This window comes from Synechococcus sp. MVIR-18-1, from assembly GCF_014279835.1.
In the GTDB taxonomy this organism is placed as follows: Bacteria; Cyanobacteriota; Cyanobacteriia; order PCC-6307; family Cyanobiaceae; genus Synechococcus_C.
Window position 1 is genome coordinate 2,329,265 of sequence record NZ_CP047942.1, and the last position, 56,694, is coordinate 2,385,958.

General features: G+C 53.9%; 54 protein-coding genes, 1 tRNA gene and 1 pseudogene (2 of these 56 only partly in view). 36 read left to right on the top strand and 20 right to left on the bottom strand.

What is annotated here, in order from left to right:
- The 6 genes from SynMVIR181_RS12555 to SynMVIR181_RS12580 all read left to right on the top strand — a co-directional run.
- Window positions 1-1,810 carry the 3' portion of an Ig-like domain-containing protein gene (locus SynMVIR181_RS12555; RefSeq protein WP_186589464.1) on the top strand. 1,394 nt of this gene lie to the left of the window's left edge, so the window shows 1,810 of its 3,204 coding nt (coding positions 1,395-3,204); its start codon lies beyond the left edge, outside the window; it ends in the stop codon at window positions 1,808-1,810.
- Window positions 1,811-2,047: 237 nt separating this feature from the next.
- A complete protein-coding gene (gene mnmG / locus SynMVIR181_RS12560) occupies window positions 2,048-3,997 on the top strand; it encodes a tRNA uridine-5-carboxymethylaminomethyl(34) synthesis enzyme MnmG (RefSeq protein ID WP_186589465.1) in 1,950 nt (649 codons plus the stop codon).
- Window positions 3,998-4,021: 24 nt separating this feature from the next.
- Window positions 4,022-4,732 (top strand): DNA polymerase III subunit beta, encoded by a 711-nt coding sequence (locus SynMVIR181_RS12565; RefSeq protein WP_255444317.1) that lies wholly within the window; start codon window positions 4,022-4,024, stop codon window positions 4,730-4,732.
- Between the two features lie 138 nt (window positions 4,733-4,870).
- Complete coding sequence (locus SynMVIR181_RS12570; RefSeq protein ID WP_255444526.1) at window positions 4,871-5,437, top strand: M23 family metallopeptidase; 567 nt, start codon at window positions 4,871-4,873, stop codon at window positions 5,435-5,437.
- A 513-nt stretch (window positions 5,438-5,950) separates the two neighbouring features.
- Window positions 5,951-6,550: a chorismate lyase gene (locus SynMVIR181_RS12575; protein WP_186590683.1), complete on the top strand. Its 600-nt coding sequence runs from the start codon at window positions 5,951-5,953 to the stop codon at window positions 6,548-6,550.
- 87 nt (window positions 6,551-6,637) lie between these two features.
- Window positions 6,638-7,072, top strand: coding sequence for a hypothetical protein (locus SynMVIR181_RS12580; RefSeq protein WP_186589467.1), 435 nt, complete (start codon window positions 6,638-6,640; stop codon window positions 7,070-7,072).
- On the opposite strand, the gene SynMVIR181_RS12585 is transcribed toward SynMVIR181_RS12580, so the two are convergent.
- From SynMVIR181_RS12585 to SynMVIR181_RS12595, 3 genes are all read right to left on the bottom strand, one after another.
- The gene (locus SynMVIR181_RS12585; RefSeq protein ID WP_186524120.1) at window positions 7,073-7,594 is read right to left on the bottom strand and encodes a DUF1269 domain-containing protein; all 522 of its coding nucleotides are present in this window, start codon (window positions 7,592-7,594) and stop codon (window positions 7,073-7,075) included.
- A gap of 58 nt (window positions 7,595-7,652) precedes the next feature.
- Window positions 7,653-8,186, bottom strand: coding sequence for an RNA helicase (locus tag SynMVIR181_RS12590; RefSeq protein ID WP_186524121.1), 534 nt, complete (start codon window positions 8,184-8,186; stop codon window positions 7,653-7,655).
- A gap of 106 nt (window positions 8,187-8,292) precedes the next feature.
- Window positions 8,293-8,841, bottom strand: a complete 549-nt coding sequence (locus tag SynMVIR181_RS12595) for a SprT family zinc-dependent metalloprotease (RefSeq protein ID WP_186590684.1) — start codon at window positions 8,839-8,841, stop codon at window positions 8,293-8,295.
- Window positions 8,842-8,939: 98 nt separating this feature from the next.
- Between SynMVIR181_RS12595 and SynMVIR181_RS12600 the strand changes: the two genes are divergently transcribed.
- The 3 genes from SynMVIR181_RS12600 to SynMVIR181_RS12610 all read left to right on the top strand — a co-directional run bounded on the left by SynMVIR181_RS12600 (window position 8,940) and on the right by SynMVIR181_RS12610 (window position 12,728).
- Complete coding sequence (locus SynMVIR181_RS12600) at window positions 8,940-9,359, top strand: hypothetical protein (protein ID WP_186524123.1); 420 nt, start codon at window positions 8,940-8,942, stop codon at window positions 9,357-9,359.
- 10 nt (window positions 9,360-9,369) lie between these two features.
- The gene (ligA, locus tag SynMVIR181_RS12605; RefSeq protein ID WP_186589468.1) at window positions 9,370-11,469 is read left to right on the top strand and encodes an NAD-dependent DNA ligase LigA; all 2,100 of its coding nucleotides are present in this window, start codon (window positions 9,370-9,372) and stop codon (window positions 11,467-11,469) included.
- Between the two features lie 131 nt (window positions 11,470-11,600).
- The gene (locus tag SynMVIR181_RS12610) at window positions 11,601-12,728 is read left to right on the top strand and encodes a TIGR00341 family protein (RefSeq protein ID WP_186589469.1); all 1,128 of its coding nucleotides are present in this window, start codon (window positions 11,601-11,603) and stop codon (window positions 12,726-12,728) included.
- Window positions 12,729-13,069: 341 nt separating this feature from the next.
- On the opposite strand, the gene SynMVIR181_RS12615 is transcribed toward SynMVIR181_RS12610, so the two are convergent.
- A complete protein-coding gene (locus tag SynMVIR181_RS12615) occupies window positions 13,070-13,681 on the bottom strand; it encodes a TVP38/TMEM64 family protein (RefSeq protein ID WP_186590685.1) in 612 nt (203 codons plus the stop codon).
- Window positions 13,682-13,796: 115 nt separating this feature from the next.
- On the opposite strand from SynMVIR181_RS12615, the gene SynMVIR181_RS12620 reads away from it, so the two are divergent.
- Both SynMVIR181_RS12620 and SynMVIR181_RS12625 read left to right on the top strand, forming a co-directional pair.
- Window positions 13,797-15,068 (top strand): ABC transporter substrate-binding protein, encoded by a 1,272-nt coding sequence (locus tag SynMVIR181_RS12620; RefSeq protein ID WP_255444318.1) that lies wholly within the window; start codon window positions 13,797-13,799, stop codon window positions 15,066-15,068.
- Window positions 15,065-16,435, top strand: coding sequence for a mechanosensitive ion channel family protein (locus SynMVIR181_RS12625; protein WP_186589470.1), 1,371 nt, complete (start codon window positions 15,065-15,067; stop codon window positions 16,433-16,435). The genes SynMVIR181_RS12620 and SynMVIR181_RS12625 overlap by 4 nt, the downstream gene beginning before the upstream one ends.
- Here SynMVIR181_RS12625 and SynMVIR181_RS12630 read toward each other — a convergent pair.
- Genes SynMVIR181_RS12630 through SynMVIR181_RS12640 form a run of 3 tightly spaced genes read right to left on the bottom strand, consistent with a single transcriptional unit; the run spans window position 16,352 to window position 18,912 of the window.
- Window positions 16,352-17,140 carry an ABC transporter permease gene (locus SynMVIR181_RS12630; RefSeq protein WP_186524128.1) on the bottom strand — a complete coding sequence of 263 codons (789 nt, stop codon included), beginning with the start codon at window positions 17,138-17,140 and terminating at the stop codon, window positions 16,352-16,354. The genes SynMVIR181_RS12625 and SynMVIR181_RS12630 overlap by 84 nt on opposite strands.
- Complete coding sequence (locus SynMVIR181_RS12635; protein ID WP_186589471.1) at window positions 17,141-17,938, bottom strand: ABC-2 family transporter protein; 798 nt, start codon at window positions 17,936-17,938, stop codon at window positions 17,141-17,143.
- Window positions 17,938-18,912, bottom strand: coding sequence for an ATP-binding cassette domain-containing protein (locus SynMVIR181_RS12640; RefSeq protein WP_186590687.1), 975 nt, complete (start codon window positions 18,910-18,912; stop codon window positions 17,938-17,940). Before SynMVIR181_RS12640 ends, SynMVIR181_RS12635 begins: the two co-directional genes overlap by 1 nt.
- A gap of 138 nt (window positions 18,913-19,050) precedes the next feature.
- Here SynMVIR181_RS12640 and SynMVIR181_RS12645 point away from each other — a divergent pair, with 138 nt between their 5' ends.
- A complete protein-coding gene (locus tag SynMVIR181_RS12645; protein WP_186589472.1) occupies window positions 19,051-20,124 on the top strand; it encodes a mechanosensitive ion channel family protein in 1,074 nt (357 codons plus the stop codon).
- A gap of 25 nt (window positions 20,125-20,149) precedes the next feature.
- Here the strand turns inward: SynMVIR181_RS12645 and SynMVIR181_RS13470 are convergent.
- Window positions 20,150-20,298, bottom strand: a pseudogene (locus SynMVIR181_RS13470) (hypothetical protein); the annotation flags it as partial.
- Window positions 20,299-20,520: 222 nt separating this feature from the next.
- On the opposite strand from SynMVIR181_RS13470, the gene SynMVIR181_RS12655 reads away from it, so the two are divergent.
- Window positions 20,521-21,720 carry a hypothetical protein gene (locus tag SynMVIR181_RS12655; RefSeq protein WP_186589473.1) on the top strand — a complete coding sequence of 400 codons (1,200 nt, stop codon included), beginning with the start codon at window positions 20,521-20,523 and terminating at the stop codon, window positions 21,718-21,720.
- Window positions 21,717-23,015 carry a mechanosensitive ion channel family protein gene (locus SynMVIR181_RS12660; protein WP_186589474.1) on the top strand — a complete coding sequence of 433 codons (1,299 nt, stop codon included), beginning with the start codon at window positions 21,717-21,719 and terminating at the stop codon, window positions 23,013-23,015. The genes SynMVIR181_RS12655 and SynMVIR181_RS12660 overlap by 4 nt, the downstream gene beginning before the upstream one ends.
- Window positions 23,016-23,028: 13 nt before the next feature.
- On the opposite strand, the gene SynMVIR181_RS12665 is transcribed toward SynMVIR181_RS12660, so the two are convergent.
- Window positions 23,029-25,773: a valine--tRNA ligase gene (locus SynMVIR181_RS12665; RefSeq protein ID WP_186589475.1), complete on the bottom strand. Its 2,745-nt coding sequence runs from the start codon at window positions 25,771-25,773 to the stop codon at window positions 23,029-23,031.
- Between the two features lie 91 nt (window positions 25,774-25,864).
- Here SynMVIR181_RS12665 and SynMVIR181_RS12670 point away from each other — a divergent pair, with 91 nt between their 5' ends.
- Complete coding sequence (locus SynMVIR181_RS12670) at window positions 25,865-26,152, top strand: hypothetical protein (RefSeq protein WP_255444319.1); 288 nt, start codon at window positions 25,865-25,867, stop codon at window positions 26,150-26,152.
- Here SynMVIR181_RS12670 and SynMVIR181_RS12675 read toward each other — a convergent pair.
- Entirely contained in the window at window positions 26,143-26,775 is a 633-nt protein-coding gene (locus tag SynMVIR181_RS12675) for a 2OG-Fe(II) oxygenase (protein WP_186589477.1), read from the bottom strand. The genes SynMVIR181_RS12670 and SynMVIR181_RS12675 overlap by 10 nt on opposite strands.
- Window positions 26,775-27,242, bottom strand: a complete 468-nt coding sequence (locus SynMVIR181_RS12680) for a protein phosphatase (RefSeq protein WP_186590688.1) — start codon at window positions 27,240-27,242, stop codon at window positions 26,775-26,777. The genes SynMVIR181_RS12675 and SynMVIR181_RS12680 overlap by 1 nt, the downstream gene beginning before the upstream one ends.
- Before the next feature lie 62 nt (window positions 27,243-27,304).
- Between SynMVIR181_RS12680 and SynMVIR181_RS12685 the strand changes: the two genes are divergently transcribed.
- Genes SynMVIR181_RS12685 through SynMVIR181_RS12695 form a run of 3 tightly spaced genes read left to right on the top strand, consistent with a single transcriptional unit; the run spans window position 27,305 to window position 28,924 of the window.
- A complete protein-coding gene (locus SynMVIR181_RS12685) occupies window positions 27,305-27,562 on the top strand; it encodes a hypothetical protein (protein WP_186517071.1) in 258 nt (85 codons plus the stop codon).
- A 39-nt stretch (window positions 27,563-27,601) separates the two neighbouring features.
- On the top strand, window positions 27,602-28,519 hold the full coding sequence (locus SynMVIR181_RS12690) for an oxidoreductase (protein ID WP_186589478.1): 918 nt from the start codon (window positions 27,602-27,604) through the stop codon (window positions 28,517-28,519).
- 6 nt (window positions 28,520-28,525) lie between these two features.
- On the top strand, window positions 28,526-28,924 hold the full coding sequence (locus SynMVIR181_RS12695) for a transcriptional repressor (RefSeq protein ID WP_186589479.1): 399 nt from the start codon (window positions 28,526-28,528) through the stop codon (window positions 28,922-28,924).
- An 18-nt stretch (window positions 28,925-28,942) separates the two neighbouring features.
- Here the strand turns inward: SynMVIR181_RS12695 and SynMVIR181_RS12700 are convergent, their stop codons facing one another.
- The gene (locus SynMVIR181_RS12700; RefSeq protein WP_186589480.1) at window positions 28,943-29,146 is read right to left on the bottom strand and encodes a hypothetical protein; all 204 of its coding nucleotides are present in this window, start codon (window positions 29,144-29,146) and stop codon (window positions 28,943-28,945) included.
- Between the two features lie 986 nt (window positions 29,147-30,132).
- On the opposite strand from SynMVIR181_RS12700, the gene SynMVIR181_RS12705 reads away from it, so the two are divergent.
- Window positions 30,133-30,303 (top strand): hypothetical protein, encoded by a 171-nt coding sequence (locus tag SynMVIR181_RS12705; RefSeq protein ID WP_186589481.1) that lies wholly within the window; start codon window positions 30,133-30,135, stop codon window positions 30,301-30,303.
- 963 nt (window positions 30,304-31,266) lie between these two features.
- Here the strand turns inward: SynMVIR181_RS12705 and SynMVIR181_RS12710 are convergent.
- From SynMVIR181_RS12710 to SynMVIR181_RS12725, 4 genes are all read right to left on the bottom strand, one after another.
- Complete coding sequence (locus SynMVIR181_RS12710; RefSeq protein WP_186589482.1) at window positions 31,267-31,560, bottom strand: 2Fe-2S iron-sulfur cluster-binding protein; 294 nt, start codon at window positions 31,558-31,560, stop codon at window positions 31,267-31,269.
- A 491-nt stretch (window positions 31,561-32,051) separates the two neighbouring features.
- Window positions 32,052-32,210, bottom strand: a complete 159-nt coding sequence (locus SynMVIR181_RS12715) for a hypothetical protein (protein ID WP_186589483.1) — start codon at window positions 32,208-32,210, stop codon at window positions 32,052-32,054.
- Between the two features lie 147 nt (window positions 32,211-32,357).
- Window positions 32,358-32,495, bottom strand: coding sequence for a hypothetical protein (locus SynMVIR181_RS12720; protein ID WP_186589484.1), 138 nt, complete (start codon window positions 32,493-32,495; stop codon window positions 32,358-32,360).
- Window positions 32,466-32,537: transfer RNA gene (locus SynMVIR181_RS12725), tRNA-Val, on the bottom strand. The genes SynMVIR181_RS12720 and SynMVIR181_RS12725 overlap by 30 nt, the downstream gene beginning before the upstream one ends.
- Before the next feature lie 59 nt (window positions 32,538-32,596).
- On the opposite strand from SynMVIR181_RS12725, the gene SynMVIR181_RS12730 reads away from it, so the two are divergent.
- Window positions 32,597-33,109, top strand: coding sequence for a metal-binding protein (locus tag SynMVIR181_RS12730; protein ID WP_186589485.1), 513 nt, complete (start codon window positions 32,597-32,599; stop codon window positions 33,107-33,109).
- Window positions 33,110-33,142: 33 nt separating this feature from the next.
- Entirely contained in the window at window positions 33,143-33,991 is an 849-nt protein-coding gene (gene mazG / locus SynMVIR181_RS12735) for a nucleoside triphosphate pyrophosphohydrolase (protein WP_186589486.1), read from the top strand.
- A 16-nt stretch (window positions 33,992-34,007) separates the two neighbouring features.
- On the opposite strand, the gene arfB is transcribed toward mazG, so the two are convergent.
- Window positions 34,008-34,442, bottom strand: coding sequence for an alternative ribosome rescue aminoacyl-tRNA hydrolase ArfB (gene arfB / locus SynMVIR181_RS12740; protein ID WP_186517105.1), 435 nt, complete (start codon window positions 34,440-34,442; stop codon window positions 34,008-34,010).
- Between the two features lie 122 nt (window positions 34,443-34,564).
- On the opposite strand from arfB, the gene speE reads away from it, so the two are divergent.
- Together speE and speB are read left to right on the top strand one after the other, a co-directional pair.
- Complete coding sequence (speE, locus tag SynMVIR181_RS12745) at window positions 34,565-35,428, top strand: polyamine aminopropyltransferase (RefSeq protein ID WP_186589487.1); 864 nt, start codon at window positions 34,565-34,567, stop codon at window positions 35,426-35,428.
- Entirely contained in the window at window positions 35,425-36,303 is an 879-nt protein-coding gene (speB, locus tag SynMVIR181_RS12750; protein ID WP_186589488.1) for an agmatinase, read from the top strand. The genes speE and speB overlap by 4 nt, the downstream gene beginning before the upstream one ends.
- 187 nt (window positions 36,304-36,490) lie before the next feature.
- Here the strand turns inward: speB and SynMVIR181_RS12755 are convergent, their stop codons facing one another.
- A complete protein-coding gene (locus SynMVIR181_RS12755) occupies window positions 36,491-36,751 on the bottom strand; it encodes a hypothetical protein (RefSeq protein ID WP_255444321.1) in 261 nt (86 codons plus the stop codon).
- Between the two features lie 152 nt (window positions 36,752-36,903).
- On the opposite strand from SynMVIR181_RS12755, the gene gcvT reads away from it, so the two are divergent.
- From gcvT to SynMVIR181_RS13385, 4 genes are all read left to right on the top strand, one after another.
- On the top strand, window positions 36,904-38,013 hold the full coding sequence (gene gcvT, locus SynMVIR181_RS12760) for a glycine cleavage system aminomethyltransferase GcvT (protein ID WP_186589489.1): 1,110 nt from the start codon (window positions 36,904-36,906) through the stop codon (window positions 38,011-38,013).
- Window positions 38,014-38,076: 63 nt separating this feature from the next.
- The gene (aspS, locus tag SynMVIR181_RS12765) at window positions 38,077-39,912 is read left to right on the top strand and encodes an aspartate--tRNA ligase (RefSeq protein WP_186590690.1); all 1,836 of its coding nucleotides are present in this window, start codon (window positions 38,077-38,079) and stop codon (window positions 39,910-39,912) included.
- A 93-nt stretch (window positions 39,913-40,005) separates the two neighbouring features.
- On the top strand, window positions 40,006-41,136 hold the full coding sequence (locus SynMVIR181_RS12770; RefSeq protein ID WP_186589490.1) for an RNA polymerase sigma factor, RpoD/SigA family: 1,131 nt from the start codon (window positions 40,006-40,008) through the stop codon (window positions 41,134-41,136).
- Between the two features lie 29 nt (window positions 41,137-41,165).
- Window positions 41,166-41,297, top strand: coding sequence for a hypothetical protein (locus SynMVIR181_RS13385; protein ID WP_255444322.1), 132 nt, complete (start codon window positions 41,166-41,168; stop codon window positions 41,295-41,297).
- Window positions 41,298-41,300: 3 nt separating this feature from the next.
- Here SynMVIR181_RS13385 and SynMVIR181_RS12780 read toward each other — a convergent pair whose 3' ends face one another.
- Window positions 41,301-42,035, bottom strand: coding sequence for an SDR family NAD(P)-dependent oxidoreductase (locus tag SynMVIR181_RS12780; protein ID WP_186589491.1), 735 nt, complete (start codon window positions 42,033-42,035; stop codon window positions 41,301-41,303).
- A 53-nt stretch (window positions 42,036-42,088) separates the two neighbouring features.
- Here SynMVIR181_RS12780 and SynMVIR181_RS12785 point away from each other — a divergent pair, with 53 nt between their 5' ends.
- The 7 genes from SynMVIR181_RS12785 to SynMVIR181_RS12815 all read left to right on the top strand — a co-directional run bounded on the left by SynMVIR181_RS12785 (window position 42,089) and on the right by SynMVIR181_RS12815 (window position 54,247).
- Window positions 42,089-43,762 carry a CTP synthase gene (locus SynMVIR181_RS12785; RefSeq protein ID WP_186589492.1) on the top strand — a complete coding sequence of 558 codons (1,674 nt, stop codon included), beginning with the start codon at window positions 42,089-42,091 and terminating at the stop codon, window positions 43,760-43,762.
- Complete coding sequence (locus SynMVIR181_RS12790; protein ID WP_186589493.1) at window positions 43,759-44,367, top strand: 7-carboxy-7-deazaguanine synthase QueE; 609 nt, start codon at window positions 43,759-43,761, stop codon at window positions 44,365-44,367. The genes SynMVIR181_RS12785 and SynMVIR181_RS12790 overlap by 4 nt, the downstream gene beginning before the upstream one ends.
- Before the next feature lie 116 nt (window positions 44,368-44,483).
- Complete coding sequence (locus SynMVIR181_RS12795) at window positions 44,484-48,575, top strand: S8 family serine peptidase (protein WP_186589494.1); 4,092 nt, start codon at window positions 44,484-44,486, stop codon at window positions 48,573-48,575.
- A 293-nt stretch (window positions 48,576-48,868) separates the two neighbouring features.
- The gene (locus SynMVIR181_RS12800; protein ID WP_186589495.1) at window positions 48,869-49,057 is read left to right on the top strand and encodes a hypothetical protein; all 189 of its coding nucleotides are present in this window, start codon (window positions 48,869-48,871) and stop codon (window positions 49,055-49,057) included.
- 215 nt (window positions 49,058-49,272) lie between these two features.
- Window positions 49,273-50,022, top strand: coding sequence for a peptidylprolyl isomerase (locus SynMVIR181_RS12805; RefSeq protein WP_186589496.1), 750 nt, complete (start codon window positions 49,273-49,275; stop codon window positions 50,020-50,022).
- A gap of 14 nt (window positions 50,023-50,036) precedes the next feature.
- The gene (locus SynMVIR181_RS12810) at window positions 50,037-52,985 is read left to right on the top strand and encodes a peptidase domain-containing ABC transporter (protein ID WP_186590691.1); all 2,949 of its coding nucleotides are present in this window, start codon (window positions 50,037-50,039) and stop codon (window positions 52,983-52,985) included.
- Window positions 52,986-52,987: 2 nt separating this feature from the next.
- The gene (locus SynMVIR181_RS12815) at window positions 52,988-54,247 is read left to right on the top strand and encodes an HlyD family secretion protein (RefSeq protein WP_186589497.1); all 1,260 of its coding nucleotides are present in this window, start codon (window positions 52,988-52,990) and stop codon (window positions 54,245-54,247) included.
- Window positions 54,248-54,250: 3 nt separating this feature from the next.
- On the opposite strand, the gene SynMVIR181_RS12820 is transcribed toward SynMVIR181_RS12815, so the two are convergent.
- Window positions 54,251-54,772: an ecotin family protein gene (locus SynMVIR181_RS12820; protein WP_186589498.1), complete on the bottom strand. Its 522-nt coding sequence runs from the start codon at window positions 54,770-54,772 to the stop codon at window positions 54,251-54,253.
- 31 nt (window positions 54,773-54,803) lie between these two features.
- Here SynMVIR181_RS12820 and queC point away from each other — a divergent pair, with 31 nt between their 5' ends.
- Window positions 54,804-55,484: a 7-cyano-7-deazaguanine synthase QueC gene (gene queC / locus SynMVIR181_RS12825; RefSeq protein ID WP_186589499.1), complete on the top strand. Its 681-nt coding sequence runs from the start codon at window positions 54,804-54,806 to the stop codon at window positions 55,482-55,484.
- Window positions 55,481-56,694, top strand: partial view of an anthranilate synthase component I family protein gene (locus SynMVIR181_RS12830; RefSeq protein WP_186589500.1) — the 5' portion only. It continues 130 nt past the right edge of the window; the window shows 1,214 of its 1,344 coding nt (coding positions 1-1,214); it begins with the start codon at window positions 55,481-55,483; its stop codon lies off the right edge, out of view. The genes queC and SynMVIR181_RS12830 overlap by 4 nt, the downstream gene beginning before the upstream one ends.

A 56,694-nucleotide genomic window follows, 5' to 3' on the forward strand; every position in this document is an offset into this window, starting at 1 on the left:
ATCATGGACTCCAATAACATGGACTTATAACCCTGCTTCGGCAGATCTTGATTTTATACCTGCCGGGCAAGATCTTGTCATTGGCTATGACATTCGTGTTAACGATGGAACCAACAACAGCAACACAGTACGCGTTGAATTCACTATCGTTGGTGAAAACGATGCTCCATCAATCTCGGACGCAACTTACACACTAGACGAAGACACTGCAGCTGGAACAATTTTTCATGACACAGATGAAGATTCAACTGGCAATGATACAGATATCGAATCTGAAACCATCACTTATTCAATTACAGCAGGTAATCCAGATGGCATTTTTTCGATCGACAGCAATACCGGAGAAATCTTTATCGCAGCCGGTCAATCACTTGACTACGAAACAGACGACCAACATATTTTAACGGTAAAAGCCTCTGACTCAACAGAGAGCAACACTGCAAATGTCACGGTAAATGTTGACAACGTTCGGCCCAAAATTGCCATCAGCTCTGATGTCTCCTCGCTAAAAGCTGGCGAGACCGCTGCGATCTCCTTCACCCTTTCAGAAACATCAACCAACTTCATCGAATCAGATATCACCGTTAACGGCGGCGAACTCTCAAACTTCTCTGGCTCTGGCACCTCCTATTCCGCCACTTTCACGCCAACAGCTGACAGCACTTCCGAAGGAGTGATTCACGTCGCCAATGACAAATTCTCTGATGGTGCTGGCGACAACAACCAAGACGAATCCGATGCCAATAACACTGTCACCCTCACCATTGACACCAACAGCATCACAATTGAGCAAACCGAGAATTCTCAGAAAGAAAAAATCACAACCCCTAAAGATTTAAATGAATCCTTTGATTCAGGTCAAACGAGCACAGCCACGCCAATACCTACCATAACGAATAAAGAGAGCAATCAATTACTTTCTACATTTGGCTCAGACATACTAACGAATTATTATGAATTTCAGCCAAAGACATTATTTGCACAATACAATTCATTACTGGGAGATAGCGGTGGCGGTGGCGGCCAAATCCCCAATCCACCTAGCGACGGCGGAACTGGCCAAGAAAGAGGAGTAAGAATTATTGCCAATTCTTTCTGCTCGACATTAGACGACAGCATCATTCAACATGATGCATCTACGAATGACACATTTTTTGTAGTCCTCACAGGTGCGCCGACCAGCGGCGTCAAAGTTTCCTTAAAAGCACCAGACTCGCTCCAGGGAATACTCTCAAGTGATGAATTATATTTCACATCAGAAAATTGGAATATACCTCAAAAAGTTACATTCTCGCCAGAATCCTTAAGGGTATCAACCAAAGACGAAAGATTTAAACTTATTGCCATAGCAAGCCAAGAAGGCGGATACACGGGCAAAGAGCAAGATTCAGCAATTTTCAACAACTCAGAAAAGTCAATCAAGCAAGCATCAACAGAAATCAAACGCGCCGAAAACCCTAAAGAAGATCTTGTCAACTTAGACGTCGAAAGAATAACTGTTCACGAAGAGCTAAGCCCTATGTTTACGATTCTACGAATCATATCTTTCCCAGCGGTCGTCTTTATAAGTTTTGCCCTAAACAGCATTGAGAGATTTCAATCAGACATTCCTCCCTCAAATCAATCCATAGATCAAAATAACAAACATCAGCAAACTTCTACATTCCAAACAAAACCGATTGAGGCCAATCATTTGAATGGAATCGGGAGTGAATCAGATTTCCACTTAGTTAACAGCAGTCAAGATTACGCAAGCGCTAGCTCACTACTATTAGCTCAAATGAGCCAGGCCACTGATTGTTATTTTTAAGGATGAAGCCGCAAGACTGATAAGCAAATGCGGCATAGATTCAAATTAACGATTCGCCTAGCCCCTAACTCTCCATTCCTAGCTCTACCTACTAACAGAATCTTTTACCAAGACAGATTCTTCCAAAGACCAAAGCGCATTTAAGTTTAAAGTGAGTTGCGCAAAATCAGTCATTAATTGTGCAGGCAGAGACTTCAGCCACTCACTGTCCCACCAGATGATTGGGATAATGAACTGATGATCGTCAGCACTGCCCCCACCGAAGTCTTCGACGTGATCGTCGTAGGGGGCGGTCATGCCGGTTGTGAAGCAGCTATTACGGCTGCTCGCTTGGGGCTGAATACCGCCCTATTCACCCTCAATCTCGACCGAATCGCCTGGCAGCCCTGCAATCCCGCCGTTGGTGGTCCGGCCAAAAGCCAACTCGTGCATGAAGTGGATGCCCTCGGTGGCGTGATCGGACGCCTTGCCGATGCCACAGCCATTCAAAAACGAGTACTCAACGCCAGCCGCGGCCCTGCCGTCTGGGCCCTGCGTGCCCAGACCGACAAACGCCATTACTCCCGGGAGATGCTGAAGCTGCTGCATCACACCCCCAACCTGGCCCTGCGCGAAGCAATGGTGACCGGCTTGGAAGTGGATGGGGATCCAAAGCAAGCCGGCCAGGCACGAATCACAGGGATTCGTACTTACTTCGGCAGTGTGTACGGCGCCCAAGCCGTGGTGCTCACCGCTGGCACTTTCCTTGGCGGTCGCATCTGGGTGGGCCATCAATCGATGTCTGCCGGGCGCGCTGGCGAACAGGCTGCTGAAGGTCTAACCGACGCCTTGAAGCAGCTGGGCTTCCACACCGATCGACTCAAAACCGGCACCCCTGCCCGCGTTGATCGCCGCAGCATTGCGCTCGACCAATTGGAAGCGCAACCAAGCGATGCCGCTGATCGCTTCTTTTCGTTTGACCCAACGGCCTGGGCCAGCGGCGAACAGATGAGCTGTCACATCACCCGCACCACAGCGGCAACCCATCAACTGATCAAAGACAACCTGCATCTCACTGCGATTTACGGCGGCATCATCGATAGCAAAGGTCCGCGCTATTGCCCCTCGATCGAAGACAAGATTGTGCGCTTTGCCGACAAAGAATCCCACCAAATCTTCCTCGAGCCAGAAGGACGCGACACCCCAGAGATTTACGTGCAGGGCTTTTCTACGGGATTACCTGAAACGATCCAACTGGACCTGCTGCGCACCCTCCCTGGCTTGGAGCACTGCGTGATGCTTCGGCCGGCCTATTCCGTGGATTACGACTACCTGCCAGCCACCCAACTCAAACCCTCCCTGGAAACCAAACGGGTACGCGGTCTGTTTAGTGCCGGGCAACTTAACGGCACCACTGGCTACGAGGAAGCCGCGGCCCAAGGCCTGGTGGCTGGCCTCAACGTCGCCCGACTGATCGGAGATCAGGAGCCCGTGCACTTCCCCAGGGAAAACAGCTACATCGGCACGATGATCGACGATCTGGTTAGCCAAGACTTGCGCGAGCCTTACCGGGTGCTGACCAGCCGCAGTGAATACCGTTTGGTGTTGCGTGGTGATAACGCCGACCGGCGTCTCACCCCCCTGGGCCGTGAGCTTGGACTGATTGACGACCGGCGTTGGCAGCTGTTCAACGACAAGCTCCAGGCCATGGACAACGAAAAACAGCGCCTTGAGACGGTTCGCCTCAAAGTCAGCGACCCAGTCGCCCCCACCATTGAGAAAGAAAGCGGGGCTCCGATCAGAGGCTCGATCACACTCGCGGACCTATTGCGTCGATCAGGGGTCCACAGCTCTGATCTCGTGCGCCATGGCCTGGCCGATCCCGCACTTCCCCTAGCGGTGCGGGAGGGCGCGGAAATCGACATTAAATACAGCGGCTACCTGCAGCGCCAGCAACAACAGATCGATCAAGTGAAACGCCAAAGCCTGCGCAAACTCCCCGCCGATCTCGATTACGCCAGCATCGGCACCTTGTCGCGGGAGGCGCGCGAAAAGCTCACGGCCATTCAACCCACCACGTTGGGCCAGGCCACCCATATTCCTGGCGTCAGCCCAGCAGATCTCACCGCCCTGCTGCTTTGGCTCGAGCTGCAAAAACGCCGATCCCAAAAGAGTGAGGGTCTCGCCAGCGGCGCCAACTCTCGATAACTTTGCTTCAACAAAAGGTTTGCAGTGCCCTCTCGCCTCTCCACATCCACGGCGTATTGGAATCTGCGCGCTGAACAGGTGATGGATCAGGTGTTCCACGCAGCGGAACCCTCGCTGAAGGCCGTTGACATTCAAGTGGAGCCGGCACCAGATCCAGCCAACAATCCCATTGCGGCACCCCTGCCAATAACGCGTCTCAGTATTCAGCCGTGGCAGCAGCTCACCCTGATCGGTGTGACACTCGGCGCCCTGCTCTGTAGTGCATGGTTGGCACGCAGCTGGCAGCTCTCCGAGCAAGCCCTCTACCGCGAGCGCAATCTGGCTCTCACTGAAAAGCTCAAAGCACGCGCCATCCCCTCACCCTCTGCACCTCCAAAAGCAACTGAATCTGAAGCAGAACCTGAGACAGTCGCCACACTGCCCAGCCTCGAACCACTCACGCTGCCGCTCAGTGCAGCGATTGCGCCAATCACAGCCCCATCCGGCGCCTCCCTCTCCAGCTCAGAGGCAGGTCCTGCAGCGCCAGCGCCTATGAGCCAGCCCGCTCTCGTGGGAGTTGTACACGCCGAAGTGGGGGGATCGGCCATCTTCCAATTAGACAATCAATCACTCTCTGCCACCCCTGGCGAAAGCATCGGCAACAGTGGCTGGTCCTTGCTCAGCCTTTCCAGCACTGGTGCCGTGATTGAACGCAATGGTGAACGCCAATCCCTCTCGATCGGCGGCGCCTTCTAGATAGAAAGATTCAATCCCAATTCTGCCAATTGTCGGATAAATAGCAGAGTTGCATTCTCTCGAATGAGAGATACAACGAGCTCATTGTGGTTCCAGCCGGTGCATCGACAGACATTCGCCGTATTGCTGCTGAGCGCAATGCTTGCCAACACAAACGTAGAAGCCAAGCCAGCAAAGCCAAGGAATACGCCAATCCTGACGAGCGTCTCAGACCTTGCACTTCTGGGGCCAGAAGTAAGGCCGCTGCCTCAACGCTTGTGGCCAATACAACGTGGAGAGAGGATCAGACTCAAGTATCCACTCCCCTATCTTGCCCAGGAAGTAAGCCCTTACGGTTGGCGATTTTCAGACCATAGAAAGAAGTGGCGCTTACATACAGGACATGATTTGATCGCACCCGCTGGAACAGGAGTCTTGGCTGCACTCTCCGGTAAAGCCTTGATCGTGCAACCCATCTCTGGATACGGACTGACTGTTGTGCTGGATCATGGCAATGGTTGGCAAACGCTTTACGCTCATTTGCTCAGCGCTCGAATCAGACCCGGTCAGCTCGTACAAACGGGTGATCGCATCGGAAACGTAGGGAAAAGTGGCTACGCCAGCACCGCCCATCTCCATTTCGAGCTCCGTCGCCTCAAGAATGGGCAACTCATGGCGATTGACCCTGCCCCACTTCTTCAGCTGCGCCAGGCATCGAGACGTTGAGAGAAGAAATCAAGCGAAAGCCTGACGACACGTGAGTCAAAGCACCCATCGAAAAACGCATCCATGCCCCCTCATTAGACATTTATGAATTTAGATCGGTAAATCAAAGTGTAGAAACGTTGCCTTTCGCCCAGCAAAGCTGGGGGGTTCAGCCTTACTGACACGAACTTCATGAAGTTGAGTGAAATCAGTGCAGCAAATGCGTCTGATGATTGATTCATGAAACACGTCTCAATATTGGAGCTCGAGATTCCATTTAGATTTTTTGGAGCGTTAGTCGTGGGTTCTGCCCTAATGATCATGGCTCGTGCTTTTAAAGAAGCTGCATTACTTGGCGGAACCTTTCTCTGCGGACTTGGCGCCCTTGAGCTAGCTCTTCGTTTCAGTGGGTACTGAGCAAGGCCAGCCCCAGCTGCGAACCTGGTAGGAAAGGCTCGTTAGGGTGCGCCCACTTTTCTGGTGCAACAGCTTTTGCAAAGCAAAGCTCCTCCCACAGCACCTTCAGGACGGGCAATGTTGTCCGAGCTCAGTCCCTCTCCCACCTGTTTATGGGAAGCACCCGCTGCAACGGTTCTGGCCGGTGATGACCCAGGGGATTTACCCGGCCCTTGGAGACTGATGCTCCTCGGAGACGGCAGTCCAACCCGTCACCTGCATCTGCTCACAGGACATCCAGTGTCCGTGGAATTAGTGGCCATGGCAGAAGAACCAGAGGGGCAAGCTGCCCTTGGTTGCCCCAGCGAGGTGAAGGAACTCACGCCTCCCCTCCTCCGCCGTCAAGTCTGGTTGAGCTGTGGAGAACAAACCTTGGCTTGGGCTGAAAGCTGGTGGAACCAGGATGAAGCCAACCAGCACCTACAAGACCGCAACCTGCCGATCTGGCTCAGCCTCACCCAGGGGCGCTCCGAGCTCTTTCGCGAAGTGGACGGCTTAGCGCTGGTGCAAGAACCCTGGCTTGAGGACCGGTTTGGCTGCTCGGGGCCGTTTTGGAGCCGCCATTATCGATTTTTCCGTCAAGGACGAGAGCTCACGGTGATTCGCGAGGTGTTCAGTCCTGCTTTAGAGGAATGGCTAGGGGCTACTCCACGCCAGCCTCTTCATCTAACTAGATGAAGAAACCGAGCGTTTTCGCCACATTCGTGCATTTCAACTTGCAGCAGCTCTAGCGATCGGGATCATGTCGCTAGTTGCGATGGTTTCATGACAACGTCCCAGTGGCTAACCCTCTCCGACCTCGGACACAGATTTGGCCTCTCAGCAAGACATTGCGGCCGTGTTCTTGACCATGAAGGATGGCGTGACCACAGCGGACATCCAACCCAAGCTGCGATGACAGCCGGTGCCGCCCAGCAGCACAACAGCCATCACCACATCCCCTCAAATCGCTGGAACGCGGACATCTGCGCTGCCGTGCTCTCCAGCCATGGCCAACGTCCGATCAAGCGCAGCGAACGGGTTTCACAGTGGGTGACATTGCTTGAGGCCATGGAAGAAGGATCGGCCTCGATCTCCATGAGCACCGAACAAATGGCCGAAGACCTGCCCAACGATCTCATTGACGACGTGAACCATCAGCTCAGCCATCGAGGCTGTCGCTTTCAGGTTCAGCGTCTTGAGGAGAGCAGCAGCTGCTAGTCAGCCCAACCTGAGGCCTTCAGCCTGCCGTTTTGCCTTCTCGAGTTGCTCTTTCAGCAAGTCTTCATCGGTATGGCTGAGGTTGGTGTGGATCAACCGGGCGTGGGGCGCATGGCGACGCAAGCGCTCGATCACACGATCGGGCGTGGCATCCCTCACTAACAACGCCAAAGCAGCACTGCCCTTCGGCAGGGTTTCCGCGAGTTCTTTCAAAAAGTTGTCGTTGATGCCCATGTCATTAAGCGAACCCGAGGCAGCACCAGCACCGGCACCAACAGCGAGACCCAACAAAGGATTGGCAAACAACAAACCGATCAACAACCCCCAGAAGCTTCCGCCCATGGCTCCAGCCGCCGTCATATTGATCGCCTGACGCAAGTGCACATGGCCGTCTTCTCCATGCTCAAGCACCACCGCATCCTCAAGCGCAATCAAATGCTCTTGCTGGATCGTGACCAATTCGCGACGGACCTCCTCCGCTTCTTGGGCCTTGGGAAAGCCCACAACCACCAAATTGCTCATACAAACAGAGTGTTTTTAAAAGAGTAGAGATCAATCGATCCAGCGATCAGTCTCGTGATCAGTCTCGTCGCCTGCTGGAGCGAGGTAATGGACGTCTGGATGGGCCAGGGCCACGGGACACAGGCTGAGGCGCTGGCGTGATTGCTGGGGGCGCTGCAGAACGGGACCAGCGCTCCACACGAAAGCTTTCGTCATCGGGCCAGCCGTTGTCATCCTCGCCGTAGGCGGGCTGAGGCTCAGGTACGGGCGCCACAATCTGCTGCCCAACACCTTGCCGCCGTGAGATCGCATCGAGAGGCCGCTTACGACTGGATGCGGCAGGCGATTCAGTCCGCAGGGGTGGTTCAACCGGATCCCTCCAGTCTTCTTCTTCGTCCATCAGCCAATCGATCTTGTCGCCGACCCAGCGACCCACTGTTTCGAGATCCATTGAGGGACGCCCGCCACCGGCAGACCGTCGACCAGGTCGCGTGCCAGCCACACCATCCACCAGCTGACGACCGGTTTCAAGCCACTGATCCAATCGCCGATCACCAGAGTCCTGACTGCGCTGCCCCTGACTGCGCTGCCGCGGTTGAAAACGTCCATCCATCCTCCGACCTTAACGACGACGCTGCTGCAGCCAACGCTCCCGTTGCCAACCGATTAGCGCGATCGACACCCCACCTGCTTCTAGGACCCAAAGAAACAAATCCATCTCAATCCTGAGCGGGGGCAGGTACATAACTGAGTAGACAACTCACATGCCAGTGACCGTCATGATGCCGATCACAGCACAACCTGCAAGCCGCTTGCCTAACCCGGCGCCGATATGGCGTGCGCTGCCCGCACATAGGGCAGATAGCAATCCAGCGAGGGGGGGTCTGCTGAACCGGAAAACGATGGCGAATGCTCACCTTGAACCGGGATTGAGAGGCATTAATCACCTCCATCTGAGCCCGAAAACAAGGGCCATGCCCCTCCCGTTGACCCAACACCAAATCCACCCAGGCATGAATCATTTCATGACAAAGAGTGCTCTCGGTGGCGCAGCGAGGCAAGGGTTCCAGCAAGGGTTTTGAGAGCACAATCTCCCGTCCAAGCGGGGGAGCCACCGCCGGTCCGCGGCGATAAAAGCCTGCCGTCTTTCGCATCCGCCCATCACTCCAACGCAAAGCAACCAGCGGGCCCGTGCCCCGCACAAGGCAGCCATCAAAGTGTTCTCGATTGAGCCTGTGAAACAACGGCAGCAGGGGCTCGAGGGGCATGGGGACTGCGAAAGAAGCCAAACAGGACGAAAGCCGGCTCAGTCTGCCTCGTTCCTGCATCCGGTCAGTCAGAATCTGCACTTATTCGGATGCATCCGATGGAACTGGGCTTGGTTCGCGAGATCGGTAGCAAGGCTTTATTAGCCGGGGGTGGAGCGCTGCTCCTCTACTGGACATTCACGGCGGTGAAGCTCGTACTGAGCGCCCGTGGGATCAATCCGCTGATCAAGCAGTTCTTCACGCAAGTGGCAGCGGGCAGGATCGATGCTGCTTACTTGCTCACCACCAAAAACTATCGCCAGCATGTGAGCCGTCAGCAGTTCATTCGTTATCTGGCGGGTTTGAAGCTAAATCGCTTCCGCAATCTCAAATCTGGTCGCCCGAGGCTGCAGGAAGGCAACATCATCCTGACCGTGAAGTTGATCGCAGAAGACAAAGAGGAAATGCCTCTGGATTTCACGTTTATCAAGTCGGATGATTCCTGGAAGATCGAGCGCATCGTCGCTGTGAACAGCTGAGCACAAGGCGTTGAGCAGCTCGCAGCCGCTGAAATCGTCGAGCAGCTCTCAAGCGCGAGCGGAGGAGTTGCGGCGCCTGCTCAATCGCGCTGCTCACGCTTATTACGTGCTCGACGCTCCGGAGATGGAAGATCCGGTCTACGACCAGCTCTACAGGGAGCTCCAAGCGTTAGAGCACCAAGATTCAACGTTGGTGAGCCCAGATAGCCCCACCCAGAGAGTGGGTGGGCGCCTAGCGGAAGGTTTCAGGAGTGTGCGCCACAGGATTGCCCTGTTCAGCCTCGACAACGCGTTTAACCGTGACGAGCTCCACGGCTGGTATGGCCGGTTGCTCAAGGTGCTTGACCGCGCACCAGCAGAAGGAGCTCCACCTCCGGCCCTGGCCATGGTGGGAGAACTCAAAATCGATGGCAACGCTCTCGCCCTGAGCTACGAAAACGGCGTACTCGTTCGAGCCGCGACGCGCGGGGACGGCGAACAGGGAGAAGAGATCACCGCCAACGTGCGCACCATCAGCTCCATTCCCTTGCGCTTGCACCTCGAACCGGCACCAGCCTGGGTGGAAGTGCGTGGGGAGGCCTTCATCCCCGATGCCACCTTTCATGCGATCAACAACGAACGCCTAAGCCGCGACGAAGCTTTGTTTGCTAACCCCCGCAATGCCTGCGCTGGAACGTTGCGCCAACTGGATCCAAGCGTTGTGGCCTCAAGACGGCTGGACTTTTTTGCCTACACGCTTCAGCTGCCAGACGATTGGCAAGGACGCAGGCCGCTCACGCAATGGGATGCCTTGCAATGGCTGGGCGATGCGGGATTCAAGGTGAATCCCAATGCGGGTTTATTGCCAGATCTTCAATCGGTAGAGCAGTTCTTCGACACCTGGGATACAGAGCGCCGGCAGCTCAATTACGCCACCGATGGTGTGGTGGTGAAGCTCAACGATTTACGGCTGCAGGATGCCGCAGGCTTCACTCAAAAAGCACCACGCTGGGCGATTGCTCTGAAATACCCAGCCGAGGAAGCCCCAAGCCGGCTGGTGCGCCTCACCTACCAAGTGGGGCGCACCGGCGTGATTACCCCAGTGGCCGAATTCGAACCGGTTGCCCTGGCTGGCACCAGCGTCAGTCGCGCCACCCTGCACAACGCCGACCGACTGGCGGAACTGGATCTCCACAGCGGCGACACGATCGTGGTGCGCAAGGCCGGAGAGATCATCCCTGAAGTGTTGAGAGTGCTTCCCGAACTCAGGCCTGAAGGTGCTCAGCCCCTTGACCTTCCCCATCAGTGCCCTAGCTGCGACTCTGAGCTGGTTCGCGAGAGCGGTGAAGCCGCAACCCGCTGCGTAAACAGCAGCTGCCCGGCAATCCTTCGCGGCGCTCTGCGTCACTGGGTCAGTAAGGGAGCTCTCGACGTAGAGGGAATGGGCGGCAAATTGATCGGACAACTTGTGGAGAGGGGGCTCGTGCACGCGATCTCCGACCTCTATCGCCTAGACGCCGCACTGCTGAGCAGCCTGGAACGAATGGGTGAGAAAAGCGCCGAGAACCTCGTAACAGCCATAGAGGCATCCCGTGCCCAGCCCTGGGCACGCCAGCTCTATGGGCTCGGCATCCACCATGTGGGCGAGGTCAACGCAAAAGCCCTCGCAGCAGCATTCCCAGACGTCGACACGCTTGCTCAAACAGCCATTGATCACCCTGAAGCGATCAGCGAGCTGCATGGCATTGGTTCTGAGATCAATCAGAGCCTGCAGCAATGGTTCAACACCGGAGCCAATCAGAAGCTGATTCAGCAGCTTCAAGACGTGGGTCTCTCGCTTGCCACTAGTGAGCAAGAGCGCCAAGACTTGGCAAGCCGCAACAGCACGATCGGGGTGCTCTCCGGGCAGACCGTGGTCCTCACCGGCACACTTCCCACCATGAGCCGCACTCAAGCGAAAGAATTAATTGAAGCCGCAGGTGGCAAGGTCAGTGGCTCCGTCAGCAAAAAGACATCCTTCGTGCTCGCTGGAGAAGAGGCCGGCAGCAAACTGGAGAAGGCCAACAAACTGGGCCTCAATGTGATCGATGAAGCGGGGCTGATCGCCTTGCTTAAATCCACCGAAACCTGACAACCGCTGCGGCAGCTCATCCAGCATTTCAATGGAGATCTCGGATGAGATCCGCCACGTCATCGATGCATCCACCTAATGGTTGTGATGAAGGAGACTGAATAGGCAGTTATGTCCAGCGTCTAGCACCAGTGGACTCCTCATCTCCCCGTCGAAGCGTTCTGGACAGCCTGTCCGGTGAATGGAAAATCAACCTCGAGAACCGGATCCCACCGAAGGAGCTCTACCAGGCCCGAATCGCTTCATCGAAGCCCTCACTTGGATTCTTCGTGCTGCTGCTTTGCGCAGCGGTGATCGCCACGCTGGGACTGATCGCCAACAGCACGGCGGTGGTGATCGGAGCGATGATCGTGGCGCCGCTGATGGATCCGATCCTCAGCCTCGCTTTCGGCCTCTCGATTAGCAACAACCAGCTGGCGAAACGCTCGATGCTCACGGTGGTGATTGGAGTGATCAGCGTGATCGCCACAGCAGCACTGCTTTCATCACTGCTAGATGTGAGTGAAGTGAATCGGGAGATGACGTCTCGCACGGCGCCCAACCTGATTGACCTTGGAGTGGCCGTGGCCGCAGCGGTGGCCGGGTCCTTCAGCATGACCCGCGAACGGCTCTCCAATTCTCTTGCCGGCGTCGCAATCGCCGTGGCGTTGGTTCCACCACTGTGCGTCTGCGGTATCGGCCTGAGCATGGGCAATGAGGTGGTGGCGGTGTTCGGTCGCGGCACCGTGGCCGGTATCACCAATCAGATCTCTGAAGGCTCCTTTCTGCTGTTTCTGGTCAACCTGATCGGGATCACGGTGGCAAGCCTGTTCATCTTTCTCGTTCAGCGCTACGGAAGCATCATTCAGTGCTGGCGCAATCTGCTGGTGTGTCTGGCTCTGCTTGGTCTGTTGTGCATCCCCCTGTCTTCGGCTCTGCACGACTTCAGCATCAAGCAAGAAATTGTCAGCAGGTTCGACACCTTCAAAGCAGGTCAGATCAATCAGCTCAAGATCACCAGCAAGAACCCCTATCTATGGCAGAGGGTGAGACTGCTGTTCAGCAATGTACGGGTGCTCAACAACAAGGCCACCGTGGATCTTGTCTTCAGTGCGCCAAAAGGTATTCTCAGCGAAGAATTGGCCAATGAACTCTCCGGAACCATGGTCAGCAGCGCCAAAGAAGAGTTCAACCTCGATGACGCCAAGATCACGATCAGTGTGATTCCCAATCAGATCAACAAATTCAGCGGTATCTCAGAGCTTCCATCAAGGCAATGAACAATTCAGAGAAAGCTCGTCCGACCATCTTTAAATGGATCAAAACAGAGTGTGGTCGAGCTAAGTATGTCGACTTGGCCTCTCGCAACGGCATCACAGCAAAGCTTCGTCTCGGATGGTTTGTCCTGATTGCTGCAGCAAGAGACCTTCAAGTTCCAAACCCAGACTGAAGACCTCACTCCCGCAAACAGATCAACCTCAAAAAATTGAAGTCATCAAAGAAATCGTATATTTACCTATACCTATCTTGATGCTTCTAGGCAGAGAATTAAACCGGCAATCTTATTGTTCAACTCATGATTTCCTGCTGAGCAGCAATTGATAAGCGATTCAATCGTGTTTTAAGAAAAGTTGGTTTGTTCATCCGACAGAGCCCGTTTTGCTGCGCGCCCGACCAACCAAACCACCGCAACGGTGGCCAAAATACCCACTACACGCAGAATCCAGCCCTGTGCTGAAGCTTCTCCAGCGAGCACCTCACCAAAACGCGCGGCATCGCCGGCCAGCGCGCCCAACGCACAAAACAAAATGGTGCCGGGAATGATGCCAATTAAACCGATGCTGTAATCACGCAAGCTCACCTCACTGAGGCCGTAAACCAAATTCAATAACGAAAACGGAAACGCTGGAGATAGACGCGTTAAAAGCACAAGTTTGAGCCCCTCCCGGCTCACGGCCCGCTCCACAGCCTGAAGCTTTGGATACTGCATCAGACGCTTGCTCGTCCAATCCCGCAACCAATATCGGCCGAGCAAAAACGCTGCCTCTGCACCGAGACTGGCCCCCACAAACACAATCAGGCTCCCCCACCAAGTGCCATAAAGAGCTCCAGCCAACATCGAAGCCCAGACCCCTGGAAGCAACAGCGTCACCCAAACCGCATAAAGCGGGATGAACACCAGTCCGCCCAAAGGAGAGCGCAGCCAGAGCATCAATGGCTCAAACCAGGACATTCCCTCAATCATGTGTTCCACACCACCAGAGGCCAGCATTCCATCGTGATCGTTTTGGTGCCGAAGGGGAACATGCCAACTTTTACGCTAAAGATTGGATAACGGTTCTAGAGGTATGGCAGCAACCCGCCTTTGTGCATCGATCAGAAGGAACAGGTACCGCGGCATCGCTCTCGTTCTGAGCACATCCTTGCTTGGGGGCTGTGCCATGACCGACAACCAAAGATCGATCGTGTTGAAGGTGGCTCAAGCCAGCAATGAAAACGAACAACACTCCAACGATCGTTTTAAAACAGAACGGAAGATCACCAAGAATTTTCAACAGCAATTAAAAGAAATGCAGCCTGGCATCAAGCTGCATCCCTCGATCTATCCCGAAGAGTCTCTAGAGAAGGCTCTGAAAGTTCAAACCAACAGCGGCCTAGGGCCAGACCTTGTGATTGCAGATAGCAATCAAGCCTTGAGCCTTCTTGCCTTGGGCCTGACCGATCCAATCAAGCTGACGGAAGAGCGTCAAAACTTGATTAACCCAGCAGCCCTAGAGCGCGTTAAAACAGCCAACGGATCCCTAGCGGGTCAACCGGTCTCGCAGTATCTCCAGCTGGCTTGCTTCGATAAACGCAAACTCAAAAAAGCACCTGAAACACTCAAAGCACTGTCCGAAGCCAGTGGCACTGGCAAAGTCTTTGGAATGGTCACCAACCTCCAGGATCTGTACTGGAGCCTTGGCAGCTTCGGGGCGGGCGAGGCCTTAACAGCCTCATTAGCAGGGCAAAAAGTCACTGTGGCGGCCCATGAACGCCTAATTCAATGGATGCGTTGGCTCAAGGCATCCAGCTATCAGCAAAATATTGTGTTTTTGCGAAATCAAGCCGCACTTCGAAAGGCGTTTATGGAGGGCGACATGCAGTGGATCAGCTGTTGGAGTTCCCAGCTACCCCAACTCCGTGAAAAGCTCAAAGATCATCTCGGCATCGCCCCCCTACCCAGCGGAGACTTTGGACGAGCAACACCAATCACACGCTTGCAAGTTTGGGCTCTTGGTAAAAACTCAAGCAGACGCCAACGGGCGGAAAGCCTGCATTTACTGGATTTCATGGTGCAACCCTGGGCTCAGAAAACCTATGCTCTCAAATACCGGACGGGCTTTCCAGTTAATCCTGCGGCGGCAATGATCGTTAGCAAACAATTACCTCCAGGGTTCTCTAAGTTTAGCGAAGAGGAAAACAAGCGCGTAAGCCGCGGTGATGCCATTGTCTCGGCAATTGATGCAAAGCCAAGATTAAAAAAAGGGATTCAGTCCACACTCAATGAGTTAATTTTTGATGGATTATCTCCCGAAAAAGCGGCCACTGAGCTCGAAACCCAGATGAAGGCGAAGCGATGACTCTTTCCATGTCTTACCTCATCACTATTAACCCAGGGGCAATCTTCAATGAGCTCCTGAGCTGGTTGGCATACCTGAACCGTGGAACCGTTCTTCTCCAACTCTTTTTGGTTGGCATTGTGATGGTCGCAGAACAACGTGGCGCGCTTCGGCGCCGCGTGGAGCACAGGCTAGTTCCCGAATACATACGCGTGCTGATCGGCCCCCTGCTGCTTTTAATCAGTTCAGGTCTTTTTCTTTTAGTGGGCTTGCCATGGGGATTACTTCGATATTTCGGACTGCTCTGGCTGGGATGGATGTCATTCACACCCTTAAAAACATTAATTTTGAGCATCAACAAAAAATTTCCAGTTGATGAATTAGAAAGCACATTTTTAAGACCCGTCTACATCATTGTGGCCATCATGTCCTTCATAAGACTGATGGGAAGTACGGAAAATTTATCACAAACTCCAATCGCTATTTTATTTGGAGTTGAGCTGACACTAGGCAGAATTTATCTTGCGATAATAGCGGTCTATGTCATCATGACGCTCTCCTCTAGGCCTGCAACATTTCTGGCATGGCTAAGTGGAGTGCTGTTTGGAGTCCGTCCGAGAAATAGGCGAGGACTGGAGCTCCTGTTCCGTTACAGCGTGATCATCATTGGCATCACTGGGGTGGCTTATTTTATCGGCATCGATGGCACTGCATTCATTGCCATCGCAGGTGGATTATCTGTTGGAATCGGCTTTGGCATAAAAGAAATTATCTCCAATTTCATCAGCAGCATCTGGTTGCTGTTTGAAGGATCAGTTCGCCCCGGAGAGATTCTGATGATTAACGGCGACCCCTGCACCGTGCGCAAACTAGGCCTAAGAGCAACACAATTACGACGTGGGCGTGATGGAGCCGAGCTATTAATCCCAAATCAGATCTTCTTCACACAAGAAGCCACATCCTTCACCGCAACGGAAACATCAAGGCGTGACAGCGTCGTCGTTGGTGCCGCCTACGAGCACGACCCAGACATCATTGTGGAGCTATTAAAAACAATTGCTAAAGAGCACAAAAAAGTTCTAGAATATCCACCAGTCAATGCATTTGTGATTGACTTTGCTGATTCTTCGATTAATTACAAGGTTCTTTTCTGGGTCTCCAACCCCCTCGAAGCCTTTGAAGTCGGCAGTGATATACGACGAACAATCTGGAAGCAATTTGAGAAGAAAGGAATCACCATTCCGTTCCCACAACGTCAGGTCTATCCAATGGAGTGGCCGCCCAGCCTGCAACAAAGCCTGCATTCAACTGGAGGCGGAGGTGTAGTGCCTCAAGGCATACAGCCAGAACTGACGGGCAGCGATGAAAAAACCCACGGCGAGGCCTAATCCAAGCCAGAGGGTGGGGGCGTTTGCGCGTCCCAGCACAACTTCAGCCGGAACAGTTGTTAGAAATGCCACCGGAATCACCAAGGTAAACAGCAAACGCAAGGGGGCTGGGTAGGCCGCTACGGGATAGCGACCAGAGGCCAACACAGCCCGCAAAACCTCAGTGGCATTCCAGGTTTTCACAAACCAAATGCTGGTCGCTGCAATTAAAAACCAAAGGGAATACAGGATCAATCCACCAGCCAAGAGCATCAGCAACACCACCGCAAAGCCTCCTGGCGACAACGAAGCGCCAGCCTGTTGCCCACCCCAAATCACTAACAACAAACCAAGGACGATCTCCGGCAACCCTGCTGGCGAGATCGTTCGCAACGACAACCAAAACTGACTGTCAATTGGCTTGAGCAAGATGAAATCAAGCGTGCCTTCGCGCACATGGGTCACGATCGAAGAGAGGTTGGGGCGTAACCAGGTGCTCGCCATCCCATCGAGAACGGTATAAAAACCTTGAACAATCAAGGCTTCATGCCAGCTCCAGCCACCCAACGCTCGTCCTGGTCCAAAAAAGAGCGACAGCATGAATAAGCTGCCAAGCAAGCTCAAGCCAACAGCTACCAGCTCAATCACAACGTTGAGTTGATACTCCAGCTGCGAGGCCACGGCTGTTCCCCAAAATCGCCGAAGGCTTTTGAAATAACGCCCCATTCAGGCCCCCATCGCGCTGTAACGCCGAACCCCAGCGCGCCAAAGCAGAAGAACCAGTGGCAACAGCAGCACGATCCATGCCAACTGAATGGCAAATCCAACCAACAAATTCACAGGCTGTTCGGCTAGAACACGCGCCGGGAAGTCAATCAAATAAGGGAACGGCGTCCACTGAGCCAAGGTGCGCACAAAGGGTGGGAATGCAGTGAGTGGAGCAAGAAGCCCAGACAGGAAAAGAAAAGGTATAAACAACAATCTCTCCAGAGCACTGGCCTTCTCACTCCAAAAGCAAAGGGAGGCAATCAGGCTTTGCAATAGAAAAGCGATCGAGAAGGCCATCCATGTAGCCAACCAAGCCAGCACGAAGTGTCCCAACGATGGCAACCAGAAGGCATTGGGCTGAATCAGAAAAAAGATCGCGGTAATCACCGCAGCAAAAGGCAAGCGCGTGAGCTGCTCGCCAAGATGACTTGCCACATAACGCCATAGCGGATGAAGTGGCTGAAGAAGATAAGGAGACAATCTGCCAGTGAGAGCATCCTCTTCAAAGGCATAAATCATCCAAACAACAGAAAATTGACGCACTAAAAAGGCGCTCAAAAAATAACGATCAAGGCCTACACCATCCATCCCCAACGCATCGCGTGCGTCACTGCCATTCCAAAGGCTGAGCATGATGAAAGGGAGCACACCGGATAGAGCCCACAGGGCGATTTCGGCGCGATATTCCAACATATGGGCATATTCCGTTCCTAAGAGAACACGAATAATCTTGCGATTGAGTCCAAAAATCCGCATTAAACGCTTCCCTGGCGAAACAGATCACCAATCAGCTGATCAATCGGGGGATCATTCACCTCCAGATCCCGCACCTCAAAGCGTTCCAACAGTTGGGCCACCACAGCCGTGAGCTCATCAGGCTGCACTCGCAAGTTCACCTCGCAGTCACAGCAACTGTCGAGCCGGCCAAGACCAGCAAACGCCTCAGCCCCAACGGGTGCATCAAGTTCCAAACGAACATGGCGCTCAGGCGCGAGCCGACTGGCCAAGCGATCAAGGGGGCCGTCATGGAATAAATGCCCCTGATGAATCAACAACACGCGCGGACATAGGGCCGTGATGTCAGCCATGTAATGGCTCGTCAGCAACATGGTGGCACCAGTCCTTTGGTTGTAATCAGCCAAAAACTGCCGCACACGGGCCTGCGCATTCACATCCAATCCCAGGGTGGGCTCATCAAGAAACAACACATCAGGTTGGTGCAGCAAGGCTGCGAGTAGCTCAGCTTTCATGCGCTGGCCCAACGACAGCTTGCGAACAGGACGGGTGAGCTCCTCTCCCAACTCCAATAAGTCCGACAGCTCGGAAATACGGCGCTTGGCATCCCGGTCACTGATGCCATACACAGCAGCATTCACCCTCAAAGAATCCATCGGCGGCAGATCCCAGAGCAACTGCTGCTTTTGCCCCATCACCAAAGTGATCCGACGCAAAAAATCTGGGTGACGCTTTTGCGGCTGATGACCTGCAACGACAACCTGACCCGCGCTGGGATGGATCAACCCACACAACATTTTCAACGTGGTGGTTTTGCCCGCCCCATTCGCCCCAAGAAATCCCACCATCTCTCCAGGGGCAATGCTGAAGCTGATGTCACGCACGGCGTGCACATCACGGTATCGCCTGCGCATGAAGTGTTTCAAGGTTCCAGATAAACCCGGTTGCTTGTCGGCAACCCGGTAAATCTTGCTGAGGCCTTCAACCTCGATCACAACAGAACCATGAGCAACTTGTGGATGTAGGGAACGTTGTGGCGCCACGTGAATGGGAGTTTTAAAGCAGCTGCATTTGGACTGAAGCTAAGCAGCTGAGAAGGCAGACTGCATGAAGCAAGGCACCACGATGGCTCCATGAAAGAAAAGATCATTCAAGACGTGGATTTGATCCACTCCAACACTGGAGTCTTGATTGGAACTGTGGTCCTCATCCTGCTCTGGCTTGTTCTTGGGCTGATGGAGCGGAGAGGACAACATCTTGGAGGAATGGTCGCGAGAGCTATCCGTAAGCCGTTGCTGTTAGGGCTAAGCGCCTCTATGTATTTGGGCTGGCTGGGACGTCAAATCGCCAGCAATGTGGAATGGCTCGATGGCAGCAATGCTTTAAAGCTCTCAGCAACAATCACGGTCGTCGCCGTCATGTGGGCGCTGAGCCGATTGGGCCATGCCGTCATGAAGACCAGACGTTTTGAACGCTGGCTCCAGATGGACGACCCGAAAGATCTGTCGATGGCGATCAGCTTTATCGGCCGGATCTACACGATTTTAATTCTGGTGATTGGCGCAGGCGCCTTAATGATCACCTTCGGCGTTCCCGCCACAGCCCTAGCCGCTCTAGGAGGCGGCGCTGGAGTCGGCCTCGCCTTCGGAACGCAAAACATCTCCCAAAACTTCTTCTCTGGTTTCATGCTGTTCTTTAACCGACCCTTTAAGGAGGGGGACTGGATTAGCACGAATGGAATGGAAGGAACCGTTGAAAATATCGGCTGGTATCACACACGCCTACGCACATTTGACCGCCGACCAATGTATATCCCCAACGCAGTCTTTGCGACCAATAGCATCATCAATCCTGGACAGATGTATAACCGCCGAATCCTGGCAAATATTGGCTTGCGATATGAAGATATCCCCGCGATGGATACGATTACCAAACAAGTGCGCGAACTCCTCAAAAACCACGACGCCATTGATACTAATCAGATCATTCTTGTAAACTTCAATGCATGGGAAAGCTCCTCACTAAATTTACAAGTTTACTGTTTCACCAAAACAACAAACTGGCAGGACTATTTAGACATCCAGCAAGAAGTTTTTCTGGAGATTGCAAAGGTCGTGAAAGCCAATAATGCCGATTTTGCCTTCGATTGCACGACCCTCTATCCAGCGCCCAATTTAAAACCAGAGCAACTATTTCCCTCCAGCTGAGACCCACTCTTCATCCCAAATCTGCCTACCGATTACGCGCTAGGGCAACCTTAGCCTCCGCTTCAGCAAGCTTTGCCTTGCATTCAGCCACCACCTCTGGCGGAGCCTTATCGGCAAATTGGGATTGCTGAGGCGTCCTGCTAGCCCCTTGATCTCCTTCTCTGCGTTGGCGACAAGAGCAAAACCGGCAGAGATGGGAACTGCTTTAAGTCGGAATCCCGAGAGATCAAGCTTACCGAGCTGCGCAGGACTGCCCAACCCAGATTCATTGAGGCAAACCAGCTGGCATTTCAGCATTTATTCACACCACATACAATTAGCTAAAGCCGCAAAGTACCCCCTGGCATGTCAACAAGAGCTCGAATAATCAACACCATCACAGCCGCAACAACGCTGTTGACGATGCTGCTCTCCGGTTGCTCATCAGCGAACAAGCCAGCGCAAACCCTCTATATCGCCTATCCAATTGCAGACAACGAATTCACACAGACCACAAAGGAACGTACAGAAAAGCAATTTCGCCTTTTTAATCAGCAATTCCTCAAAACAAATCCCAACACGCGTGTTGTCACTGTTGCCTACAAATTGAATACGATGAAGCGTCAGATCAAGGAAGACAGCGAACTCAACCTTGGGCCAGACCTAATATTGAGCACCAATACTCATCTACAAAGTTTTTATCTAGACTCATTAATAAGTGCCTTTCCCAACAGTTCTCAGTGGACACAACAATACGGCGATGTCCTCAAAAACCTCTCCATCGTCGACGACAAGCTTATCTTCGCTCCCTTTGTAATCTTCCCGCAAGTGTCGTGTTATAACAACAAGACCATAAAACAGCCGCCCAAAACAATCCAAGAATTGGTGAAGCTTGGTGCCAGCGGCATTCGTATTGGCTTATCAACGAAAACCTATGAGATCCAATGGACGGCTGGATCAACCGGTGCCATCCCAGAAATCAGCTCACTGGTGAACAAGAAAAATCAAAATAAACCAAAGCCAAAAATCAAAGAGTGGATCACATGGCTACGACAAGCGGCCCTCTACCAAAACATATTCTTTTACAGCCAGCAATCTGAACTGGTTAATGAATTGACTGCCAATAACCTTGACTGGATCACCTGCAATTCATTCGAAGCCCTGGAAATAAGAGAGACAATGGGAGAACAGCTCAGCATTGCCCCCCTTCCAGATGGAGTGCAAACAAAAGCGTTTGCAACGCCAACCATCTTCGCTTTTGGCCTAGGCACTGATTCAAGCCCATCACAACGGGCGCTCGCACTGAGTTATGTGAGATCGCTTACTAATCCTGTTGGACAACGGCAGGTGTCCCTTCGCACTGAAGGCTACCTTCCAGCGAACAAGGCTGTTGATATTCCGAATCAAAGCTCACGAACTCTCAAAGCTTACAACGATTCTTGGAACGATCAATCACTAAGTTATATCAAACAGTGGCCGATGATCACTCAATACCTAGCAACTGAACAGGGTTACCCTGCAATCGACAAAGTATTAACCGAGCTCTCTAGTGGGATTATCAGCGTTGACGAAGCAGTAAAAGCTTTCACCAACCATGACTCAAAAGGCAAGCAATGAATAATCTTCTCTTCGAAGTTTCATCCTGGACTGGATACATTGGTCGAGCAGCAGTTACCTGGCAGCTGATCTTGATTGGCTGCGCACTGATCGCTGATGTATTCATTCGCAACAAGCTGGGTACAAAAAATGTTTCACTCATCATTTGTCAGGCTGTAGGTCCTCTTGCACTACTTGGCATCAGCATTGTGCTTGGGTTGGCCTCCATTCCCACAGGAATCGCGAACCGCTTTGGATTGATCTGGGCAGCCTGGAACCTTCTTTTGTGGATCGAACTGAAGCTGATCCAACGCAACCCGAAGGATCGAAGAGCACTCTGGCTCAGGCGTCTAGTGCGGCCTGCCATTCTTGTTTCTGCACTGCTTTACTGCATCCAGAGACTCAGCAGTCTCTCATCCATTGGTCTTATTAGTGTGGGTACATTGCTGAATACCCAACTGGCGCTAGGCCAACTTTTTTACTCCTTAATCGGCCTCTATCTAATTCTGCTTGCCAGCGCACCGATCGCATTCCTGATCTCATGGATCTCAAAAGAAGGGCTTAAAATCAGCAATCAAAGCCGTGATGCGATTGAAATCATCGTTCGTTATTTAATCATCAGTTTTGGCCTCCTGGCTGTAGCCCTTCAGGCTGGTTTTAACCCAACAGCATTACTCACCATTTCAGCAGGTTTGTCAGTTGGTCTTGGCTTTGGCATCAAAGAAATCTTTGCCAATTTCATCAGCGGAATTTGGCTTTTGTTTGAAGGATCGATCCGACCTGGAGAGATTCTGATGATCAAAGGGGAGCCTTGCCGAGTCAACAAATTAGGACTTCGAGCCACATTTCTATCCCGTCAACGGGATGACGCTGAACTGATCATTCCCAATCAAACTTTTTTCACCCAAGATGCTGAATCATTCACAACTGGCGAAAACTACAGACGAGACGAAGTGGTTGTCGGTGCTGCCTATCACCATGAACCGCAGCAGGTGATAACACTTCTCGAACAGATCGCCTGCCAACATCCAAGAGTCTTGCAACATCCCGTACCCCAGGCTTTCGCGATCGACTTTGCAGAGTCGTCGATCAACTACACACTCAAATACTCGGGCCACAATCCCTTGGATGCTCGCACCGTGAGCAGTGACTTGCGTCAGGAAATCTGGACTGCATTCAACAACCACGGAATTGGCATCCCCTTCCCACAACGCCAGGTGTATCCGATGGAGTGGCCACCAAACAGGCAATCAAGCCTGCAAACCCAGCAAAACCCACACGAGCACTCCACAGCGGATCAGCAAGATCGGGGTTGAGCTTGCGCTCAGATCAACCCAGATCCGCCAACCGTCTGCGTGCCAAGTCAGCCTGAGCCTCCGCTTCAGCAAGCTTGGCCTTGCATTCAGCCACCACCTCTGGCGGAGCCTTATCCGCAAAGTTGGGATTGCTGAGGCGTCCTGCTAGCCCCTTGATCTCCTTCTCTGCTTTGGCGATGTCTTTTTCAAGACGACCCTGAAGCGCTTCCAGATCCACAAGGCCTTCAATGGGCAGCAACACCTGCAACTCACCGCTGATGCCAGCGAGTGCTTTCGCAACAGGTGCAGCCTCGGCCTGAGCCTGCGTCATCAACTCCACCGATTCCGCTCGCGTGAGCGCGGTGATATCAGGAGTCCCTTGCTCTAACACTGCCATCAGCTCTGGGCGGCTCGTCACGAAACGCACGGGCACCGATTGGGATGGCTTTAAGCCCGCCACCGCGCGCAAGTTACGCACCACTCGGATCGCAGCGATCAATTCAGAAAAGGACGCTTCCAAGCCATCATCCAAAGCAACCTCGTCCACAGCCGGCCAAGGCTGAAGCGCTAAGAACGTGATTTCGGGCTCAGCCGTCACGCTGTGCCACAGCTCTTCGGTGAGGTGGGGCATCAACGGATGCAACATCAAATGCATTTGGCTGATCACCTTTGCCAGCACCTGTTTGGCCGTGTGCTGATCCGCCAAAGCTGCAGTGCTGGGCTCCTCTCCTGGATTCAAGCGACACTTGCTCAGCTCCAAATACCAGTCACAAACATCGTTCCAAGCGAATTCATACAAGCCTTTAGCGGCTTCACCAAGGGCATAGCTGCTGTAGCGGGCTGCCGTTTCCCGGTTCACACGCGCCAAGCGCGACAAAATCCAGCGGTCGGCGAGCTGCAACGCCGACGGATCTGGCTCGCCGAGCTGTGCTGGTGTGGCTCCACCCAGATTCATCAGGGCGAACCTGGTGGCATTCCAGAGCTTGTTCGCGAAATTGCGCGAGGCCTCAACCGTGGCAGATGTGTCCTTCTTACGGTCGTAATCAAGGCGAATGTCTTGACCCGCGCCGGCCACCTCGCGCACGAGAGCGAAACGCAGGGCATCGGTGCCATAGCGCTCAATCAACAACAGGGGATCGATCCCGTTGCCGGCGCTTTTGCTCATCTTGCGGTTCTGCTCGTCCCGCACCAGACCGTGGATATAAACGTCCTTAAACGGCATCTCACCGGTGAAGGCACCAGCCATCATCGTCATCCGGGCCACCCAGAAAAAGATGATATCGAAGCCCGTGATCAAGGTGCTGGTGGGGTACCAACGCTGAAAATCAGCCGCATTCTCATCGGGCCAACCCAGGGTTGAGAACGGCCAGAGGCCGCTGGAAAACCAGGTGTCGAGAACGTCTTCGTCCTGCTCAATGCGGGCCTCAGCTCCAAACTTTTCTTTGGCTTGGGCAAGAGCATCGGCTTCGTTCCGAGCCACCACATAGGGCGTGGTGTCGGTGTACTTGCCGCCGGTTTCACTAATCACAAACCAGGCAGGGATGCGATGGCCCCACCAGAGCTGACGGCTGATGCACCAGTCGCGAATATCCGTAAGCCAGTCGCGGTAGACCTTTTCCCAGCGCTCAGGGATGAAGCGGGGATCCTGTTTGGCCAATGCTTCTCGACAGCGAGCCGCAAGAGGCTCGGTGTTCACAAACCACTGGGTGGAGAGCAGGGGCTCCACCGGCACCTTGCCCCGATCGGAGTGGGGAACGCTGTGGCGGTAGTCCTCCACCTTGACCAACAAACCCTCCTCGTCGAGGGCTGCCACCACAGCCTGACGCGCCTCAAAGCGATCCATGCCTTCGAAGCGGCCGGCTTCGGCATTCATCGTGCCGTTCTTGCGCATCACCGTGATCTGAGCCAAACCGTGACGCTGCCCAATCGCAAAGTCATTGGGGTCATGGGCCGGAGTGACCTTGACGCAGCCAGTGCCGAACTCCTTCTCCACGTGATCGTCGGCAACGATCGGGATCTGACGGCCCGTAAAAGGAAGGTCAAGGGTCTGACCCACGAGATGGGCATAGCGCTCATCGCTGGGGTTCACTGCTACTGCCGTATCACCGAGCATGGTTTCTGGCCGCGTCGTGGCCACCTCGAGATGGCCATCCCCACTGCTGAGCGGGTAGCGGAAATGCCAGAGATGGCCATCCACCTCTTTCATCTCCACCTCCAGGTCACTCACCGCGGAGCCCGAAGCAGGACACCAATTCACCAGGTATTCACCGCGGTAGATCAAGCCCTGCTCATGGAGACGAACGAAGGCCTCTTTCACCGCCTCGCTAAGACCTTCATCCAACGTGAAGCGTTGTCGCTTCCAGTCGACGGAATACCCCAACCGGCGCAACTGGTCGACAATGCGACCACCACTTTCTGCTTTCCACTGCCAGGCGCGCTCCAAGAAGGCCTCACGGCCAAGGTCATGGCGCGTCTTGCCCTCCTCCTTCAGCTGCTTCTCAAGGATCGTCTGCACTGCGATCGAAGCGTGATCCGTGCCCGGCAGACAAAGCACGTTTTTGCCCGCCAACCGTTGATAGCGCACGATCGTATCGATCAGAGCCGTATTAAAGGCATGCCCCATGTGCAGGCTGCCGGTGACGTTGGGCGGCGGGATGACCACTGCAAACGGTTCGCCCTCAGCCGCAGGATCCGGATGAAAGGCCCCCTCGTCCTCCCAGGCCTTCTGCCATCTGGCTTCCGTACCAACCGGGTCATAGGTCTTGGCCAGATCCGACACGGGGAGAACCCATACACGCCATTCATGGTCGCAAAAGACGTTTTCAGGCGGCTTGACAGCGATGATCAACCAGCATCAATGCCAAGGATCCATGGGCTCCACTTCCAACGATCTCAGCACTGCCATCCAGCAGATGCTTGAAACTGTGGCCCAGAACGATGAGCTCAAGAGGGGCTTGCGGATGGCCACCACAGCGGCTGCCGTTAGCGAGGTGGCAGCACTGGCAGGGTTTGAGATCGCCCCTGCTGCACTCGTGAAGCATTACGCCCAGCGCCTACTCGATGCACCCGATGCAACCGCAGTCCACAATTTCGACCTTTGCAGCTGGGATGCCGGTGAATTGCTCTGGGCGATGAACAACTGGAGTGTTCAGGACTGAGCAAGACGCTTGAGGTAATCCTGCTGAGCGCCCGCATTAATCCAACCCGTGGCAATCGTCTTACTCAGCTCTGGATTCACCCTGCCGCGGTGAATATGCGATGGGCCCGCTGGAAAGATCACTAATTTGCCGCGTTCGGCAGGTTCGTGATGGTTCTGCCAATGGAACTCCGTGCCTGCCTCTTCCACGGTGTCGCAATAAAGAATCCAAGCCAACACCCGATGCACGGGCTCAGTCGCTTCATCGCTGATCGTCCAATCGCAATGCCACTGCTTAAACCCTTCTCCAGGCGCGTACCGCTGCAAGTTAAAGATCGGCATCACAAACAACTCTTGTTCGGGGCAAACCGAACGAAACAGAGGTCTTTCCTGCACATAGCGCTCTAATCCAGCGGCAACGCCGCGCAAGACCACCTCAGACAAACCGAAGGCATCAGGATCACTGCGATCAATCGCGACCAAGCTGATATCCGTTGAAACCTTGGCCGGCTCCTCTCCGCCGCCAGGCCCGAAAGCCACCCCAGCCCGTTGCAAATCAATGCGGCGATCAAAAAAGGCCATGGCACCATCCGCCACCGCTTCGAAACCAGCGTTGCGATACCGCGCGATCAGGTCTTTAGACATCAGGATTCAGGACGTTTCCAAGGGATCGCAACAACGCCATCAAGGGCTTGCCACTGACTTTGGTCAGCTGTTACGAGCTCGAGCAAATCAGCCCTCTCTAAGGCACGGGTTAGACGTTCCGGTGCCAGCACCGAGGGATCTTGCGGGGCTTGAGACAGCAACAGCACTTGAGCATCAGCTGGATCCGCCAAGACATGGAGTTCAAGATCCCCCAACTCTCGTTCAAAAAATGTGCGACGCATCCGCATCGTGATCGGCTCCCCCAGAGACCTCGCGAAGTGCTCAAGGCTGTCTGTATCCCCTGAAAGGCCGCAATTCAAGGCAAGCCAAATCATTAATTTCGCCCAGCCATCCACCGTCCAAAGCGGTTGAAAACTGAGCCGGTGCTGTCGAATCAGCTCCAAAAGGGCAAAGTCCACAAGGGTTCCTTGCAGCTGATCAGAGTCCGGAAGGCCCATATCAAACATCGTCTTCGAGACATCTTCCCTGCCGAAGGTCAAAATGGTGGTGCTATCGATCGACTCTGGCCATGACCCTGGATCTCAACGATCCCGAACTCGAGTTCTCGGATCTGGTGTACGCCTATCAGAGCTGGGTGATGGCCGTCATCAATGACGAGAAGCTCGAAGGCGATGACCTCCTCCTGACGGACGAGATCGCCGAGGATGCTCTCAACGCCATGAGATTCCTTCCAGGCGAAGTCACCAGTGCAATTGAAACGTCTCTAGCCCGTGTCTACGACGTCGATGCCGACGAATTAGCGGAATTGCTCTTCCCCGAAGACTGATTCGAACAGCGAGACTGGATCTTCTCTGACGTCTGCTCCATGGGCTGGACCCTGAAGGACATCCCAGACCAAACGGGACGTGTGGCCCTCGTCACTGGGGCCAACAGCGGCCTGGGTTTGGAAACCAGTCGTGCGCTTTTAGAAAAAGGCGCAACCGTGCTCATGGCTTGCCGCAGCCAACGCAAAAGCGAAGAGGCACGACGCGACTTGCTGGATCAAGGCACAACGGGCGTTGACCTGCTGGATCTTGATTTATCCGATCTCAATAGTGTTGAGCGCTGCGCCAACGTTGTCCGAGAGCGTTATGGCCGCCTGGACCTGTTGATGAACAACGCTGGCCTGATGGCACCTCCACGGCGGTTGAGCGTTCAAGGCTTCGAAATGCAGTTTGCCGTGAACCATCTCGGGCACATGGCACTCACCCAACAGCTTCTTCCCCTGATGGAAGGCCGCCAAGATGCGCGGGTGGTCACTGTGACGTCTGGTGCGCAATATTTCGGCAAAATGGCGTGGTCAGATCTGCAGGGCGAGCAGCGCTATGACCGATGGAGCGCCTACTGCCAGAGCAAATTGGCCAACGTGATGTTTGCACTCGAGCTCAATCAGCGGCTTCAACAGCACAACAGCACCGTGATCTCTCTCGCCGCCCATCCAGGCCTCGCCCGCACCAACCTTCAACCGGTCTCCGTCGCCGCGACCGGAGCCTGGCAAGAGTCTCTGGCCTACCGAATCATGGACCCCTTATTTCAAAGCGCAGCGATGGGTGCACTCCCCCAACTCCATGCAGCAACAGCAAGCGTGAAAGGTGGAGAGCACTTCGGTCCGGGTGGCTTTGCAGCCATGCGCGGAATGCCGACACGTCAACCTGTGGCCCGTACAGCCCGAGACACCGAACAACGCAAGCGCCTTTGGACGACCAGCGAAGACATGATTCAATCCAATACGCGCAAGGTCTGAATCACCATGAAGACCCAGCCGACAGCGAGCCGACAGCGACAACAGCGCCTTCTTGACGCCTTGCGTGGCTGCGGTGACGAAATGAGTGGTCAACAGCTCCATCGGCTCTTAGAGAACGGATCCAGCGCCATGGGACTGGCCACGGTGTACAGAAACCTCAGACAACTGCAGCAGCAGGGTCTTGTGCGCTGCCGGCATCTACCCACCGGGGAGGCCCTTTATGCCCCGATCGAGCAGGACCGCCATCACCTCACCTGTGTGGACTGTGGAAGCACCAAAGCATTGGATCACTGTCCTATTCACGGACTCTCAATCTCAACCGAAGAGCAGTCTGGCTTCAAGATGTTGTTCCACACCTTGGAATTCTTCGGTATTTGCTCTGAGTGCCAACACAATCACCCTTAGCAATCCTGGGAATCCTGATCAGATCTCACGACACAGATTGGCGGCAAAGGTTCGTTTCTCGGCAAAACTACCCTTCGCTTCCTTAATCGCTTCATCCATGCAATGGTCGAAATTTCGAGCCTGATTTGCGATCGGGGCAATTTGAATCGCAAAATAAATCACAGAAAATGTGGCTAGCACCGGATAAAGGTGGGCATTGATCTGGTCGCGGACTTTAGACATGGACGTGGGGAAGCGGGTTGCTTAATTATTACCAATCATCCCCTCAAAAGCAGGAATTAAATGCAAATCGTTTCGTTGTTCGCTGCACAGAAACTCCATCAAAGCTCACCATGAGAATCACAATCAAACATTAGCTATAAAGCTAAATAGCATTTGAAGCACTCGCTAGAGCTATTGAACATGACATCCTTATTGATAGCAGACAATTAGCATCCAAAGAGATTTGCACCGCAAACTGATTGCTATCCTCAAGAAAATCAAATAGAGGTTTGAAGTATAAATAATAAAAAGCCCCGCTCAAAACGGGGCATGGTAAACATTGAATCAACGAGTCCAGACTCAAGCAGATCTCACCATTTCACGCGGATATCCCCACCATTGGGTCCCTGGAATGTGACACCACCCTGTGGCCTCTGAGGTTCATAGCGAGGCCCCCAATTAATAGGTCTGCGCCCTTGCCACCAGTCTCCGTTGCGCTTACAAGCGCCACGACCTTCATAGTGATAGCCGATCGCACAAACTTGATGATCCCGCCTCTTCTTGGGCTTGCAATAGCCAGAGCCGTAACCCGCTCCTGTCTGAACCCAGTGCCGATTAGGGCCACAATTTTGTGCCGCACTCACAGGCACACCCACAAAAGAGAGAGATTGCAATGCGGCAAAGCATACGATCGCCGCATGTTCAACTTTCAGCATCAATTTCAACCTCAAACTTCAACCATGGCACTGATCTAGATTAATATCGGCTATTCGTTGCAATCGTTGCAAATCACTTTAGTGAGCCCATGCCAAAGGGCAAAAGAAGGCAGATCATGACATCCAAGCGGATGGATGACCTTCAAAGCGATCCCGGGAGAGCACTTGCATTTAGCCACAAGAACCTATCGACAGTTCAGCTCAAATGCGTGTTCGGCTGATGGGGGGATTTCCCTGTCACGCACCGATCGATCAACTAGCGATAGTTACTGGGTTCTGAACTGAATCAAAATGTCTACTGAAATTCGAAATTGGGAAGTTGTTGCTAAAGCCATGGAGGCAACTGGCGCCACATCGAGCCAGATGTATCAACGCGCCAAAGCATTAGCTCAAGGCAAGCTTGACCCAATGCCAACCAGTTTTCCAGAGGCTCCATACAGCATCTCGGCTGTTCTTGGTTGATCGCGACACACCACCAATCCTGCCTTACAACGTGTCCCACCGTCCTCACCGGAGGCCGGACACAATTCATTCAGGTCCAACAGCAGCTCAACAGAAGTTTTATGACCACCCATCAGACCTTCAAACGCTACGCAATCCGATATCGAGACTCATCCGGTTGCTCTTACGAAGACAATGTTTACGCTTCAGATGCAATGGAAGCACAAAATCTAGCGATGGAATTCAATGAAGAACTCCAGAGAAGACCACATAGCATCACAGCTGTTCTACAAAGCCCCGACTAGAGATTTTGCGTAAATAAATCAAATAAATAAATAGATGGCAAAAATCGTAATAGCACCGTGATTTGGATTAGTCATATTAATCATGGCCTGAGTTCATCAGATCAAATACTTGATTTTCAGTAGCAGATGCTGGGTATGGCTTCCATGAACGTGCAAAAAAGCTCAATGACGATTAGCAATGATTGGGTTCGTTGCTTCCATCGTCACAGAATGGATGACTGAAGAGAGCTTGATACACGCTATTGAGCTTTGACAGAGTCACGCTAGATCAACTTATTTAATCAAAAACATGAAAGTTTTCTCGGCAATTGCTGTTATCACCCTGATCACAACTCCAGCCCAAGCAAGCATGAGAACAAAGGTCCCAAACCTCTTAATGGAAAAACTTTATTATGCAGAAGGACGTCAACACAAAGACCATCCGCTTCATGGGTCTTTTTCCGACCTCTGTTGTGGTGCAGATAGCTGAGGCCATCAACAATCCTCATACAACGAGTGAATAAATAAAGCACTCAGGAGTATTAAAGTGAACAAATATACCGAAACCATCAAACTGGGTTCATATAATAAGTCTGTTCAACGACATCTCCCTAAGCTCCACACTCAAACGTCCAAAACAATGATGATTTATTGGTCCATCTCATTCTAGATAGCATCGAGCTGTTAATCCACGATTGACTCAATAAAGATCATCTTCCGCATTTGCAGTCACTGAACAGTCACTAACGGGATACGAAACACACAAAAGAGCAAAGCCTGCAGCTATCTGGTCATCATCCAGGAAACTCTGATCACTTTGATCGATTGAGCCCGTCATTACTTTCCCAGCACAAGTAGAACATGCACCCGCTCGACAGGAATATGGCATATCGATTCCATTCTCTTCAGCAGCATCAAGGATATATTGATCATCTGGGCAATTGAAAACTGTTTCCTTCCCATCAGCAAGGATTGTTACCTTAAAATCAGCCATTTACAGAATTGCGATTGAGAGTGTTTTAGCCATTCCCGCTTGGCGAAAGCGAAAAATCAACAACTCCACACTTGAACACATCATTGAATCATCAGCTACATCACTACCCAATAATACTGCTATACAAATGAGCTCTAAGACTGTCAAAAAGTACCTTTATACCGCACAAAAGAAATTAAAAGAAGATACATTGGAGCATTTCTAATTAAATATTGAATATATTTTCCTTAGGGCCATAAGATCAAATCTATACCCAAAACTAGTCTGCCAGGCGAAGCCTTATCCAGCTTCAAGCTCAAACGACTGCTCAAGCAAACATCTGAAGAGCTGATCTTTACTTTCAGCTAGAAACTGTTGTTCGAGAGGATCACCACCAGGCCAATTACGAAGCGCGTCACATGTTGTTTTGTACGCTAATCGCAATGCCTCATGGCTCAAGTGAACGGTGGCGACGATTTCTTCAGAATAATCTTGTGACATTAGATAACTCGCTATTTTTCTGAAATCACGCGTGCAGTGGCAGCCTTTTGCATGAAGTAAAGGTCTAAAAGCTGTCCAGCAACTTCTTTGAGCTCATCCAGGTCACTGGCTTGCTGGATAGCCCCCTGAAGCTGAAGCTTCTCGAATTGAAAGTGGAGAGGCAAACTCATGGCGCAGCGGTATCTCCAAACGAATGTAAAGAACTATCAAGATTCGATTGGTAGTCATTTCTACTCAAAGCAAATCAAGTTCAAAGCATGGGGCAACGACAGCCCTCATTCCCCTTCTGTACCAAAGGCAAACGCATTCAGCGCACATCAGGCTGTGCCGCCGCAACCTCCCGCAAGCAACACATAAACGGGCATCACCCTTCTCCAAAGCGTCAAAAAGCCGTGTGCTACTGGGCTATTGAGGGTGAGCCGAAATGGGCGATCCAGGTTTCGAACCAGGGACATCCTGCTTGTAAGGCAGGCGCTCTACCGCTGAGCTAATCGCCCTTGCACAGGGATTCTGCCTGAAGGTGTCAGGCTATGTCCAACACAGTGCTTCAACAAGGATGGCTTCCGGCCGGGAGCACGATCGAGCCACCTGTGTGCTGGCTTTGCTCTATGGGGTCATTTGGTGGCCATGGCTGGGGATCAGCGGTGCTTCCTGCAGTGGACTGGCCTTTTTGTTCGGCGGACTCTTTCTTTCACCTGATCTCGATATTAATTCCAGGCCCTATCAACGTTGGGGTGTGCTGCGCTGGCTGTGGTGGCCCTACCAACGCCTGATCCGACACCGCTCGATGTTGTCGCACAGCCCTTTTCTAGGAACGGCCACTCGGATCATCTATCTCAGCTTTTTCGTGGCAACCGTTAGCTGGCTAGGTAGCCCTTGGGGAACCCCTACGCCAGAGCAATGGGAGAGCTGGCTGCAACAGACATGGAACGAATCATCAAACTCCGTTCTGGTCGTGCTGATTGGCCTTGAAGCGAGCGCTTGGCTGCATCTGATTCAGGACGGTGACCCCATGCCAAGACTGCCGATCAAGCTTCAGTGGCTTCGCAAGAGAAGACGCCGTCGTTGACTCAGGGCAACAAAGACTCCTCGACCTGCCCCCATGAGCGACGCCATGCACGATCTGGTCGAGGTGATCGCGCAATTGCGCGATCCCAACCACGGTTGCCCTTGGGACCTCAAGCAAACGCATCAGACCTTGGTGCCTTACGTCTTGGAAGAAGCTCACGAAGTCGTGGACGCGATCCGCCATGGCGATGATCGGCACCTCAAAGAGGAGCTAGGCGATCTGCTCCTGCAAGTCGTGCTGCACGCCCAACTCGCTCAAGAACAACAGCGCTTCGATCTCGAGGCGATTGCTCGTGGAATCACTGAGAAGTTGATTCGCCGCCATCCGCATGTTTTTGGCACTGCAGAGGCCCATGACAGCGAAACCGTCTCCGCGAATTGGGACGCCATCAAAGCCGCAGAACAAGCCGAGCGGGGCGAAAGTCCCTCCAACTCAACCAGCCCGTTGAGTGCTCAACTCACCAGAAAAGTTCGCGGACAACCAGCTCTGGCTGGAGCCATGACCATCTCGCGTAAAGCCGCCAAAGCAGGGTTTGAGTGGGATGACATGCAAGGGGTTTGGGACAAAGTGCATGAGGAGCTGGATGAACTCAAAGAAGCGGTGTCCTCCGGTGATCCAAAGCACGCCCAAGAAGAGCTCGGCGACCTGCTGTTCACGCTTGTGAATGTGGCTCGCTGGTGTGACATCCAGCCGGAAGAAGGCCTAGCAGGCACCAACCAGCGCTTTCTTGATCGCTTCTCTCGCGTGGAAGCCGCTCTGGGGGGAGACCTCCAAGACCGCAGCATCAAGGAACTGGAGACGGTTTGGCAGCAAGCGAAACTGGCAATCCGTGCGGAACAAGCCTCCAGCCCCGTAGCTCGCAACAACCATCCCGATTTGTGAGCATGAAGCCCAGCGTTCAATCGTCCAATGACGGACGCTGTTGGCGATTTTTTTTGATCTGACTGCGACGCCCCTTGGCCTCAAGGCGTCGCTTCACGGCACCTCGACCTGGACGCGTAGCTCGGCGCTGTGGAGGCGGTGGCTTCAAGCCTTCTCGCAATAAATCAGCCAATCGAGCCATCGCTCGCTGGCGGTTTTGCCACTGAGAGCGCTCCTCTGCAGCCACCACACGCACGCAGCCATCCGCTAATCGCGATGCCAGCACCTCCATCAGCCGTTGTCGGCGAAAGGGGCCCAGCACCGCCGAATTCGCCAGATCAAACACCAGCTCAACCCGAGAATCCGTGGTGTTAACCCCCTGCCCACCTGGACCTGAGGCGCGGGAAAATCGCCATTGAAGCTCCCTCGAGGGGATCACCAGGCGAGCATTCACGGTGAGATCCTGGGGCATCGATCCAGCACTCCTTCAGTGCATCCATCGCTGAACGAGCGATTGACACCCCTGACCTTGGCATCACGCCATCCAACCGGTGCTGGTTTTAGCTGGATAGAGCGAACGTCCAGCGCCCCGCCATGACCACTGCACCTGAAACCAGTGGCAACTGGATCGATGAACACCACAACGGCGTGCGTTATGGCCTGGAAGGCCGCGTGCTGGTGGACGAAACCAGCCCGTTTCAGCGCATCACCGTGATCGATAGCCAGCGCTACGGGAAGGGACTCCTGCTAGACGGCTGCTGGATGACCGCTGAGCACCAGGAACGCCATTACCACGAATCCTTAGTGCATCCTGCGCTCTGCACAGCCGAGGCCATCGAGCGCGTGCTGGTGATCGGCGGCGGTGATGGCGGAACCGCCCGCGAATGCCTGCGCCACCCAGGGGTAATGCACCTCGACCTGGTGGAGATCGACGGCCGGGTTGTAGATCTCAGCCAAGAGCACCTGCCTTCAATCGGTGGCGGGTGCTGGAACGACCCCCGCTTTCACCTGCATGTAGGTGATGGAATCGCCTGGGCCGCTGAAGCCGAAGACGCCTCTTACGACGTTGTTTTAGTGGATGGATCCGATCCCACAGGGCCCGCCGAAGGCCTGTTCAACCGAGCCTTCTTCAGCAACTGTTGCCGCATCCTCAAGCCGGGGGGGGTGTTTGCCACTCAAAGCGAATCACCCGAAGCCTTCCGCCAAGTGCACATCGACATGGTGAAGCTCATTCGCGAGCTATTTGGCCACGCTGATCCTCTCTATGGCTGGGTCCCGATGTATCCAAGTGGTTGGTGGAGCTGGACCTTTGCAGCCAAGGATGGGCCCCGCTATTTCACTGTTCAAAGCGAGCGCGCCGCAGCCGTGGCCGAAGGCTGTGCGATCTGGAGTCCCCGCTGGCAGCAAGGAGCCTTCAACACCATTCCAGCCTTCATTGAACGGGAACTCAATCCATGACCAATCCAACAACCCAAACGATTGATCAGAGCCTGTTTGACGACGAAGGCGCCATTTTCATGGGAGCACGGCGCAATCCAAGCGGATGCCGAGTGGCCTTATTTGGCGTTCCCTATGACGGCACCACCTCATTCCGCCCTGGCACTCGATTTGGCCCAGCCGCAATTCGTGAGGTGAGCACAGGTCTTGAGACCTACTGCCCCCAGCTGGATCGAGACCTCGAAGACCTCGCATACGCCGACATTGGAGCTGTTGAGATTCCCTACGGCGATCCAGAGCCCGTTGTGGATGCCGTGTGCCATGCCACCAGCACCGTGCTTGCTGCAGGCATGAAACCGCTGATGCTTGGCGGTGAGCATTCCATCAGTTCTGGTGCGGTTGCAGCTGTGGCGAAACAGCACCCCGATCTCGTACTGGTGCAACTCGATGCCCATGCCGACTTACGGCATGAGTGGCTTGGGGCCCGTCACAGCCACGCCTGTGCCATGCGCCGCTGTTTGGAGGTGCTTCCCAGCAAGCAGCTCATGCAGATTGCGATCCGCAGCGGCACCCGTGATGAATTCAAAGAGCTCCAGAGCAGCGGACGCCTGATTTCAGTGCAAGACATTCCGAATCGCATGAGCGAGCTCAGGGGACGGCCGATCTACCTCACGGTGGACCTCGACTGGTTTGACCCTGCCGTGATGCCCGGGACAGGGACCCCCGAACCAGGTGGATTTGTTTGGAACGATTTTGCAGCTGTGATCAACGAGCTACGCCATCACCGCCTCATGGGCGCAGACGTGGTGGAACTCGCTCCCCAACTCGATCCGAGTGGGATCAGTAGCGTCTTGGCCGCCAAAGTCACCCGCAGCCTGCTGCTGTTGATGGCTTAGTCGGTCACGTTTCAAAAGCTCAGGGATCAAGGCGTACGTGAACATCCACCTCGCCTTCACAATCAATGCAGCAATCAGCAACTACCTAGAAAATATGAAAAGAACGAACCTAAACGACAGGATTTATTAATTCCTAAATCTAAATTTCAAAAATTTTCAAAGAGCTGCAAGCCAACCAGTTCAATCCTCAGAGCCGAACTTTTAATTCGACATCCTGATCAGACGTTTGCATCGAATCACAAAGATCCAACTGACGATCCAAGGGGATCAATAAGGGCTCCTGAAGATTGAACTCAGGAAGGGATGGTGGACGACTCGTCCAGTGATGACAAAACACCTGGTTCGCCAACTCCGCATGAACAGAAAGTCGTCGTAAGCGACACCACCCAGACCCTGTTGCTGCAGGAGGTGTGCAATGCACGCAGGATTGGCAACTTGACTGAGTCACATCACACCTGCGCAAACGTGAAATCAGGCTAAGGACGCTTGCCAAAGCGGACCACAAAACCGCCGCAATCTGCTGCTTTGCTTCCAATTCCAGGATGAATTCCTATGGACGCGCAAATTGGTTCATAGGATTTAGGCGCTAGCGCTTCGGTCATGGATCAGAACCTCACACCGCTCCATGACCTCTGCCTCGCGGCTGGAGGTCGAATGGTGTCGTTCGCTGGATGGGAGATGCCCGTCCAGTTTTCAGGGCTGATGGCTGAACACAAGGCCGTACGCACCGGTAGCGGCATGTTCGATATCTCCCACATGGGAGTTCTACGGATTGAAGGTGCCAATCCCAAAGATGCTTTGCAACATCTTGTTCCGAGTGATCTGCACCGAATCGGTCCTGGCCAAGCCTGCTATTCGGTCTTGCTGAATGAACAAGGCGGAATCATTGATGACTTAATCATTTACGACCTCGGGCCATCGTTGCTGGACGCGAGCCACGAAACCTTGCTGGTTGTGATCAATGCAGCTTGCGCAGAAACCGACACCGCCTGGATTCGCCAACATCTTGAAGGAACTGATCTGCAGGTCCTCGACGAAAAGAAGGATGGCGTCTTGCTCGCTCTCCAAGGGCCAAAGGCAATCGGCCTCCTGGAGCGATTAAGTGGCAGCGATCTCAGCGAACTGCCGCGCTTCGGCCACTGCAGTCTCAACATTCAAGGGCTCACAGCTCCAGTCTTCACAGGACGCACGGGCTACACGGGAGAAGATGGCGTGGAGTTGCTTCTCAAGGCAGACGACGGACGCAAGCTATGGCAGCACTTGCTCGAGGAGGGTGTGACACCTTGCGGCCTAGGCGCTCGCGACACCCTGCGTCTGGAGGCAGCCATGCATCTCTATGGCCAAGACATGGACGCTGCCACCACACCCTTTGAGGCGGGCTTGGGATGGCTGGTGCATCTGGAAATGCCCGCCACTTTTATCGGGAGGAAAGCCCTTGAGCAAGCCGCTGAACAGGGACCGTCCAAGCGTCTCGTGGGATTGAAACTTCAAGGCCGTTCCATTGCCCGCCACGATTACCCCGTCATCCACAACGGATCGACCGTGGGCGTCGTAACAAGCGGCAGCTGGTCTCCCACGCTCCAAGAGCCCATTGCCCTCGCCTCCCTTCCGCCAGCCCTCGCCAAGCTCGGTACAGAGCTCAGTGTGGAAATCCGCGGGCAGCTACAACCAGCCACCGTGGTGAAACGCCCCTTTTATCGGCGTTCCTAGTCGGAGCGCACGGGCCTCATGGCACAGGCTGTGGGAAACTCGCCTCTCTCCAGCGAAACCCCCATGCGCAGCAACGGATGCGGCGACCTGCGCGACACGCACATCGACGAAACCGTTCAGCTCTGCGGCTGGGTGGATCGCCGCCGCGATCATGGCGGGGTGATCTTTATCGACCTGCGCGACCGCAGCGGCACGGTTCAAATCACCGTGGATCCCGACCTTGGCGCTGATGCTTTTGCCGTCGCCGAACACCTGCGTAGCGAAACCGTCTTGCAAGTCCAGGGCAAGGTGCGAGCCCGTCCTGGTGAGTCGCTGAATGACCGCCTTGCCACCGGTGCGGTGGAAGTTTTAGCGAGCAGCATCCACGTGCTCAACAGCGTGAAAGCCACGCTTCCATTCCCAGTGTCGGTCCATGACGAGGAAAACACGCGCGAAGAACTGCGCCTCCGCCACCGCTTCTTAGATCTGCGCCGTAAGCGCATGAGCGACAACTTGCGCTTGCGTGCCAAAACGATCCAGACAGCGCGTCGATTCCTTGAAGACGAAGGCTTTATCGAAGTTGAGACTCCGGTCCTAACCCGCTCAACACCAGAAGGCGCCAGGGATTACATCCTTCCAAGCCGCGTTTGCGGTGGTGAATGGTTCGCACTTCCCCAGTCCCCACAGCTGTTTAAGCAGCTGCTGATGGTGGGCGGCATTGAGCGGTATTACCAAGTGGCTCGCTGCTTCCGCGATGAGGACCTGCGGGCAGATCGACAGCCTGAGTTCACGCAACTGGACATGGAGATGAGCTTCATGGGCCAGGAGCAAATCCTCGAGCTCAATGAGCGTTTGATTGCTGCGATTTGGAAAACGGTCAAGGGAATCGACCTGCCACTGCCGTTTCCACGCCTGACCTGGCACGAGGCGATGGATCGCTACGGGACGGATCGCCCCGACACCCGTTACGGCATGGAGCTCACCAATGTGAGCGACATCGTGAAAGACATGGGTTTCAAGGTGTTCAGTGGAGCCGTGAAGTCCGGCGGCTCCGTGAAGTGCATTGCGGTTGCAGGAGGCAATGACGCTGTATCCAACGTGCGCATCAAACCCGGTGGCGACGTGTTTAGCGAAGCCCAAGCGGCAGGAGCCGGTGGCCTGGCCTTCATCCGGGTGCGTGAGGGCGGCGAAATCGACACCATCGGTGCGATCAAGGACAACCTCTCAGAAGAACAGAAGCAAACCCTGCTGCAGCGCACCGGGGCTCAGCCCGGAACCCTGTTGCTCTTTGGTGCTGGAGACACCGCAACAGTGAACAAAGCTCTTGATCGCGTGCGCCAATATCTCGCCAAAGAGATGGGGCTCGTCAAGCCCGACAGAGACAACGATCAGTGGAATTTTCTGTGGGTCGTCGATTTCCCGATGTTCGAATTCAACGAGGACGAAAATCGGCTCGAAGCCCTGCACCATCCCTTCTGCGCCCCGAACACCACCGACCTGGGCGACAAGGCTGAGGAGTGGTCCAAAACCCTTCCCACAGCTCGCGCCCAGGCCTACGACCTAGTGCTCAACGGCTTGGAACTAGGAGGGGGCTCCCTGCGTATTCACGACTCCGCCCTGCAGCGAGAAGTGCTGAACAGCATCGGGCTTGCTCCGGAGGAAGCTCAAGAGCAGTTCGGATTCTTGGTCGATGCGCTCGACATGGGAGCACCTCCCCACGGTGGACTGGCTTTTGGTGTGGACCGAATGGTCATGCTGCTCGCTGGAGAGGACTCGATCCGCGACACGATCGCCTTCCCGAAAACCCAGCAGGCACGCTGCCTAATGACTGCTGCACCTGCTGGTGTCTCTGCGCGCCAGCTCGACGATCTGCATGTCGCCAGCACCTGGGTGGATCCCGTGACAGAGAACACTGACTAGTCGCAACGCAAAACCCGAACAGAAACCAACGTTTCTGCAGACCATGTGGCTTAAACCGAGACCCTTGAGACATCTCATCGAATACTCAGTCCCTTGCCCGCCAGCTCCTCATCAACGGGATCAGCCCCGATCCGCTGGAGCGGCGGCAATGACCTGTTGCGTCTCTACCTGCAGGACATCGGTCGGGTGGACCTGCTCACCGCTGAAGACGAGGTGTTGTTGTCGCGGCTCGTACAGCAATACGAGCGCCTGAAGCGCGAAGAACGTCACTTAGCCGAAGAGCATCCAGCGATCGAACGGTTGCTATGCCTGGAGGAACTGCAGTTGAGAGAGGCCAACCATCTCTCTCACTGGCCCACCAGACAGGAGTGGGCACGGGCCGCTGAGATCCCTTTACAAGAACTGAACCAGGCCATCACCAAGGGCTATGAAACCTGGGCGGGTCTGATTGACTCCGACAGCCGCGAGCTTCAGCGGCGTCTCCGCGAAGGGCGAAAGGCTCGTGACCGGATGATCCAGGCCAATTTGCGCTTGGTGGTGGCCGTCGCGAAGAAGTACCAGCACCGAGGCATGGAACTGCTGGATCTGGTGCAAGAGGGCACCTTGGGGCTCGAACGGGCGGTCGAAAAATTTGATTCCACCCGTGGCTTTCGCTTCAGCACCTACTCCTACTGGTGGATTCGCCAAGGGATCACACGGGCGATCGCCACCCAAAGCCGCACCATCCGCCTCCCCGTCCACATCACCGAAAAGCTCAACCGCATCAAACGGGTGCAGCAAGAGATCGCCAGCAATGAAGGGCGCACTGCTTCGATGTCAGATCTTGCGAGGGAGCTCAGCGTCAGCGAAGACACGGTGCGTCAAACCCTGGCTCGCGTTCCACGGTCTGTTTCTCTGGAAACCAAGGTGGGCCGGGATCAAGAGACCCAGCTTGGGGAGCTCCTCGAAGACGAACACGCCACACCAGAACAAACCCTGACCCGCGATGCACTCCATGACGATCTCGAACATTTGCTTGATGAGCTGACCCCGAGGGAAGCCACCGTGATTCGCTGTCGCTTTGGACTCGAAGACGACACCCCCCGAACCCTCGCCCAAATCGGCGAAGACATGAACCTCTCCCGCGAACGGGTGCGTCAGATCGAAACCCGTGCCCTTTTAAAACTGCGTCAGCCCCAGCGCCGGAGCAAGGTCCGCGATTACATCCAATCCCTGGACTCTTAAACCCACCACTCGTTTAATTCCCATCAACCATGGCTAGTCACTCCGCCATCGACATCGGCATCACCAGCGCACAACGGGAAGGGATCGCTGCTGCACTCAGCCAACGGCTCCAAATCCACGAAAAAACAGCCTGGATGCTGCGCAGCCTGCTCGAAAACTAAGCATCACTCCAGGCTGGAGCTGACCGCAAGCTCAAAGGGGACCGCCCGATTGGGAAGTCTCAACAGTTCAGCGCTCATAGAAGCGATGTCTTCGGGCTGGGTCATCGCTTCAGCGTCCATCGATTGCGTTGGCCAGCGGTCGCTCGAACCGCTGCGCACAGCAGCCGCCATATCCGTATTCACCCAACCAGGACAAATCGCCGTCACCCGAATTCCAGCAGCCCAACCCTCGTTGCGCATGGTTTGGCACAGACCAAGCAGGGCAAATTTGCTAGCGCTGTAGGCAGCCAGGCGACCTTTGCTGCGCTTCCCGCTCATCGAAACCAAAACCTGAATGCGACCTTCCCCGTGGGATGCCAACTGCGGCCAGGCGGCACGCGTGAGCCACCACGGTCCCATCAGGTTCACATTGATGGTGTGAGCGATGTCTTGTTCTTCGCCGGGCTCAAACAGGAGCGGCACGCGGCTGAAGATCCCAGCGCTATGGATCACGCTGTCGAAGCCGCCGAAATGCTGATTGGTGGCCTCGACCCAAGCCTGGGCTGCCGCAGGGTCCTCCGCGGCATAAGGACATAGCAACACCCGTTCGCTTCCAGCCCGGTCGGGATCAAGGGGCGTCTGCTTCAAGGCTTCCAGATCACGAAGCCCAAGGCTGAGGCGGTGGCCGTCGGCAAGAGCGCGTTCCGCGACCGCACGACCAATCCCACGGCTTGCACCACTAATCAAGAGAGTGCGCACGGCTACCAGGGTGAGGGTCTACAGCGGTAAATTGACACGTTGCCGAGCAAGCCATGGCCAAGTTCGTGTTTGTAACCGGCGGTGTGGTCTCCAGCATCGGCAAAGGGATTGTGGCCGCGAGCCTCGGACGCCTGCTGAAGTCTCGGGGCTACAGCGTTTCAATCCTGAAGCTGGATCCCTACCTGAATGTGGACCCAGGCACCATGAGCCCGTATCAACATGGTGAGGTGTTTGTCACCGAAGACGGTGCCGAAACCGATCTCGATCTCGGCCACTACGAACGCTTCACCGACACCGCCATGTCGCGCCTGAACAGCGTGACCACCGGCTCGATCTATCAATCCGTCATTAATAAGGAACGCCGCGGCAGTTACAACGGCGGAACCGTGCAGGTCATCCCCCATATCACCGGTGAAATCCGCGACCGCATTCACCGTGTGGCCGCCAACAGCAATGCCGATGTGGTGATTACCGAAATCGGCGGAACCGTTGGTGACATCGAATCGCTGCCGTTTCTAGAAGCGATTCGCGAGTTCCGAGGGGATGTGGGACGACAAGATCTGGCCTACATCCACGTGACCCTGCTCCCGTTTATCGGCACCTCGGGAGAACTGAAAACCAAGCCAACCCAGCACTCAGTGAAAGAGCTGCGCTCAATCGGAATCCAGCCAGATCTGCTCGTCTGTCGCAGTGATCGCGACATTAACGATGAGCTCAAACGCAAAATCGGAGGCTTCTGCGGGGTTCCCCAGCGAGCGGTGATCCCCTCCTTGGACGCCGACAGCATTTACGCCGTACCGCTCACGCTTGAAGACGAAGGGCTGTGCCGTGAAGTCCTCGACGTCCTGGACCTCGAAGATCACGACAGTGACATGGTGGATTGGGCGCAATTGGTGCACAAACTCCGCAATCCTGGTCCTGCGGTCAAAGTCGCATTAGTGGGCAAGTACGTCCAGCTGAATGACGCCTACCTGTCCGTCGTAGAAGCCCTACGCCACGCCTGCTTAGCCCAGGATGCCTCCCTGGATCTGCACTGGGTCTGCGCCGAAGAAATCGAAAACCAGGGAGCTGATCCCCTTCTCAAAGGCATGGATGCCGTGGTGGTTCCAGGAGGATTCGGCAATCGTGGAGTGGACGGCAAAGTGGCCGCCATTCGCTGGGCAAGGGAGCAGCGCGTGCCATTCCTTGGCCTTTGCCTTGGGATGCAATGCGCCGTGATCGAGTGGGCACGCAATTTGGCAGGACTTACCGATGCCACGAGCGCTGAGCTCGAGCCGGGAACCACCCATCCTGTGATCCATCTCCTCCCTGAGCAACAAGACGTTGTTGACCTGGGAGGCACGATGCGCCTTGGCGTCTACCCCTGCCGGGTCTCTGCAGACACCTTGGCGTCAAGGCTTTATGGAGAAGAGGTGGTATACGAGCGCCATCGCCACCGCTTCGAATTCAACAACGCCTACCGAAACCTGTTTCTCGAGTCTGGCTACGAAATCAGCGGAAGCTCCCCCGATGGCCGCTTGGTGGAACTGATCGAACTCCCCGAACATCCCTTTTTCACCGCCTGCCAGTACCACCCTGAATTCCTATCCAGACCCGGCCGGCCCCATCCCCTATTCCGAGGTCTGATCGAAGCGGCGCAACAACGCTTGCCCTCCAGCCCAAGCGAAGCGATGCGCCAGCAAACCAATGCAGCGGCAGGATCCAGTCATGGCAACCTGCAGCCTTGAGCGAGTCTTTACCGGTTGTTGAGACCTTTCACTCTCTTCAAGGAGAAGGGATCCACGCCGGCAGGAGTGCCTTTTTCATCCGCCTGGCGGGCTGCACTGTGGGTTGCACCTGGTGCGACACGAAGCACTCATGGCCTGCAGACTCCCATCCCAAGCGATTGGTGATGGACTTGGCAACGGAAGCCACGGCTGCCGCTAAAACCGGAGCCGCCTTTGTGGTGATCACCGGTGGTGAACCGCTGCACCACAACCTCGCTGCGCTTACCGCTGCGATTCGCGCAAACTGCGACCAGCCGGTGCATCTTGAAACCAGTGGTGTCGACCAATTGAGCGGTGCCCCCGACTGGATCACCCTTTCACCCAAGCGCCATAAGCCTCCAAGGGCGGAGGTGGTGCAGGCGTGTCATGAGCTCAAGGTTGTGGTGCACGAGCCTGCCGATCTGCTGTTTGCGGAGGTGGTTGCAGCACAAGCGCCCCAGGCCCATTGGCTGCTTCAGCCTGGCTGGGAGTCTGAAACGGGTCAGCAGCTCGCTATCGAATTCGCGAAAACCAACACGAACTGGCGCCTAAGTCTGCAAAGCCACAAATGGCTCAAGGTTCGCTGAAGAGCTCGTAGCTCAAGAAAACAAACCAGGACAACTCAATTAATTAGTAACCGTTCCGCCTTTCCGCTGAATGGTCCACGCATGAGGGGATTTACTCATGCCTAATAGTCCGAGCTTTGGCTATCGCTGAGAAGAAGCAGAGCAAGGCCTGGAAGCGGGGTCTGGACATGCAATTTCTATTTGACCTCTTCGACCCACTCACGGGACAGCGCACGCATCAAAGTGACCATGTTGTTAATAATGCTCAATTTTTAAACGGATCATTTGAGAGCCAGTTAAGCCAGACAACTAACAGCAGCACCAATGAACTTTATTACGCATTCTTAGAAGAAAGCAACAACGATTCTTCGTTGCAAAGTCGCGTCAGTTCAGCCCTAAAAGCTGCAAATATTGACGCGAGCCCGATCAAATTATTTGAGGCCATCAATGGCTTCACGATTTCAATCTCACCGGCAGAGGCCGAACGCCTAGAAGCGATCCCAACGATTCGCAGCATCGAAGCGGACCGTCCGCTGCCCCTCACCCCACCGGTAGAGGTCATCCCCGAAACAAACAATTCGGCAGCCGAAAGCTCATTGCTCAGCGAGAGCGGATCGTCACCAGGGTGGAGAGAAATTGATCGGGCAGTCTCGCTCGATCAGTATTACGTCCAAACAAACACCAATCCCTCTAGAGAAGAAGAACTCCGTGCGAACTCAATCAACGCGGCTGCTCTTCCGATTTACAACAACGGATCAGCAAGCACTGGAGAAATCCTTCCCTACGGAGTGAAGGCCGTATGGGGAGGCAGCGACATCAGCACAAAAGGCAACGCTGGAAGCGGGACGTACGCCTTTGTGATTGATTCGGGTGTCCTCGACACCACAGGCGATTTAAACGTCAACAAAACATGGTCAAAAAGTTGGGTCAGCGGTGAAACCGCCTTCACCGACGGGAATGGCCATGGAACCCATGTGGCCGGAACGATTGCTGCATTGGCGAACGGTGTAGGGGTCGTGGGGGTCGCACCTGGGGCCGAGGTGATTTCACTGAAGGTGTTTAACAGTGCAGGCGGAGGTGCGAGCTACAGCACGATCATTGATGCAGTGAACTACGCCACCCAAGTGATTAACAACAACGGACTGGATAAGTCCAAAGTTGTGATCAACATGAGTCTTGGAGGTAGTTACAGCGCAGGCATGGATGCGGCCGTCAAAAATGCTGCCAACCAGGGAATCAAATTTTCAATTGCTGCTGGCAATAGTGGCTCAGATGCAGACGGCTACTCACCAGCAAGTGCTGGCGATCATGCCAACATTTACACCGTATCAGCCGTTGATAATCAGTACCAAATGGCATCCTTTTCAAACTGGGATGACCAAAGCGGGGGGGATGATGTTGACGTTGCAGCGCCTGGCGTCAGCGTTCTCTCCTATTACAAAGGCGGTCAGCTAGCAAACTTAAACGGCACATCAATGGCTGCACCGCATGTTGCTGGCCTGCTCTTGATGGGCGGCGTGAAAGAAGGCGATATGGTCACAGCAAATTGGGCAGGTGAGGCTGATCCTTTTGCGCTGGCATCCAATGGGCAACCACCAAGCCCGCCAACACCACCACCGGCTCCGATCAAGCCCCCGACTGAAGGCTTACTTGATGATTTCTCAGGTGGCCAGATCGCAAGCTTCTGGAAATCCATCAGCCTTGGCACTGTTAACAACAACTTCACCGGTCGTAACGAGTCTCTATTTTTCACAGGCTCAGGAACCCGTTCTGCAACAACAAAAACAATTGATCTAGATCAAGGCGCCACGATCAGCTTTGATCTGATTTACGGAACTGATTTCAACGGAGGAGAAGAAGTCGATTCCGGGGAAGAAGTAGTACTTGAATATTCAAACAATGGAAGCAGCTGGACCACCCTCAAAAGCTTTGATATCAGTAGCGGCACCCGCAGCTGGGGAAACAATTCAGCCAACCTTTCAGCTGATTTAGCAACAGATAGCACCCAACTACGCTGGCGCCAAAAAGCTCATTCCAGTGGCAATTGGGATGAATGGGCTGTTGATGAAATTTTCATAATTCCTCTGCATGATGAAGTCCTCAACGTCGATGGTGCTGCCAGCTCCAAGTACGGCAACTACTGGAATGGTCTTAGAGACTCAGACGGTTCAGTCTCCTTTGCCTTTGATCTCACTGACACCTCAAAGGACATCAATCTCAGACTTAAAGCCTTTGATATTGATTTTCACGATGAAGTCAAGATTCTCTTCAATGGCAATCTCATTGATCATCTTGATCTCACCGGTAACAACGCATTGACATCTCAATCCTTCACTCTTGCCAATAATGATCTGATCACTGGCTCCAACACACTCCAGTTCGTCAACAAAAATGCTCGCTGGGCATGGGGTGTTGATCAGGTCACACTTGAAACCGCTGGCGCCTTTGATGAAGTCCTCAACGTCGATGGTGCTGCCAGCTCCAAGTACGGCAACTACTGGAATGGTCTTAGAGACTCAGACGGTTCAGTCTCCTTTGCCTTTGATCTCACTGACACCTCAAAGGACATCAATCTCAGACTTAAAGCCTTTGATATTGATTTTCACGATGAAGTCAAGATTCTCTTCAATGGCAATCTCATTGATCATCTTGATCTCACCGGTAACAACGCATTGACATCTCAATCCTTCACTCTTGCCAATAATGATCTGATCACTGGCTCCAACACACTCCAGTTCGTCAACAAAAATGCTCGCTGGGCATGGGGTGTTGATCAGGTCACACTTGAAACCGCTGGCGCCTTTGATGAAGTCCTCAACGTCGATGGTGCTGCCAGCTCCAAGTACGGCAACTACTGGAATGGTCTTAGAGACTCAGACGGTTCAGTCTCCTTTGCCTTTGATCTCACTGACACCTCAAAGGACATCAATCTCAGACTTAAAGCCTTTGATATTGATTTTCACGATGAAGTCAAGATTCTCTTCAATGGCAATCTCATTGATCATCTTGATCTCACCGGTAACAACGCATTGACATCTCAATCCTTCACTCTTGCCAATAATGATCTGATCACTGGCTCCAACACACTCCAGTTCGTCAACAAAAATGCTCGCTGGGCATGGGGTGTTGATCAGGTCACACTTGAAACCGCTGGCGCCTTTGATGAAGTCCTCAACGTCGATGGTGCTGCCAGCTCCAAGTACGGCAACTACTGGAATGGTCTTAGAGACTCAGACGGTTCAGTCTCCTTTGCCTTTGATCTCACTGACACCTCAAAGGACATCAATCTCAGACTTAAAGCCTTTGATATTGATTTTCACGATGAAGTCAAGATTCTCTTCAATGGCAATCTCATTGATCATCTTGATCTCACCGGTAACAACGCATTGACATCTCAATCCTTCACTCTTGCCAATAATGATCTGATCACTGGCTCCAACACACTCCAGTTCGTCAACAAAAATGCTCGCTGGGCATGGGGTGTTGATCAGGTCACACTTGAAACCGCTGGCGCCTTTGATGAAGTCCTCAACGTCGATGGTGCTGCCAGCTCCAAGTACGGCAACTACTGGAATGGTCTTAGAGACTCAGACGGTTCAGTCTCCTTTGCCTTTGATCTCACTGACACCTCAAAGGACATCAATCTCAGACTTAAAGCCTTTGATATTGATTTTCACGATGAAGTCAAGATTCTCTTCAATGGCAATCTCATTGATCATCTTGATCTCACCGGTAACAACGCATTGACATCTCAATCCTTCACTCTTGCCAATAATGATCTGATCACTGGCTCCAACACACTCCAGTTCGTCAACAAAAATGCTCGCTGGGCATGGGGTGTTGATCAGGTCACACTTGAAACCGCTGGCGCCTTTGATGAAGTCCTCAACGTCGATGGTGCTGCCAGCTCCAAGTACGGCAACTACTGGAATGGTCTTAGAGACTCAGACGGTTCAGTCTCCTTTGCCTTTGATCTCACTGACACCTCAAAGGACATCAATCTCAGACTTAAAGCCTTTGATATTGATTTTCACGATGAAGTCAAGATTCTCTTCAATGGCAATCTCATTGATCATCTTGATCTCACCGGTAACAACGCATTGACATCTCAATCCTTCACTCTTGCCAATAATGATCTGATCACTGGCTCCAACACACTCCAGTTCGTCAACAAAAATGCTCGCTGGGCATGGGGTGTTGATCAGGTCACACTTACGCAATACTTATAATTTAAACTATCCTTTTGCGTCCTAAGAGTTGATTACACTCAATCCTCAAAAGGACGGCCAGGCGCAATTACAGAGATAGTAGCGTCAACAATCAATATGTTGCTTAAATCAATAACTACGACTTAAAATCTGCCCCTATCCTAACTGAAATACAGACTTAAAGGCAAAGATCGACGAATACAGGCAATGGTTTCAATCTATTCAAATGTGGGAGAGACAAGCGCAGCAACTTTAAAATTCAGAAAGTTCCTTAACAGGTTCTCATTAATTTGCAAGATCGAGTTTTTCCAGGCTTGCAAGCTGAATCCCTTATGCTTCAAATCAAAGAAACAAAACCCAAAAATACAGAGTTGACCACTAATAACAAAGAATTAAAACAAGTAATTATGTCCCTGCTAAACATAAAAGATTTAACAAAACTATCGCAATCCAAAAAACGGCACCTTGCCGTCCCTAAGCAAGCAGTACAACACTTGGCGTGAATACATATATCCAACAGCAAGTTGATGGCATCCTGAGTGACGAGAAGGCTTTATAAGACAAGGATTATTGGCTTTGTTGCCCCAAAGGATTGCGCATTCAGAAGGACAAAGGCCGCAATGCAACAGATATGTATGATTTTCGCACCAATCATGAAGAAGCGCTTGCTATAATTTCACCAAAAAGGTCAACATTTCAAAAACAAAAACTACTAAGGATGAAGAATTACAATTCAATCTTAATAAGCCATCTCAAAGGCCATGACATTAATACTATTGAACTCTTACGCCATCTCAATCTTTTAGGACCATTTGTGAAGCGCTTGCTCATAGAAGAATCCACTAAAGAAATCACTCCCCCAGCGGAACTCACTCAACAAGCCCTCACAAACCATTGCCAACAAAACCAACTCAGAAACGAAGAAGCCCTTAATCACTGGTTATCAGAGCGCTGCATCAGCAAAGACGAACTCTTGCTTCAGCTCAGTCTTCCCATCAAGCTCAGCAAACTTGCACTGGATTCTTTTGGCGCCAAAGCAGAAGCCCGATTCCTTCAACGCAAAGAAGAATTAGATCAGGCCACCTACAGCCTCCTCAGGGTGAAAGATTCAGGCATCGCCCATGAGCTTTACCTCCAATTGGAGGCCGGTGAAACGAGCTTCGAGAAGCTGGCGACCAACTACAGCGAAGGGCCTGAGCAACGCAGTGGCGGCAGGGTGGGACCCGCCCCGATCTCGCGAGCCCATCCCCAGCTTCAACAGCTGCTACGAACCGCTCCCATTGGAGTTGTGCTCGAACCCTTAGCCATTGAGCAGTGGTGGGTGGTGGCCCGCCTAGAAGAGCGCATGGAGGCCAGCTTTGACGACGCCATGCGACAACGGATGGCGAGCGAACTTCTTGAGCAATGGATCACAACTGAAACGAACCATCTCGTCAAAGCGGTTTGCAACCGTGAGAATGCCCCTTAGCAAGCCTGCCTCTCCTGACTTCAACCTCATCCAATGGGCTGCAGGCCCTGAAGCAAATCTTCCTCGAACGCGGAGAGCCTCTTCGCTATGAGCTAGGCCAACCGCTAAGTGAAGGACGCTTTATTCCTGGCCAAGTCCTGTTGATCGAACGCGGCACAGCCCGCCTTCTGGGTGAACAAGATGGTCGTCTCAGCACCCTGTCCAAACTGCATGCAGGAGAACTGGTTGGAGCGGCTTCTCTCTTAAGAGGTTCTCCCTGCGAAGACGTGCGAGCAGCGTCAGAGCTTGTCGTGCGCAGGCTGAGCGACAACGACTTTTTGGATCTAGCGCAAAACAACCCAACCATTCGGGCTGAATGCCTCGGCCATCTTTGGACAGCCGAGCTGGCATCCCTACTGCAAATCCTCCTGGATCAAACCCCCAAACAAACGCGATCGCTGAACAGCTGGATTGAAGACCTGCTGCCCCAAGCGCAGATATTCGATGCCGCCGACGCTGCTGCAGTGCAACAAGCACTGGAAGCCAATCAATGCCTCTTCCTCGCAGGAGAACCCTCGAATACCAGTGATGCCGCACTCGGCCAGGAGCTCACAAGCGCAGAACAGGTCGCTGCATTAGCACCTGAAAAACAGCAACGTCCTTTGAGAGTGATCGCGCTGCCTAATGCAGCCATCCATGCACTCAGGCAAACAGACGCTGCGGAGGTCGTCAAAACAGAAATCATTGGCAACACCTCCGTAGACGATGCAAAAGAAGCAGAGATCCCAAAGGCCCCACTACGACCTCCCGTCAGCCGCTTCAACAGCGAGCAAGAGGACGATCAGAACTTCTTCGTGGGCGGAGAGGGGGCATTGCAGGAAACCCTCGCCTGCTTCCAGATGCTGGCCAAGCTGATGAAGCTGCCATTCCGGCGTGACGCCATTGAGAAGGTGCTACGCGATCAATTAAGGCGTGGCCAAACCCCAACCCTGCGCTTATGCGGCCAAATCGCAGCAGGTCTTGGCTTGCATGTTTCGGGTGCCCAGGTGCCTGCGCGTTTCGGAACCCGCCTACAAACTCCCACGATGATTCCTTGGCAGGGAGGCTTCGCGCTGGTGACCCGCAGCGATGAACGCGGAATCATGCTCGCCTCACCGAGCCAGGGATTCGTAGACCTTCCAACCGCAACACTCGACGAGACCTTCCCAGAGGGAATCGAGCTATTACTGCTTGATCGCACCAACACCACGCCTGAGCAGAACTTCGGCCCGGGGTGGTTCTGGCCTGCTCTGAAGCGCTACCGCAGCGTTCTGATCCAAGTGCTGGCAGCCAGCTTCGTCATTCAGCTGTTCACACTCGCGAATCCCTTGTTGATCCAAGTGATCATCGACAAGGTGATCAATCAGCGCAGCCTCGACACCCTTCAAGTGCTGGGCATTGCCCTCGTGGCAGTCACCATTCTTGAAGGAGTGCTTGGAAGCCTCAAAACCTTCCTCTTCGCTGAAACCACCAACCGCATCGACCAGCGTTTGGGCGCAGAGGTGATCGATCACCTGCTGCGCTTGCCGCTTGGCTATTTCGACAAGCGCCCCGTTGGCGAACTGGGCTCAAGGATCAGCGAGCTGGAGAAGATCCGTAACTTCCTCACTGGCCAAGCCCTCACCACGATTCTTGATGCCGCTTTTTCGGTGATCTACATCGTGGTGATGCTGTTTTACAGCTGGGTGCTCACCCTTATCGCCCTCGCCGTGCTGCCCATTCAGGTGGGGCTCACCCTGCTTGGCGCACCGCTGTTCCGGCGTCAATATCGAAAAGCGGCAGAAGCCAACGCCAAAACACAAAGCCACTTAGTTGAGGTGCTTACTGGCATCCAAACGGTGAAGAGTCAGAACGTGGAAATGGTGAGCCGGTACACCTGGCAAGAGCGCTACGCCGAATACATCAGCAGCACCTTTGAGAAAACCATCAGCGGCACGGCTTTGAGTCAGACCTCCCAGGTGCTGCAGAAAATCTCTCAGCTGCTCGTGCTTTGGGTGGGTGCCACCTTGGTTCTCTCTGGCGACCTCACCCTGGGGCAATTGATCGCCTTCCGGATCATTTCCGGTTACGTGACCCAGCCACTCTTACGCCTTTCCACCATCTGGCAGAGCATCCAAGAGCTGAAGGTGAGCTTCGAACGTCTCGCCGATGTAATCGATACGCCTCAGGAATCCAACGAACTCGATAAGGCCAAAGTGCCTCTCCCCTCCCTCCAAGGAGACGTGAGCTTTGAAAACCTCAGCTTTGCCTTCAGCAAAGGCTCACCAACCGTTCTCAAAGACGTGGACCTGCATGTGAAGGCTGGAACCTTCGTGGGAATCGTGGGTCAGAGCGGTAGCGGAAAAAGCACCTTGATGAAATTGCTCCCCAGGCTCTATGCCCCGGATCAAGGCCGGATCCTGATCGATGGCTACGACATCGACAAGGTGGAGCTCTATTCCCTCAGGCGCCAAATTGGCATCGTGCCCCAGGATCCGCTTCTCTTTTCAGGCAGTGTGAGTGAAAACATTGCCCTCACCCAGCCTGACGTGGGAGCCGACGCGATCGTGACGGCAGCGAAGATCGCCTGCGCCCATGACTTCATCATGGAGCTGCCCAGCGGTTATTCAACGCCAGTTGGTGAACGGGGAGCGTCTCTTAGCGGCGGACAAAGGCAACGGATCGCGATCGCCAGAACCCTGCTCGCCAATCCAAAACTTCTCGTGATGGATGAAGCCACCAGCGCTTTGGATTACGAAACCGAGCGCAAAGTTTGCGACAACTTGATCCAGGCGTTGCATGACTGCAGCGTGTTTTTCATCACCCATCGCCTATCCACCGTGCGCCGGGCAGACCGGATTGTTGTGATGCATCAGGGAGCCGTTGTTGAACAAGGGACTCACGATGCCTTGATGGAAAAACGAGGCCGGTACTACGCCCTTTATCGCCAACAGGAGGCCAGCTGAGCATGACCACGCCAAACAAGAAACAGCCTTCCACAAGCAGCAACACGGGCACCAATCCGATCGGCAATCTGGTGCGCCAAGCCCAAAACAGGCTGGAAAGCACTGTCAGCACAAGCGATCACAATGAAGCCGTGCTCCAGCAAAGTCAGGTTTGGGTGAAAGCGGTGACCTGGGGATTGATCGGTACCACCGTCTTTGGAGTGGCTTGGCTCGGCATTGCCCGCACAGAAGAGGTGGTGGTTGCCACAGGAAAACTCGAGCCGGTGGGAAACGTCAAAGAGGTTCGCGTCCCAGGGGGGGCCGTAGTGGAGGAGATCCTGGTCAAAAACGGGGAGCAAGTGAGTGAAGGCCAGGCTTTGATTTTGCTGGATCAGGAGAGCACGGCCGAACAGCTCAAATCACTGGAACAAGGTGTGATCGAAAAAACATCCCAAATCAATCAAAAACAAGCACAGCTATCGCTTAAAAACCTGGAGCGCGAACGCACATTCGAACTGAATCGCGAACAGCTGGCAACAACCCGCGAGAATTTAAGACTTGAAACTCAAATCCTTAACAGACTGGAAGGACTAGCCAAAGAAGGTGGCATACCTGATATCCAATACCTGCAGCAACGCAACAAAGTGGCTGGCCTCAAGGGAGATTTAATCAAGTTGGAACTTGAAGGCAAACGCCAAATCAATCAGATCAACCAGCAGATTGAACAACTCAATGCTGAACTGGCTGGGCTACGCAGCGAACGCGCTCAACTCAATGCCAACCTCACAGAAGTAAAGGTCACCAATAAGAATCAAACCCTTCGAGCCCCTGTCAGTGGCATTGTTTTTGACCTGAAACTAAACAACCCCGGTTACATCACGCAAGCCCAATCATCTCAAGCGGCGTTAAAGGTGGTGCCATTCAACACCTTGGAAGCTGATGTGGAAATCCCAAGCAACAAAATTGGTTTTGTGCGCATTGGTCAACCAGCCGACATCAGCATTGACTCCTTTCCCGCCAGTGATTTTGGAGTCTTAGAAGGGACGGTCCAATCGGTTGGATCCGATGCTCTCCCACCAGATCAACAACAAATGCGTCAGGGATATTCATTCCCCGCCGTCATCAAACTAGACAGCCAACAACTCAAAATCAAAAACGGCAAAAGGTTGCCATTACAAGTAGGGATGTCTCTCACAGCTAATATTAAATTACGCAGCGTGAGTTACTTGCAGTTACTCCTAAATACCTTTCAGAACAAAACCGATTCCCTTAGAGAGCTCTAACCATCAAAGCTGCACAGCTTCTTGCTGCTTGGTCTCCGCTTTCCAAACTCGCCAGCGCAACTCCACCCCGTCTGGCAGATCCACCACAACCGGCCAAGAGGCGTTGTAAGGAATCAAATAGGGCTGCTTACCAAGGGATAAAAAGGATCTGCCTTGGGGTTGTTCTTGAGTACAAGCCATGCGCGTACTCAGCACAAGCACGGGCCCACTCACTTCAAACAGAGCCTTTCCAGAAGCTTTAGGCAGTCGCTGCATCGATAAAGATGGACCCGACAAGCGTTTGACATTGCAGTCCCTCTCCACCTCCTTCCCCACGATCAACTGGACGCGCCAATCGAGTGGATGGGCCGAAATCATTGCGTCGTCGCTCTTCGGCAGCAAGCCCGAGGGCTGAATCACCCAACGTTTCAAGCCTTGCTTGGGTGCTGGGTAACCACTCAAGTCAAGACGGGGAATCGCAACAGCAGGCGCTGAAGCAGCAACCATCAACAGCGGCAGTGCCAGCCTCAAGAATCCCAGACCCATGGTCTTACCCCTACGGCAACAGAATGCAAGCATGACCGATTCCACCGCGATTGCCCTGCTCTCGGGAGGGCTTGATTCCGCAACGGCTGCTGCGCTCGCCATCCAGTCTGGCTTCCGTGTGATCGGCCTCTCCTTTGATTACGGCCAGCGCCATCGGCGTGAGCTTGAGGCCGCCGCGGACATCGCCAAGGCTCTGAACCTGGCAGAACATCACACCATCCACGTGGATTTGGCGATGTGGGGAGGCTCCTCACTCACCGATCACGCCCAAACCCTTCCCACCAGCGGCGTTGAGGCGGGCATGATTCCGAACACCTATGTCCCAGGGCGAAACACTGTGTTCATTGCGATCGGACTCAGCCTCGCCGAGGCGCGAGGTGCCGATCGACTCGTGCTGGGCGTCAACGCCGTGGATTACTCGGGCTATCCCGACTGCCGGCCCGATTATCTGAAGGCCTTTCAGAATCTTGCAAACCTCAGCAGCCGCGTTGGACGAGAAGGCCATGGTCCAACGCTATGGGCACCACTTGTGGAGTGGAGTAAACAAAAAATTGCAGAGGAAGCACTACATCTAGGGGTTCCCATCGAACGCACCTGGAGTTGCTATCGCGGCGGAGACGTGCCCTGTGGTGTGTGCGACAGCTGCCGAATCCGTGATGAAGCGCTGCTCGCCGCAGGACGGCCGGACCTGTGCAGCCCAGGCCGTCGATGACCTCCAATCAAGCCAGTCCCCAAACACTGATTCGCAGCAAGCATCCTTGGATCGAACCGGATTCAGTCGCCCAAGCGCTCGCCCAAGAGCATGGAGAAGCGGGCTTGATTTGGTTGGACGGGGATGCCAGCGACCTAGGCCGTTGGCTCACCTTGGCAGCTGACCCTCTCGAGCAACGTTGTTGCCGGGGATTGCCCGGTGAGGTGGGAGCCACCAATCCGTTTGAAGCTCTGCGCTCGCTCGATCCGGGGCACTGGACAGGCTGGCTGAGTTACGACGCCGCCGCCTGGCTCGAACCCACAAACGCCTGGCGAAGCGATGCCATGGCGAGCCTTTGGATCGGGCGCCACGACCCCGTTCTGCGCTTTGACCTCCAACAACGAGAGGTTTGGATTGAAGGCCTTGATGCCAAGCGCCATGCCGCAATGGAGCGATGGATTCAAGGGGTGAGTGCACGATGCAATCAAACCCCCGACGCACTCCCCAATCCCCAACCCCTTCACACAGCTTGGGTCCGTCACAGCGACAGGCAGGCCTATGCCAAGGGCGTCGAGCGAATCCGTGAGCTGATCGCGATGGGAGACCTCTTTCAAGCCAATCTCACCAGCTGCACCAGCACAACCTTGCCGGAATCGATCAATAATCTGGAGCTCTTTCGGCGCTTGCGTCGAGCTTGCCCGGCACCCTTTGCGGGTCTCGTCGTTGCCAGCGGGGATGCCACTGGCGAAGCACTCCTATCCACATCGCCGGAGCGCTTCATGGAAGTGATGCCCACTGGTGCTGTTCAAACAAGACCGATCAAGGGAACACGCCCTCGAGAGTCCGATCCAGAACGGGATGCCGATCAAGCCGCAGCATTGGTTTGCAGTGCAAAAGACCGTGCCGAAAACGTAATGATCGTCGACTTGCTGCGCAATGACCTTGGCAGGGTCTGCGTGCCTGGCAGCGTCGATGTTCCTCAACTGGTCCATCTCGAAAGCTACGCCAGGGTCCACCACCTGACCTCAGTCGTGAACGGCCAACTCAGGGATGGACTGAACTGGGTGGATCTGCTGGAAGCGAGCTGGCCTGGTGGGTCGATCAGTGGTGCACCAAAACTGAGAGCGTGCCAAAGGCTTCAGGAATTAGAGCCCAAAGGTCGAGGTCCCTACTGCGGCTCCTTGCTCACGTTGAACTGGGATGGGCGTTTTGACAGCAATATTTTGATTCG

What these genes read in the sequence shown, in the direction of transcription:
- mnmG (WP_186589465.1), top strand. Translation starts at nt 2,048, where the DNA reads ATGATCGTCAGCACTGCCCCCACCGAAGTCTTCGACGTGATCGTCGTA.
- SynMVIR181_RS12570 (WP_255444526.1), top strand. Translation starts at nt 4,871, where the DNA reads ATGCTTGCCAACACAAACGTAGAAGCCAAGCCAGCAAAGCCAAGGAAT.
- SynMVIR181_RS12575 (WP_186590683.1), top strand. Translation starts at nt 5,951, where the DNA reads ATGTTGTCCGAGCTCAGTCCCTCTCCCACCTGTTTATGGGAAGCACCC.
- SynMVIR181_RS12580 (WP_186589467.1), top strand. Translation starts at nt 6,638, where the DNA reads ATGACAACGTCCCAGTGGCTAACCCTCTCCGACCTCGGACACAGATTT.
- SynMVIR181_RS12585 (WP_186524120.1), bottom strand. Translation starts at nt 7,594, where the DNA reads ATGAGCAATTTGGTGGTTGTGGGCTTTCCCAAGGCCCAAGAAGCGGAG.
- SynMVIR181_RS12590 (WP_186524121.1), bottom strand. Translation starts at nt 8,186, where the DNA reads ATGGATGGACGTTTTCAACCGCGGCAGCGCAGTCAGGGGCAGCGCAGT.
- SynMVIR181_RS12595 (WP_186590684.1), bottom strand. Translation starts at nt 8,841, where the DNA reads ATGCCCCTCGAGCCCCTGCTGCCGTTGTTTCACAGGCTCAATCGAGAA.
- SynMVIR181_RS12600 (WP_186524123.1), top strand. Translation starts at nt 8,940, where the DNA reads ATGGAACTGGGCTTGGTTCGCGAGATCGGTAGCAAGGCTTTATTAGCC.
- SynMVIR181_RS12615 (WP_186590685.1), bottom strand. Translation starts at nt 13,681, where the DNA reads ATGTCCTGGTTTGAGCCATTGATGCTCTGGCTGCGCTCTCCTTTGGGC.
- SynMVIR181_RS12620 (WP_255444318.1), top strand. Translation starts at nt 13,797, where the DNA reads ATGGCAGCAACCCGCCTTTGTGCATCGATCAGAAGGAACAGGTACCGC.
- SynMVIR181_RS12625 (WP_186589470.1), top strand. Translation starts at nt 15,065, where the DNA reads ATGACTCTTTCCATGTCTTACCTCATCACTATTAACCCAGGGGCAATC.
- SynMVIR181_RS12630 (WP_186524128.1), bottom strand. Translation starts at nt 17,140, where the DNA reads ATGGGGCGTTATTTCAAAAGCCTTCGGCGATTTTGGGGAACAGCCGTG.
- SynMVIR181_RS12635 (WP_186589471.1), bottom strand. Translation starts at nt 17,938, where the DNA reads ATGCGGATTTTTGGACTCAATCGCAAGATTATTCGTGTTCTCTTAGGA.
- SynMVIR181_RS12645 (WP_186589472.1), top strand. Translation starts at nt 19,051, where the DNA reads ATGAAAGAAAAGATCATTCAAGACGTGGATTTGATCCACTCCAACACT.
- SynMVIR181_RS12660 (WP_186589474.1), top strand. Translation starts at nt 21,717, where the DNA reads ATGAATAATCTTCTCTTCGAAGTTTCATCCTGGACTGGATACATTGGT.
- SynMVIR181_RS12670 (WP_255444319.1), top strand. Translation starts at nt 25,865, where the DNA reads ATGGGCTCCACTTCCAACGATCTCAGCACTGCCATCCAGCAGATGCTT.
- SynMVIR181_RS12675 (WP_186589477.1), bottom strand. Translation starts at nt 26,775, where the DNA reads ATGTCTAAAGACCTGATCGCGCGGTATCGCAACGCTGGTTTCGAAGCG.
- SynMVIR181_RS12680 (WP_186590688.1), bottom strand. Translation starts at nt 27,242, where the DNA reads ATGTTTGATATGGGCCTTCCGGACTCTGATCAGCTGCAAGGAACCCTT.
- SynMVIR181_RS12685 (WP_186517071.1), top strand. Translation starts at nt 27,305, where the DNA reads ATGACCCTGGATCTCAACGATCCCGAACTCGAGTTCTCGGATCTGGTG.
- SynMVIR181_RS12690 (WP_186589478.1), top strand. Translation starts at nt 27,602, where the DNA reads ATGGGCTGGACCCTGAAGGACATCCCAGACCAAACGGGACGTGTGGCC.
- SynMVIR181_RS12695 (WP_186589479.1), top strand. Translation starts at nt 28,526, where the DNA reads ATGAAGACCCAGCCGACAGCGAGCCGACAGCGACAACAGCGCCTTCTT.
- SynMVIR181_RS12700 (WP_186589480.1), bottom strand. Translation starts at nt 29,146, where the DNA reads ATGTCTAAAGTCCGCGACCAGATCAATGCCCACCTTTATCCGGTGCTA.
- SynMVIR181_RS12705 (WP_186589481.1), top strand. Translation starts at nt 30,133, where the DNA reads ATGTCTACTGAAATTCGAAATTGGGAAGTTGTTGCTAAAGCCATGGAG.
- SynMVIR181_RS12710 (WP_186589482.1), bottom strand. Translation starts at nt 31,560, where the DNA reads ATGGCTGATTTTAAGGTAACAATCCTTGCTGATGGGAAGGAAACAGTT.
- SynMVIR181_RS12715 (WP_186589483.1), bottom strand. Translation starts at nt 32,210, where the DNA reads ATGAGTTTGCCTCTCCACTTTCAATTCGAGAAGCTTCAGCTTCAGGGG.
- SynMVIR181_RS12720 (WP_186589484.1), bottom strand. Translation starts at nt 32,495, where the DNA reads ATGTCCCTGGTTCGAAACCTGGATCGCCCATTTCGGCTCACCCTCAAT.
- SynMVIR181_RS12730 (WP_186589485.1), top strand. Translation starts at nt 32,597, where the DNA reads ATGGCTTCCGGCCGGGAGCACGATCGAGCCACCTGTGTGCTGGCTTTG.
- mazG (WP_186589486.1), top strand. Translation starts at nt 33,143, where the DNA reads ATGAGCGACGCCATGCACGATCTGGTCGAGGTGATCGCGCAATTGCGC.
- arfB (WP_186517105.1), bottom strand. Translation starts at nt 34,442, where the DNA reads ATGCCCCAGGATCTCACCGTGAATGCTCGCCTGGTGATCCCCTCGAGG.
- speE (WP_186589487.1), top strand. Translation starts at nt 34,565, where the DNA reads ATGACCACTGCACCTGAAACCAGTGGCAACTGGATCGATGAACACCAC.
- speB (WP_186589488.1), top strand. Translation starts at nt 35,425, where the DNA reads ATGACCAATCCAACAACCCAAACGATTGATCAGAGCCTGTTTGACGAC.
- gcvT (WP_186589489.1), top strand. Translation starts at nt 36,904, where the DNA reads ATGGATCAGAACCTCACACCGCTCCATGACCTCTGCCTCGCGGCTGGA.
- aspS (WP_186590690.1), top strand. Translation starts at nt 38,077, where the DNA reads ATGCGCAGCAACGGATGCGGCGACCTGCGCGACACGCACATCGACGAA.
- SynMVIR181_RS13385 (WP_255444322.1), top strand. Translation starts at nt 41,166, where the DNA reads ATGGCTAGTCACTCCGCCATCGACATCGGCATCACCAGCGCACAACGG.
- SynMVIR181_RS12785 (WP_186589492.1), top strand. Translation starts at nt 42,089, where the DNA reads ATGGCCAAGTTCGTGTTTGTAACCGGCGGTGTGGTCTCCAGCATCGGC.
- SynMVIR181_RS12805 (WP_186589496.1), top strand. Translation starts at nt 49,273, where the DNA reads ATGAAGAATTACAATTCAATCTTAATAAGCCATCTCAAAGGCCATGAC.
- SynMVIR181_RS12815 (WP_186589497.1), top strand. Translation starts at nt 52,988, where the DNA reads ATGACCACGCCAAACAAGAAACAGCCTTCCACAAGCAGCAACACGGGC.
- SynMVIR181_RS12820 (WP_186589498.1), bottom strand. Translation starts at nt 54,772, where the DNA reads ATGGGTCTGGGATTCTTGAGGCTGGCACTGCCGCTGTTGATGGTTGCT.
- queC (WP_186589499.1), top strand. Translation starts at nt 54,804, where the DNA reads ATGACCGATTCCACCGCGATTGCCCTGCTCTCGGGAGGGCTTGATTCC.